We start from the raw sequence: 57,671 nt of genomic DNA, 5'->3' as shown, positions 1-57,671 counted from the left end.
GCCACTTCGCTAAAAGCAGAGGAACGTTCCTGGCCCGCTTCAATTTTGCTGAGTACCAGTTTCAGTTCTTTATTCAGCTCAGGAGTCAGTTCCGACAGTTCACGGGTCAGGGTGCGCAACAAACTCTCCAGCGACAAACCGACATCCCACAAAATTTTCATGACCTGCAGGCCGATAATCATTTCTTCATCAATAATCCGGGTGCGCTTGGCCGCTTTTTTCTTAAGCCATTGAATAGTGAGATACGCCGTACCGAGCGCACTGATAAACGCCAGACTGATTTTATTGTTTACCGGCGCATCGGCCTGGATGAGCTGACTGGCGAACACCAGCTGAACGGCACACCACACGGCTGCCATTCTGAACACGGCCAGTGTCTGCTCGCGGTTGGAGATGTATCCGGCTTTACGCATCATCTCCAGAATATCACTCAGAAATGAGGCGTTGTGCCGCTTGGTTTTCCCCCATAACATCTGGCCTGTCTGAATCACACGCTCGCCGGGCGTCTTACCCAGCGATTTGGCAAGATTTTGCTCTACACTGCGTGCTTTTTGTAATTTGACTGACCAGTACATCAAACCGGCCCCGCCTGCAGTGAGCAATAAACTGGCAATGATCAAATAAGCGGTGACTGTCATTCTCTACCTCTGTCTATACCTACTCTGCTTTGCCGTCCTTAGATTCCCGCCTTCGCGGGAATGACGGCGAGTCGGCGTGTACGTCATTAAGACTTCTCGCCACTGCACGCTTTTTATCTTTTTACTTCGTCATCCCCGCGCAGGCGGGGATCCATTAAGCGGCATGAACCCAGCCAAACCGCCTTATAACGACCGAACCATGCGCCACAGCACCAAGGCGCCCAGTACCTGCGCCCCAATGCCCAGCATCAGTGCCTGCCGGCCTGACTCATCGGCCCACATAGACAACAACTGCTGGGGATTAGACACCAGCATATAAATTGCCATGGCCGTCGGTGCCACTCCCATCACCCAGGCTGTCACCCGGGTTTCCCCTGTCATCGACTTCAGTTCACGCTGGCTGCGTTCCTGCTGATGCAGCAGCTCAACCAAATTCTCTAATGCCGCCGTCACGCTGCCGCCAAACTGATGATTCACCTTAAACACAGAGCCAAGCAGGGCAAACTCCTGTACACCCGTTATTTTTGCTTCTTTATAGAAGGAGTCATAAAGTTCTGTGCCCAGGCTGGTACGCTGAACCGCCCGTTGCGCAGCACTGCGTAAAGGGTTATTCATCGCGGGCAGTACCTGCTCGACTGCTTTGTTGAGCGACATGCCAACATGTATACGGCGATTAAGGTGATCAATAAATCCTGGTAACTGCTGAAGAATCCTCCGGCGTTTATTACTTTTTCGAATCTGCCCCAGCAGGAGAATAAATCCCACAGAAACAAGCAAACCAATGCCCAGCCCGCCAATACCAGACAGGCGAGCCAGCACGAAAGGCCCGCACAACAGGCAAGCCGCATAAACCACCAGCATGTAAACCGATGTGCTCAACCCCAGTCGCTGCCAGTTTTCCTGCAAGCGATCCTTGCGCTGGACAGGCCGTTCGTCTGCACCCTGTTTCCGGGCTTTCTCTGTCGCAGCTTTTTCTGTTGCAGCTTTGGAGGTCGCAGCTTTGGGACGCCTGGTGGCAATCACCATTAATACGCAGCTGGCAAGCAGCAATACCACCGCGATAAAGATCGCGCTGTTCATAGCCCCTCCTCCAGCTTTTTACGCAGGTGGACTGACATAGCATCAACAGGCACAAAATCTTCTGTCTGCTGGTTATATTTATACAGTTCCTGAATGCGGATCTGATCGTCTGCCACGTCTTGTACTTCAACAATGTGAGTAATGACCCGCTTACCGCTTGGCAGTCGTGAAACCTGAACAATCATATCCAGTGCAGTGGCAATAATTTGTTTAATCAGCGATTCGGTGGAAGTGAAACCGGCCAGTGTAACCATCATTTCCAGCCGCACCAGCGCATCGCGGGGGGAGTTAGCATGCAGGGTACTCATCGACCCTTGGTGGCCTGTGTTCATCGCCTGCAGCATATCCAGCACTTCACCCCCACGGCTTTCACCCAGAATGATGCGATCAGGCCGCATCCGCAGGGCATTTTTGAGCAAATCTCTGGCGGTAACTTCGCCATGGCCCTCTGAGTTCGGCGGACGGGTTTCCAGACGGACAACGTGCCCGTTCCTGAGCTGCAGTTCGGCGGCATCTTCAATGGTTACAATACGTTCACCGGTATTGATGTACTGGCTGAGAATATTGAGCAAAGTAGTTTTACCTGACCCCGTTGAACCACTGATCAGAATATTAAAACGCGATTTAGCACAGCTTCTCAGCAACTGATGCATGGCAACGCTCATCGCGCCATTTTGAATTAAGGTATCCGCCGTCAGACCTTCTTTTTTGAATTTCCGGATAGACAGGCAAGGGCCATCAATAGACAAAGGTGGGATCACCGCATTGATCCGGCTGCCGTCTGGCAAACGGGCATCCACCATGGGGTTGGACTCATCAATTCGCCGGCCAATTGGCGAAATCATACGGCGAATAACCCGCAAAACATGCTGATCATTCATGAACCTCAGGGAAATCCGGCTTAACTGACCGCTTCGCTCAACATAGATGTTTTTCGGGCCGTTAATTAAAATATCGTCGATGTTTGGGTCATCCAGCAGGTTCTGTAACGGGCCAAAACCGACGATTTCATCCATCAGTTCCGTGACCAGATCCTGTATATTCAGATGTTGATTCAGTTCCTTATGCTGCTGAAAATACTGACGAACGTAATCATGTACGTGCGGCTGCATTTCCTGACGTTCCATCTCGAACATCAGGCCATCTTCTTCCAACTGCTCTATGATGTAACGGTGTAATTCCGCTTTCAGAGCCAGCGTCGATTCTTCCTGCTGAATCACCAATTCCCTGCTTGGCCACACCATTTCATTTCCCATACCTGCTCCTTGATTTGAGAAATCACCTAAGGATACTTACCAGCCCAGAGAAAACTGCCAGCGTGATTTTTCTGTCGACAGCCAGAGCAATTTCTCAACCGCCTTCATATACAACCTGAACTCACCACTGGGCGGAAACAGTGCGTTAGCATTAATGTCAGTAATGACTGCAAAGGTGTACGGTAAATCGCCGCGAACTAAGATCGGAAGCTGATTTTGGATCATCTCTTTCCCCGGCATCACTTCAGGGGAAAAAGGCGCCAGCACTAAATTCACGCTGCCCGGCCTGATCCCCTGAAGGTAAAGTAATTCAGCCAGATCGCAGGCGCTTTTCAGACTGACGTTTTTCTGATCGGACAGCAGCCAATGCTGATCGCAGCGATTGACCATGAAAAACAGTAAAGGGCTGGGTGGCATACCGGTGAGATTAATAATGATATTGCTGTACATGCCTTCCAGCAGATCCATCACTTCCACCAGTGCTTCCATGGTTACAGCGCTGTAATTGTCCGAGTCCGGCATGCCGATAACATGAATACCGGTTGTGGCGTCCAGCTCTTGCTCCTGAAGCCACTGCGCACTGAGATAATCTTTTTTCTCCAGCAAGGTGAGAAAATCAATACGATCGCCGCAGCCCAAATAAGAAGACACATCACTGTATGGTCGCCCAAGATCCAATAACAGGACGGGCTGATCGTGCTTTCGTTGCAGCTGTGACGCTGCAGCTATGGCCAGCAACGCACCATCACAGTCATTGCGGGGCGATAACAGCGCCAAACGCGATGTGGCGTCAAAAGACGTCATCTGCGTCAGATTCATGATCAGATCTGTCAGTCCCTCCAGCTCACACCAGTGAAGGTGTTTGCGTACCAGCTGGTTTTGCTGAATGCCATGCCAGTGCGCCTCTGGTGTCAGATCCACCAGAATGACGCGCCGGGGCGCAAAGTTGTCCATCAGGCTTTCGATATCGGACATTGGCCAGTCAGAGGCCACTAAAATCAGAATGCGCGTCTGTTTCCAGGCCAGGTTAGAACTAAGATGAGACGCATCTTCTATCCATGTCAGCGTACACCCTTCCGGGATCGCTTCTGACACATCCAGTTTGGCGTGATGATCCGCCGTATAGGCCATGAGCTGCATCTTAACCCTCCCCTGCAAAACCCATTTTTACGGGTAGTTCTCTGGGTTCAGCATCCAGAAAAATTAATTCGAAAAAGTTGGGTTTAAACTGACGATACATTTCGCCCGGTAACGGTGGTAGTGGCGCATTGCTGGCAAAGGGTTTCACCAGATGCGGCGTAACGACCATCATGAGTTCTTTGTCATTCTCTTCTAACCGGGTTGAGCGAAAAAAGGCGCCAAGAATTGGAATGTCACCCAATCCCGGGAAACGGTTGGCATTTTTGATCGTACTGCGGCTGACCAGCCCGCTGATCACGAAGCTTTCGCCGTTGCCCAGCTGAACTGTGGTGTCTGTGCGGCGTACCGACAATCCCGGCACTATAACGCCGGAGGCCTGTACACCCTGGGCATAGTTCAGCTCACTCACTTCAGGGGCCACTTTCAGCATAATGCGATCGCCCGACATCACAGTCGGCGTCAGGTTCAGACGAACCCCAAATTCTTTAAACTCTATGCTGATATCATCATCACTGGTGCTTTTCGGATACGGAAATTCCCCACCGGCCAGAAAGGTCGCAGTATGGCCAGACATAGTCACCAGGCTGGGTTCAGCCAGCGTGTAGGCAAAACCGTTACTGTCCAGCGCACTCACTGTGCCGAGAAAATGATCCGCCACGTTGCCGATCACCAGATTGAACGCATCGCCACTGGATAAGAAGCTGCCACGAAAACCATTAAACGAAGCGCCAGTGATCGCACTGGCATTCCCAATACCCCAGAAAGTGCCGCCGGAGCCCTGCTTACCGAAAAAGAAGCCCGCTTCTTTGAGCGCACTTTTACTCACTTCGACCACTTTAATATCTGTCTGCACCTGAATATTGGATGTTGCAACACCACCGGGGTTCACCGAAATCCGGTGGCGGACTGGTTCATCTGAGCCTCGTTCCCAGATCAGAAGAGATGTCGTTCCTGTCTGCTTACCTGTCACCAGTAACTCAGAGGTACTTAACACTTTAACGCCCGCCACAGAGGGTTCACCAATGGCTGCCCGCTGAATGCGTTTCCCGGAATGCACGGTCACTTGCTGACCAACATCCATTTGAAAATCACGGGCATTGACGGACACACTCAGGCTTAGAGCCAAAAACACACATAATCCATTAACAAAACGCAGCATTCACTCTCTCCCTGTCAGTGGCTGGTGCGAACCAGAGTTCGGTTCTCGCCCTGATACACCTCAACCCGAGGCGCAACGTAACGGTATTTCACCGGAGTCGGTTTTTTCACTTCCACTTCTGCTTCGCGATACCCACCCAGCGTTTTTAATGAGATGACATAGCTGTCGTCTTGTTTAACATCTTCAGGTTCTTTGACCGTTGAATGGCTGGGTGCTGTCATCATTACAGCAGGTGCGCCCTGTGAGGTACTGGCTGTTTTCTGCGAAGAAACAATGACTTTAGGCGCCTGGATAACGCCCGCTTTTTGATTGGTACCCAGTGGCTGATCAGGAACCGGCGAGTAAGCCATCATGCTCTCTGTATCAGCCGTTAACTCAACGGCAGGTGCCAGCTCCTGGGTGCCCACCACTGCCAGCCTGAGCTGCCCCGTGGTTTCAGCCAGCAATAACTGAGGCGTATCTGTGGCAGGAACGGCCAGCACTACGGTTCTGGCCTTATCGTTAATTTGCTTCTCTGTTTTTTTACTGTCGAAGTTCAGTTGATCCCCGACAGCCAGCACTTCTACGTTACTCAGAATGCGCCGGGCGGTACTGTTATCGCCCGATTCCTTATTGGCGCGGAGCAGGTAAATCACATCTACCCGATACCCGGGATGAACATGTCCGCCGACTGTGGTCAGTTCACTGGCTTGAATCGCAATCGCGCGGTATCCCTGAGGCAGAGACTGTGCAATGGGTAACTGACCCAGCAACAGAGCAGATTTGAGGCGGGTTCCTTTCACAACAGACAATTTCAGCTGTCTGCCAATAAAAGGGGAATAGTCGCGAATGTCTTCGGCGGTGGCATCGGTTACTTGTGTGGCAACCAGCATATCTTCCGTCAACACAGCCTGTTTCGGTACATCACTAGCGAAAGCCCAGACAGTCACCACAGGCTTAGAAACAGAAACCGCTGGCGCTGAGGCTTGCGTTGAGGTGCGACCACTCAAGGTAACACCGTACCAGCCAATTAAGAGCGCCATCACCAATAAGACGGCAGCAGCAATTTTTAACGTGCGTCCCTGCATTTTACCCTCACTCTACTCGCGCTGTCTGGCAGCATAGTTTAAGAAATGCAAACTGAACGCATTTCTATAAATTCAATATTGCAGTCGATTTTAATTCGTCCGGTACAGGCAAACCGAAAGACGGTAAGAATGGTTTGTTCTTATAGTTATAGATGATGGTGACTTTACAGCAAAATGTATCTGAATCGATATTGATTGAAAGGTTATCATCCAGACTCTGCCCGAAGAGTGAGCCTCTCCCTGAATTTGATCCAGTATAGTTTTTTATTAATGATTCTGCAGACTGCTCAATATGATCTTTCAGTTCGGTACTGTCGCAAGCACCGCCGTAATAACAATTCTCATCCACATAGGAAATGCTCTTGCGAAGCGCTTCTTCTGAGACATAATTCAGCATCTGAATGGAAACAAAAATTAAGCTGTACTGGGCAATGGCATAAAAAATCATCAGCACGACAGGCAAAAGAAATATGGTTTCCAGAGCAGCAGAACCCTGCTGCTTTATCCGTTTGATCCTGAGGCACTTCTTTTTTATAGAATCCATAACGATGCGACCACCCCAACCAACAAGCTTGGTACAAAGGGAGCTTCTTTCTGGCCACGAGCAAACAACCACCAGTACACTGCGAAGCAGAAAAATGAGTAAAGAAGTACATCCAGCATCTGAGAGAAAGACAATATTAGTGCCATGATTAACAGTATTTTCACGTCAGATGCACCAAAAACTGAAAAGTATAACCCTGGAAAAGTTAGGGAACAAATCAATATCATTGAGTTTACATCTATTGCTGTCCACCCTCTATTTTCTAGATTAAAAAAACTAAATAAAACGACAAATAAGAAAATAAACAACATCCAATTTGGCACTTTCATCCTTCTATAATCAACTAATGAAAATATAAAAAGAAAAGAAACCAATATAATCTCTTTCATTGCTACTCAGGGGTTACACCAGCTGATACCACTGTGTTTTCTAGTAATGTACCCGCACCAGTTATAATACCATCCAAATTTAGCAAACTCACAGCACCAACAATCACTGCTGCAATCAAGACATACTCAATGGCAGAGGCACCCTTTTCTTCTTTGATCAGACGCTGAATAAAGTCAGTTGTGTGAATCCAGGCTAATACTACGCACTTCATAGAACATACCTCACTTTGGTTAAGCATTCTGTAGAATAGTTTTTCTTCTTCCCTGTCTCAAATATTAGATTCTATACAAATTTTGTGTAAAAAATTTATTGGATTACTTGAACTTTTTTTTCATAAGCACCAATTTTTTATCTGACACAGGCTTATAAAATCAAAACAGCCAATAAAATGACACGCCAACACTACCTCATAGCCTGTTTGTTATCTGACGCTTCTTCTGTAATATCAATCTGTTGCCAGATTTCTTCGCTCTGTGCGGGTGTCGGGTCATAATGAGCAAACTGACGTTTGCCCTGATGCTTAGCCTGGTACATGGCACAATCCGCTCGCTTAAGCAGTGTTTGAGCATCTTTCGCGTGCACAGGGTATCGGGCAATCCCGATACTGGCCGAGACGCGACACTGGTTGTCACCAAAATTAAAAGGCACGGTCAGAGTGTGCAGCAATTTTTCTGCAATGGTTTCCATTCTGAACGTCAGCTCTTCATCATTGTCTCCCCAGGTGAGAATGGAAGGATCACGGCGATCAGATTCATCTTCATCAAAGACAATATCTTTGGTGGGCTTATTGATCTTCACTGCGTATTCACCCAGTGGCACCCAGACAACAAATTCGTCGCCGCCAAGACGAAAGACTTCATCTTCCACCCTGAGGCATCCTCGCATCCGCTTGGAAGCGTGCTGCAGCAAGGCATCACCCACATCATGGCCGAGGGTGTCATTAACCTGCTTAAAACCATCCAGGTCGATAAACATGAGGCCGAATACTTTGTTCTCTACGTCCGGCGCAGAAAAGGCGGCTTTGAGCACTCGGTTAAGCGCCCGTGTGTTTGGCAAGCCCGTCAGCTTGTCCTGCAAAGCGGCCTGTTCCATTTGGCGCTGCCGTTCAATGACATCCGAAATATCCCGCTGTGTGCCTATCAGACGAGACGCGTCATTAACCAACCCCTGCACCACCAACTCCAGTACTCTGGGTTGCCCATCCAGCGGATCAATCATGTCGATAAGCAGCGTCTGCTGTTTATGTTTACCTGCGATTTGTCTCAACCGGATCACCTTGTCGCCATCACCACTTTTCAGGCGTGATATCCAGTCTCTCAATGCCAGCTTACTGCCGACACGAACACCATAGAGATCATACAGATAAGGGCTCCATTGCAAGGTGTCGCTATTCACGTCCCATTCCCAGACACCTATGCCCGCCACAGAGGTTGCCAGACTCATTCTTTGATTGGCGCGGGCAAGCTCACGGTAAACACGGGAACGACGGCTGTGCTGCTTCCACAACAGGCTGACGACAGACAACAGCAATGCCACCAGTACCAAACCTGCCAGTACCAGCCAGAAGAAAGGAAAATTGACATGAAGTGAAAATAATTCTCTCCATACCGAGGTGAGATCGGACAGACTACCAATGCCGTTTAACACAGAACTCAGAAAAAACTCCAGCGAATTCATGATAGGTACACACTTCCATTTGTGTCTGCTGCGATAACCTCTGAAATATCAGACCCGTTTCACCCGATAGCGATTGTGATTGATTATTTATACTGATAATTAGTACTCAGATCTCTCTGGTATTTTTTTGCTACTATCGATAAATTCAACCTAGTCCACGCTGTTGATAATTACCAAAATAGAATGCGGAAATTGTTATATATGCGGGGTAGGAATCACACTTATTCTATTTAGAATCAAACAGTAGTCGGTTTTTAACCGGCATACAGGTCTTTATCCAGCCAGGGCAAAGCATCCCGGATCTGAGGAAAAAATCGTTCGTTAATAATTTGACGGCTGTCTTGCGCCAGAATATGTGGCAGGTTTCCCAACTCATTGTGACGACAGACCAGTGTCAGATTGCGATAAAAGGGTTCTTCGCGCGGAAGAGGGAGACAGGTGAGTGCTGCATTGGTCAGCCCGTACTGGAACATACAAAGCGGTGTCGTGATTGTCCAGCCAAGCCCGGCCGCGACACTGGATAACACGGCAAATGTATTATCCAGTTGCATCCTCACTGGCACGTTCATATCCAGTCGGCGTAAATAACGTTCAATCGTCACGCCTATCAGCGAGTCATTGGAGTAGCGGACAAAATCAAGTTGCTTTGCGACCTGCTGTAATCCCTGATACTGACTGGCGAACTGGCTGGGTATGACCAGAACAAAGGGCTCCCGTAACAGGCGGTAACGGCTGAGATGCTCGTTATTTTCCAGCGCATCGTCAGAAATAATAATATCAACGTTACGTGAAAGCAGCGCCTGGGCATGCATGTGGGAACGGCCAGTATTGATAGTCCAGTTTTCTGTATGCCGTTTAATGACCTCGACCAGAGGCTGTCCTAGCGAGGTGGCCAGAGAATCGACCATGGCAATGCGTAGTAAATGCAGTTTCTGAAAACTGCTTTTCGTCATCACACCGTGTGTTTTTTCTGCTTCGGCAAGTAGATGGCATGACTGGTCATAAAAATAGCGTCCGGCGACGGTCAGCTCAACCGGGCGAACGCTTCTGTCCAACAATGTCACTTTAAGATTGTGCTCAAGAGAAGAGAGTGTCTGAGAAACGGAGGACTGTGTGAGGCCCAGTTGGTTAGCCGCCATCGTCATGTTGCCAGACTGCGCGGTAGCCACAAAAACTTCTAACGAGCGAAGATCAAATCCCAATCCTTTCAATGCAGCCATCCTTTATTCAACAAACATCCACCGGAAAAATCTATTAACGGCAGTCAAACGGCTTTACGGCTGAGTGTTCAATACTGCGACAACCGCACCAATACACCCAGTAGGTAACGCAAAGGCATAACTGACAAGTTAATATTCCTCACTAGCAAAGCTATCAGTTTTAATCGTCTGATAACAATATGTAAGAAACAAATAGCATGACTATCTATGGGGAAATAGCAAACCAGAATGGCGGCGAAGTCAGAAAGGCCGGATATCAGTGGAAATGAGCGAAATCAAAACAGAAGGGAAAAATGCCACCATTTACAAAAATGATGGCAATACATTCTCTATTTACCGGCAGCGGCAACGAAAGCAATCTCTACCAGGTAATCCGGATCCGCCAGTTCAACTTTCACGCAGGCGCGGCTTGGCGCAGCGCCTTCCGGCAGCCAGGCGTCCCAGGCCGCGTTGAAAGCAGCAAGGTTAGCCCAGTCGGTAATATAAATAGTGACAGACAAAATACGGGACTTATCACTGCCCACACTTGCCAGCATGGCTTCTGCCTGAGCAAAAACCTGCTCTGCCTGACCCGTAATATCAGCACTGGTATCAGATTCAGGGACTTCGACAAAGTGCGCAATACCATTGAACACAGTGACATCAGACCAACGTTTTGTTGGGTTAATTCGCTGAATATCCATTTTAATTCCTTAACAGGCGTGAAAAGCCCAACAATGTATGTTTTCTGCCGCGATGAATCAATCAATGATGCTGTTTTTTGCCATAAGGCAGGAAATTCCTATCAGTCAGCATGCTGACTGACAAGCGCCCCCGGCATTAACCGGGAAGGCGTTAGCTGGGGCACACTTTTCCACTCATAGTCGTGCTGAGCATGTTCAGGAAGAAACAATTCGCTGGTATAGAATTTCCCGATCCGTTCCACCGGGTAAAACATGGCATCACCGTAATGCTGCTTCACAAAATTATGATCGTACCCCAGGATTTCAAGCACAGTGGGGAACACATTGAAATGCGACAATTGATGGCGGTTCTCCGCCAGCGATGACTCAAATCGCTGCCGCAGTTTCGGATGCCTCGTCAGCACCATCATGGGCACTATCCCCTGATAGGCAGAGCCGCTGTTACGATTGCAATGCGTCAGCAGCCCTTTTCCTTCTTCCAGTAAATCCTGTCCGTGATCAGAGGTATAAATCACCACAGTGTTGTCTAAATCAATGCGGGAGAGCAAACGCTCAAAGAAGCCGTCCACATTCCAGGCAATGGCATTTTTATAGGAATTAATCAGAGCCTGACGATCGCTGTGACCGATAGGTTCAAATAACGCCATCGCAGGCTGAAACCTGGTCGAGGAGGCCGGGTATTTCCCCTCATAGGGAAAGTGCACACCCAGTTTATTGATATAAATAAAGTCTGGCTTATCATCTGCCACCAGCGGCACTAAATGATCGACAATATCGAAGTCAATCCGCATGAATGCCTGGTGCCTTTCAATTTGCCCGACGTTAAACTGCTTAACCTGGTTGATGAAGCTCAGCTCATCGATATTCATGAAATTAGCCAGTGTGCCCGGCGGTTTCTGGGCGTCAATATAGGTACTGGTATAGCCAGATGCCTGACTGTATTGCCAGATAGTCGGCACGTGTAGGGCTTGCTCAAAAGCGCCGGGGACGACTCCCCAGCGAAGCACAGCATTGCTATAGCTGCTGCAGTTATGCGCCGAGGTGGCGACACCGTAATTGATCACAGCATCAGCATGCGCCTTTAAGCTCGGCACGAGGGAATAATCTGTATCCTGCCCGAAAAAATCACCGCTGACACTCTCGTCCATGACAACAATAACATTGCTGATCAATGGCTTGCCGGCTTTGGTCGTGACCGGCCGTCGCTCTGGTCGCTCATCCACAACCTGCTCGTAAAGTATTACACTGAACAAGCTGGGCAGGGTATAAATGCCCGCCTGTCCCTGTGCCGCAGCCGGGCCTTTCATCACCACCATGACAGCCATTATCCCTGTAACAAACCCAGGTAATCCGGCAGCAACACAGGAGGAGGAAGGGCGATATCGGGAAAGCAGCCAGGTTCTGATTCTGTATAAAGACAGGCTGAATGCCGCAGCAATCAGCAGAGGCAGAAGAAGTTCTGACCAGTAAAAAAACAAAGCAGCACCTGCTTCGCCGCGTTCAATCCACATCCGCCTGATATCGAACAGGGTCAGGTTATCAGTCAGAGTCAAAAGCAGGGATAAATGGGCCAGCACAACCAGAGTAAAAAACAGATTCCAGAAAACATGCACAGCTGTTCGTCTGGCCGTTAACACCGCTTTCAGCGATGCAATGGCTATCAGCCAGATAACAGCAAATATCGCCACATTACGCATTGGATTTTCTGACTGGCTGAGAAAAATCAGTTGAGAGAAGACATCACGGGTCAGAAATAGCAGCACTCCCACCAACACGATGCCAGACACCAGAGTCACCAGTAAGTTTGGCACTGTGTTTCGTGCGGCGTTTGGTGCATAGCTCCGACGGTTGTGACTGGCTGGCATAGGCGCTTCCCTTCTTCCGAAAAAGATACCGGGTACTTATTTGATTTAAGCTCGTCAGGGCAGGAAGTCAAAATAATCCACAAAGCACTATTTTGTCCTGTTGCCGATCCGGGAGACAGTAAACAATGAAAGGAAATGAGAGGAGAAAGAAAAGAGAGGGAGAAAAACACAGGCAACAGATCAGCACAAACTGTTCCCTGTGTTATAGCGGTTAGCGTCAGCTTACCGGCGGCCCTTAGTCAGACGGGCAGAGCATCACACGTGCTAACCGGGCCAGATTATAAGCATCAACATAGCCTGAATGCTGACGACCTTCCCACTCCAGTCCGCTCATGCTCATGGCGGCCCGTAACCCGATGCGCTTGTTTTTAACGTGTGGCTGCAGTTTAAACAGGGTTGCCAGGTTCAGGTATTCCCTGAAAGGCACGTTCAGATCTTTTGTTTTGCACTCGGCACGCAGGATGGCATCGTCCCGCCCCCACGCCGCATAAATTTTATGGCGGCCACCGAATTTTTGCTCTATCGCAGTCAGAATACTGGCCAGGGGCTTACCATTTTGCGCGACAACTTCTGGCTTTATACCCGTAAGCTCAGTACAAAACGGTGATATTTCGTCGTTTTCCGGCTTAACATAGTATTGCGCCCGACGTGAAATCGTGCCCTTTTCAAGGTTCAGTTCAGCCACGCCAATCTCAATGATTTCGCCAGTGCGAGCGATACCTTCTTCATTCCAGCAACACATTTCAAGATCAAAACAAACGATGCGGTTAAAATTCATGATTTTCCATTATCCGTCATACCAAACTTCATAATCATCAGCTCTGATAGTAAACACTTACCAACACGGATGATTATTGAGTTTTAAACGATTAGCTTTGAACAAAGCGGCGAAGGATAGCATGTATGGCGGCTGGCTTCAGCCCCTTGCCAACAGCAGCCGATCAGAATTACTCTTGTGACAGCTTTTATGAGAGGGTCGCGCCATGAAAAACGTCTATCGCCCGCTGTTTGACGATAACAACCCGCCCGGCGAGGTGTTTTTCGGCCATCAGGCATTTCTCCCCCATACAACCACCCCCAAGCACAGCCATCCCTGGGGGCAGTTACAGTTAATCAGTGGCGGTATTCTGGAGCTGAACGCTGAAGGGAAACGCTTTTTATCACCGTCGCAGTACGCGATATGGATACCGCCCGGTATAGAGCACGAAAGTTACATGCGCCGTAGCATGAATTACTGTTCAATGAACCTGATTCAACCGCTGGCTACATCGCTGCCGGGCTTCCCCTGCCTGCTGGAAGTCAACCCTATCATAGAAGCGATAGTCAATGATCTGCGTGACCGCCAGCTACAGGTCGCGGAAACCGCTGAAGATAAGCGTCTGATCGACGTATTGCTGGATCAGCTCAGGCATACCCGTATCCATGACCAGTTTCTGCCCAGCAGTGAAGACAAGCTCCTGCAGCCTATACTGCGTACACTGGAAAAAAATCCAACCGACGGCACAACCTTGGCGATGTGGGCAGAAAAGCTGCATACCTCTGAGCGTACTCTGGCCCGGCATTGCCAGGATACGCTCGGTATGAGTTTCATTGAATGGCGGCAAAGGAGAAAATTTATCTACTCTTTGCATTTACTGAGGAAAGGTTTATCTGTAAAAGAAATTGCACTGACCTTAGGTTATCATCAGGCTTCGCCTTTCATTAACCTGTTCAAACGGCATGCGCAATGCACACCAGAGCAGTACAGACAAAAGCAAATCCGGGCCCGGTAGCACAAACAGCACATCCGCCGGATTTAGCTGCCCACCGCTTTATCCGGTAAACCCACCAGCAAACGCCCGGCCGCATGCCTGCTGAGCGGGTGCCCTAACAGGAAGCCCTGACCGAACTGACAGCCCATTGATTTTACTGTCGAGAGCTGAACGTCATCTTCAATTCCGACCACGGCCACCCGAACACCCAAACTCCCGCTCATGCCCACAACAGATTGAATGAGCGCCTTGTTAGCGTCAGAGCCTGGCAGGGTGCCTACACAGGCACGGGCAATTTTTACTTTATCGAAAGGGAAATCGCGCAATATAGTCAGGCAGGCATTCCCGTTACCGAAATCATCCAGTACCAGGCTGACACCTATATGCTTCAGATCATGCATCATGGCCCGCACTTTCGGTGGGTCCTGCTGTACGGTTTTTGCGGTCAGTTCTATTTCAAGGCGTCCTGGCTCCAGCCCGGATTCCTGCAGCGCTTCCAGTACAGTCTGGCTGAAAGTGTCCGGTTTCAGCTGCTGAGCAGAAATATTGACTGATACACTCATTTCTTCCGGCCAGTCCCTCGCGGCCATACAGGCTTGCTTCAGCACCCAGTCACCCAGCGCCTGAATCAACCCGGCATCCTCGGCAACAGGCATGAATTCCTGAGAAGACACCATACCTTCGCGCTGATGGCGCCAGCGCAGCAAAGCTTCGAATCCTTGCAGCTGGCTGTTATTCAGATCAAACACCGGCTGATAATAAGGTTCGAGCAAGTCTTGCGCCATGGCTTTGCGTAAGTCTCTTTCCAGCAATTGCCTTTGTTTTAACTGCTCGTCCATTCGGGTATCAAAGAAGCAAAACGTCGAACCGCCATCCATCTTGGCGCGGTACATGGCTGTATCTGCGGCCCGCAGCAAATCGACAGGTTCAATATCATGATTGGACATGGCGATACCTATACTCACTCCCGCCAATATCTGCTGGCCGCGAATATGGTAGGGTTCAGACATCGCTTTAATAATGCGGGACGCCAGGGCCGAGGCTTCATCCGGCTCTTGTCCGCCAACATGGATCAGTGCAAATTCATCCCCGCCCAGTCTGGCAATGGTGTCATGCATGCGCAGCAAATGCTTCAGACGCCCGGCCGTTGCCACCAGCAACTCATCACCCACAATGTGGCCATAAGCATCATTGATCTGCTTGAATTTATTTAAATCCATCATTAACACAGCGACACAGGCATCGTTATCGCCGGCATGCTGAAGGGCTGTCTCAAGCTGCTGTGAAAAATAAAGCCGGTTCGGCAGTGCGGTCAAAGAATCATGCATTGCCAGTTTGTACATGGCGGCTTTGTCGCGTTCACCGGCTTTCAGCATGAGATTCATCTGACTGAGCCGTCGCCAGCTCAGTGCTACGAGAGCGAAAGGCAAAACGAACATCAGCGAGATGAAAGCGCCCAGTCCGAATTGATGATATTGCCCGACCCAAAGCGTAAAGCGTTCGAACAACTGAAACTGACTGGCTAACAGCAGCCAGATGGCTGCAAAGACAGCGAGTTTGATCAAGGTTCGCTTCAGGAACATTGAATGAAATAGCGATTGCAAGCTAGCCTCACGACCAGCCCTACCCTGCGCAGAATGGCTCATAAATGGATTACCTCGTCCCAAATTATCACCGTCACGTCCATCGCCAACTCGGGAAAATATGTGATTGTTTAGTGCTGTTTTGTTGTAATGCGGCCTTTTGATGTTCTGGCTCTGCTACAAACTTATTAGTTAACACGATCACATTTACGTGAAAATGACACTTACATTTTAGGCAAATTTCCCTTTCATGTGGCACTTCTTTGTTGGGTATTTCGTGATATCGCTGCAACTCCTTGCGTCGATTACAGAAAAAAATCCGGCGAGCATCATACTTCGCCGGAACATCAAAGCATTTCACAGATATGAAAAGGTAGTGTTGAACCCGGTTTACGCCAGTAACGGCGCTTGCTGCCCAGCCCCTTTGCGGCGCGAACGCCAGCCCAGCAGCCCTAAGCCTGTCATCAGTAACAGTAAACTGGCGGGTTCTGGAATCGGATTTCCTGGTCCGCCGGAAGTCATATAATCAATACCGGCCAGATAAAAATCTGACAGCAATACGCCCGACAGAATAATATGTCTGACATTGTCTTCGCCATCCAGATCCCAGTAATTGCCCTGGAAATTCAGCTCGTTTGGCGTCAGAGCCGTCAATAAATCATCAATCCCCAGTAAATTGGTATTGATGTTCAGTTCAAATTCCGGGAAACCATCGTCAATCAGATAAGCTGTCGCCGATTCCAGCAGATTCAGGTTGTTCAGATATAAACCTTCTACTGTCGAAGGCTGATCAAAGCTCAGCACCAGAAACTCATGACCATCCACTTTGAAGTTATCATCGCCAAGCAACAACGTGTTGTCGATCAGGCCACCGTCAGAAATACTATTGACGCCGATACCTTGCCCGCTGTGTGACAAATTAACCAGTGACTGATCGCCAGTGATAATGCCATCCTGAAACAATCCGGGGACATAATAACGGTACGAAGAAAACGTTATTCCGCCAACAGTACTGGTTTGATTTCCATTCAGGCTTGAATAAGCACCGTCCGTGAAGTCGATTTGTGCCGCCGACACACTCATCGAACCACCCAGCAGTGCAAGGGCTGCTACCCCTGTCTTTATAAGCGATTTCATCATCTTGCTCCCTACTTGTGTTATGCCGTGTTGATTTATGTTCGTGTTTTTGTGTTCGCACAAACTATTGCAGCTTACATGCCAAAACATAAGCCAATGAAAAGCAGCAGTTTTTTTTCAGCATCAATATTGCTATGTAAAAAACACCGACACGATAAGAGGAGATCTGGACACAGGGTGTAAATTTCTCTGACGGGAAATCAGACAGCCAGGTTTGCTTATCTGCCTGACTGTCTGAAGAAACAGCAACGTGAAGGGCGGTTTAAGAGACAAAGATCCAGCGGCAAACATCAAGCAGGCGATAAAACACCGCCGCCGCGGTTATCACTGGCTGTGTTGTTTAGTCAGCACATACATATCAGCCAGGCTGCCGGTAATACGCTGGCCCTGACGATCCAATCGAAACAACTGGTTCTCTCCGACAAAAAACTGAATGCCTTCACCGCTGTCATTGGTTAACGTGATGGTATTCCCTGCGTCATTCCAGCTAAATTTTCCCCGATCTGAAAACTGCTCACCATCTTTGCCCAGATAGGTTTCAGTCAGTTCAAATGTCCCCTGTGGATCCAGAACAAGGACAGTTTCAATACCTTCACAGTCTGCACAGGGAATCGTGCCGACATAAGTGCCATTCCAGTCCAGCGAATTACGCGCATTGTGTTCTGTGTCTACATAGGCTGTCGTCTGCTGATCGGCCACCTGCGTCTGAGCGGGTGCAGCATTTGATGACATGTCGCTTTCGGAAGCGGGTTTATCACAGCCTGCCAGCGCACCCGCCAGAGCCAAACTAATCGCAATAGACAAGAGTCGCTTTGTATTCATACCTTCTCCTGATACTGAGCCATCTCAATACGGCCCGACTTCGCCAAATATTCAGCAACAAACCCTTTCAGGGCCGCTGATGAGGTGTTGGACTGATAAATATCCGAAAAGTGCCCGACTTTCCGTTTGCTGTATGGGTGAATCCCGACATACCGGGTGAAACGGTGAAAGCAGCAAATAACCGCATCTCCCACAAACTCCCGGTTATCTGCACCATCCGGTCGACAAAATTGTATTGCGCCGATCTTAAAATCGTTTCATAGCAACAGAAAAACCTTTCACAGCCATTAACATATGCACGCACGTGTATAAAAATGGTGTTTTATACATAGGTGGATTTATTCACCAGACTCATTAACCAGATTCATTAACCACCAGCGTCTTCATCCCACAGGAAAAAGGATTTTTATGTTTATATCAAGACCGCGGCTCGTGAAGGGTTTCGCCTATTCTCTGTTCAGTTCGGCCTTCATCGCGTCCGTCATGGTTTCACCCAGTCTTCATGCAAAACAGCTTGCTGCGGAAGCAGTGCCAGCCTCCACACAAAGCGACCACAGTGCAGACAGCAGGTTGAACAGCAAGAAAACCAAGCAGCTGTCAATCAATTGCCACCGCAGACCCCATGCATTGAAAAGTGCTATCGAAAACAGAATCTGGCTTGCCGGTCTGATCAAAATAACTATCACAGGACACTGCCAGGGCCCGCTGCTCATCGACCAGAGCGGGATTGAGATCACCAGCGACGGCGCCCACGGCGGTGCTATCGTGCTGGATCAGCAGGTGCAGCCCAGTGCTGCCATTATCATTCAGTCTGCTGCCGTCACGCTGCGAGATGTCCACATTTCAGTGCCCGTCGATGTACCTGCCGTGCTGGCTAAGGCCAACAGCAGTGTGACACTGGATAATGTCACCACGGATGCCACCAGTACGACAGACACCCCGCTGGAACAATTTACCGTCAGTGAAAGCAGCAGCCTGACCGTGACCAATATGACAGGCAATGCGATCCGGGTCGCGGGCAATTCATTTGCCGATTTTAAGGACAGTAACCAGTTACATACCCTCAATGTCAGCGACACGTCCTCCGCCCAGTCCAGCGCGGCCAACCAGTTTAATTCGGTACAAGTGTCAGGCAACGGCTATTTTCTGGGCGACAATGGCACCCAGATAAACGTGCTGATGATCTGGAGTAAAGCGGCGGTAGATATCAACAGACAAAGCTCGGTGGCACATTTGATGATGGGAGGACAAACCCTGTTTGGCGCCTATGGCAATTCCTCAATCACCGGCCCGTATGATCTTTGGGGCAATGTGGTCTTTGAATTAGAGCATTCAACAGCGGACAATTGGAAAGCAGTTGATAAACCCCATTCGATCATTTCAGGTAACAATGCCACAGTGAATGGTGTGCTTTACCCTGGCTGGTCGTGGACAGGGCAAGATAGCCTCTGAGTCGCACCACTGTTTATGTACGTTTAACTCACAATGCAGAGAAATTCTGGCTGAAATGACATCAAATCATGATTTGATGTCATTAACTTAACGTACAAATCTTGACTCAATTTTGATTTTCTAAGTCTCATCATTTTAAGAATGTTTAACGAACCATTCGTCGTTTTTTCTCACATCAACCTTGGTGTTAAAAATGTGACAAGAAGTAAGGTATGATCATTGCGTTCACTAAATCGATGAAGAAAGCACAAACCAAAGGCACAATGATAAATGCCAGATGTGAATTACCGTAACGTTGAGAGACCGCAGACATATTGGCCATAGCCGTTGGCGTTGAACCCAGTGAAATGCCACCAAACCCAGAACAGACAACTGCAGCATCATAGTTTCGGCCCATCGCAGGAAAGACAATAAAAAGATTGACCAGAACGGCAATGACAAATTGAGTCGCCAAAATAGCGAAGATGGGGCCAGCCAGATCAACTAATGTCCATAACTGCATACTCATCAGAGACATGGCTAAAAATGTGCCCAGAGAAACATCAGCGATTAATGCGATAGCTGGCTTACGCGCGGGCCATTTATTGCCTGACAAACGGGGAAATGAGTCTGGGATACTATTGGTGATCAAAATCCCGGCAAACAGGCAAGTCACAAACAAGGGTAACTGTAACCCCGCCTCATCAATGGCTTTATTCAGAATGACGCCAAGAATCACGCAGATGTGTAAGGCTAAAATAGCATCAAGAAAATCAAACCCGCTGATTGCAGAAGATTGTTTGCCCTTGGCAATCCCCACATCGAGCGTTTCTTTCAGTTCAGGCTGAAGCTGATAACGATGAATGAGAAACTTCGCGATGGGCCCGCCCATTAAACTGGCTAGAATCAGGCCAAATGTCGCACAGGCAATGCCGATTTCCATCGCGTTCACCACGTCATAGCCATCAGAAATTCGGGGCGCCCAAGCAATCGCTGTTCCGTGCCCGCCAATGAGCGACACACTGCCGCCAAGGATCCCCACGGCTGAGTCCAGACCAAACAGAGCGGCAACGCCTATCCCTGTGATATTTTGAATCAGCATGTAGACGATTGTAATGGTAAGCAGGATCACTAAAGGCAATCCCCCCTTAAACAAGTCCTTGAGGCTGGCATTGATCCCAATCGTGGTAAAGAAATACACCAAAAGGGCATCGCGGGCTTTCAGATCAAACTCAATTTCAATACCCGACAGAGCATAAATCAGCGCGATGAGGCAGGAGAAGAGTAAGCCCCCCGACACGGGTTCAGGAATACTGAATTCCCGCAGAGGCGCACAAAGCTGGTTGATACGGCGTCCGAGAAAAAATACAACGATCCCTATGGTGATGGCCAGGAAAGGGCCAATCGATAGAACACCGTCAAGCCAAACTATTTCCATGCTTCATTTACCCTTTACTCAATCAGTATGCCTTATCAGAGAATGCTTCTACGGGATGGATCAGCGAGTTAAACCCGACAGGCATTTCAGTGTGATGGGTGATAGAAACCCTTCGGTAAGGGTAGCTGATCGTGTGGCAGTAAATGGAACGAATTTATGCCAATTGTTTTACGATGCGGGGTAAGTAGTTGCCGGAAATACCCTCCGGCAATGGCCAGAGGGTAAGCGGGCATTCACTCTTTCTATACATTCAAACTCAGATAAGAAAGAGCCAGTAAATTTATCACAAAGCAGCCAATTCACTACGAATGCGCTTTTTGTCAATTTTACCGACACTGGTAACAGGGATAGATTCGACAAAATGGATCTGCTCCGGAATCGCCCATTTATTGATCAGGCCATTGTCGACAAATTGCATCAGATGCTGTTTGATCTGTTCGGCATCAATATCAGAGCCGTTTTTCATCACAACTTGCGCCAGTGGCCGTTCGTCCCATAACGGGTCGGGCACACCAACCACAGCAACATGCGCTACTGCGCCATGCTTGCTGATCAGGCTTTCCAGTTGTAATGACGATATCCACTCACCGCCTGTCTTGATCACGTCTTTCATTCGGTCACGAATTTGCAGAACCCCTTCAGCATTGAGTGATGCTACATCGCCGGTGTGCAGCCAGCCACCTTGCCACAGTTCATCACTTTTTTCCGGTTCGCGAAAATAGCCTTGCGTCAGCCAGGGGGTACGAACCTGAACTTCACCGACGCTGGTATCGTCCTTTGCGATTTCATTGCCGGTTTCATCCACAACACGCATCTCGACCATAGGCAGCGGCATTCCGGTACGCATACGGAGTGCAATTTGCTCATCCAGTGGCAACTGAGCTTGCTCTGGGCTCAGGTGAGTAATTGTCAGCAACGGACAGGTCTCAGACATGCCGTAGCCTGTATAGAAGCGGATGCCTCGCTCCATCATTTGCCGTACCAGTGCTTCCGTTGGGGCGGCACCGCCGGTCATTAATTTCCAGCGGCTCAGATCGGCGACCCTGGCTTCGTCACAGTTCAGAATCATCTGCAGAACGGTTGGCACCCCATGAGAGAATGTCACCCCTTCTTTGTTGTACAGGCGAACCAACTGATTCGGTTCATAACGACCTGGATAGACTTGTTTTACGCCAAGCAATGTCGCCACGTACGGAATCCCCCAGGCATGCACATGAAACATTGGCGTCATTGGCATATACACATCTTCTGAACGAAGCAGAGGCACGCCGTCATAGGCAGCCAAGGTGGTGGCGGTATTTAATGTATGCAGTACCAATTGCCTGTGGCTGAAAAATACCCCCTTGGGATTGCCTGTCGTGCCTGTGGTATAGAAGGTGGTTGCGATGGAATTCTCATCAAAATCGGGAAAGTCATAGGTACTTTCTGCTGCTGACAGCAGGTTTTCATATTCACCTAGCATGGTGAGCGCAGTGTGCTGTGGCGCTGGATTGTCTGTGAGCTGGATATAGCCCTGCACCGTTGGCAATTGATCAGCTAACTGCTCAACAACAGGGAGAAAATCGTCATGAACGAGAACAAATTTGTCTTCTGCATGCTGCATGGTATAGGCAATTTGTTCCGGGCTCAGACGAATATTGATGTGATGCAAAATGGCGCCAATCATGGGGACCGCAAAGTACGCTTCCAGATAGCGATGGCTGTCCCAATCCATCACTGCAACTGTATCACCGGCTTTGACACCGGCATCTGTCAGCGCATTGGCTAAGCGGGCAATCCGCTCATTCAGCTCAAGATAAGTGTACCGGATGTTGCCACTGACGATTTCTTTCGATGCACCATAGCGTTGACCGGAAATAAGTAAATGCTTGATAAGTAACGGGAACTGGTGCGCATTACTGGATGGGTCAATAATTTTTGTCTTCATGTGTCTCTCCTGACGTGAATGATTCCATGTGCGGACAACGGATTTCCTTCATGAATCTAGAGAAAGAACACTAGGGGCTACTTCACTTTTGACGCCACTCAATTGACATTTCATGACACCCCTTTTCATTATTGATGAGTTCATCACCTGTCGGGGCTGGCGAACTCATTCCGTTGGTTTATTTAAGGCACGCCAGCGTGTCGGGGTGACACCAAACTCAGCAGTAAACCAGCGCGTAAAAGAGCTTGGCATGCTGTAGCCCAGCAAATCCGCAATCTGGCTGATGGAGTAATTCTCGTTAACGATGTAGCGCATCACTAATTCGCGCCGAACGCTGTTACTTAAGTCGGAGAAAGTTTCGCCGCTTGCTTCCAGACGTCTTTGCAGGGTCCGGACATTGGTTCCCAGCGCTTCTGCGATCTGTTCAATGCTTGCCCGCCCGATTGGCAGCAGCAAATAAATAGCTTTTCGCACATCAAGCGCCACAGAGCGTGTTGTGTTGGTCGAGAGGGTTTCAACGTAATGCTCGGCAAAGCGAGCCAATGCCGGGTCGGCCATCAGATTGGGCTTATCCAGATCAACGGCCGGGCAAACAATCCCGTTGAACTCTGCACCAAACGCTACATTGCAGCGGAAAAAGCGGCGATGAAATTCAAGGCTGGCTGGTGGTTCATGTGTGAAATTAACACTTCTGGGATTCCAGGCGCTGCCCAGCAACGCACTGCACAGGCGATACATTACCCCGATGGCCAGCTCTGTCACCTGTCTTGAAACCAGAGGTATATCAGTCACGATTTCCTCGCGTATCACAATCGTCTTTTCGAATTCTTCCACGTAAATCGCCAGCGAGTCACTCAGCAGATGGCGGTATTGCACCATGGCTTTGATGGCATCGCGCAAAGTCGGCTGATGGACCAGCAATAAGCTGATCACACCGATATCAGAGAGTTGGCGTGACTCAGCCATACGTAATCCGAATGTTTCACATCCGCTTGCCTGAGCGGATTCTTCCAGCAACATGGCAGCGGCAGATACCGGAAGGCGTTGTTCGGGCTGCTCGAGTAACGTCCGGCTGACGCCAGCCTGACGCATCAGAGGAATCGGGTTTAACTCCAGACGCTTGGCTACCTCAATGTAGTTAATCAAAACTCTGGCGCGTGTCATCGTCGTCATTCAAAGGGCCTTATTGTTGTGTACTGCTCAGCAGGACAACATCTTTCCGCGTTAACTTGTCGTGAAATGAAAAGTCGTTGTCGTCTAATGATAAGCAGTCTGCCATAACCTGCCATAACGTAGTTAACAATTCAGAAACATTATTGCAACGACTGACGAAATCTGGAGTGGAGAATGGGTATGGCTAAAGCAGTGCGTTTTTATGAGACAGGCGGTCCGGAAGTCCTTCGATTAGAAGAGGTAGAAGTTGGCGATCCTGGTCCGGGTGAAGTGCGTATCCGACATGCTGCTGTGGGTTTGAATTTTGCGGATACCTATTTCCGTAACGGCACTTACCCCATTCCACTGCCCAGCGGGATGGGCGTTGAAGCCGCTGGCGTAGTGACGGCTGTCGGCGAAGGCGTCACCACAGTCGCCGAGGGCGACCGAGTCACTTATACCGGCTTTATCAACACATTGGGGGCATACAGCACTGAACGTCTGGTACCTGCGGCACCGCTGATTAAATTACCGGACGCTATCTCTTTTGAAACCGCCGCAGCCATGACTATGCGGGGCTTAACCGCAGCGTATCTGATGCGCCGTATTTATCCTTTCCAGAAAGGCGATAGCATTTTGCTTCATGCAGCAGCCGGGGGGGTGGGCTTGATCGTATCCCAATGGGCCAAGCACCTCGGTCTGACCGTGATCGGTACTGTGTCAACAGACGAAAAAGCTGAGATCGCGTTGGCGAACGGTTGTGATTACACCATCAATTACAGCCATGAAGATGTCGCCAGTCGGGTACGTGAGCTGACTGATGGTGTCGGGGTGAATGTGGTTTTTGACAGCGTAGGGAAAAACACCTTCATGTCATCACTCGATTCTCTCAAACGCCGTGGTCTGATGGTATGCCTCGGCACAGCATCTGGCACGATTCCGCCCTTTGATCCGCAAATACTTGCCATGAAAGGTTCGCTCTATATGACGCGTCCGGCACTGGCCGACTATATCGCGGATCCGCTGGAAAAAGTGGCTTTAACCCATGAACTGTTTGATCAGGTCATCAGCGGCAATATCAGGATTGATATCCACCAGCGCTACGCACTTGAAGATGCGGTTCAGGCACATAGTGATCTGGAATCGAGAAAACTCACGGGTTCCTCAATCTTTGTTATTTGACGTGATTGAGCATGCACAAGGAGGTTGACCATGCACGTAGAAAAGCTGACTTGCAGTATTGGTGCTGAACTACTCGATGTAAATCTGGCGCAGGCGATCAGAGACGATGGATTGTTTCAGGAAATAAAAGCCTTGTTGTTAGAACATAAAGTTCTGTTTTTGCGAGATCAATTGATCAGCCGCGCCGAACATGTCGCATTTGCGCGCCGTTTTGGAGAACTCGAAGATCATCCTGTGGCCGGGAGTGATCCAGACTTTCCGGGCCTGGTGCGTATCTATAAGTCGCCAGAAGTGCCAAACGACAGATATGAAAACGCCTGGCATACCGATGCGACCTGGCGTGAGTCGCCACCGCTTGGCTGCGTGCTGCGCTGTATTGAATGCCCGCCCGTAGGAGGAGACACCATGTGGGCCAATATGGCGATGGCCTATGCCGTGCTGCCGGAAGTGATCAAGGCAAAAATTGCCCATTTGCGCGCCCGGCACAGCATTGAAGCAACCTTTGGTGCTGCCATGCCAATGGAAGAGCGGCTTGCGCTCAAAGACATGTTTCCCGACGCCGAGCACCCTGTGGTTCGTATTCACCCTGAAACCGGGGAAAAAATTCTGTTCGTCAATAGCTTCACGACGCACTTTACCAACTATCACACCGCTGAAAATGTGCGTTTTGGTCAGGACTATGCGCCGGGCGGCGCTGAACTGCTTCAGTATTTGATCCGTCAGGCTCAGAACCCTGAATTTCAAGTCCGCTGGCGTTGGAAGCCTAACAGTGTGGCTATCTGGGACAACCGTTCAACGCAGCATTATGCGGTGATGGATTATCCGCCCTGCCACAGGAAAATGGACCGGGCAGCGATTGCTGGTCAGTAAGTCCACTGTCAGAAGAAAGTGGATTGCACTCAGTACGTTAACGGACTCAACACAGCACTAAGGAAAACAATATGCAATTTTTAGACGATTCGTTGCACCCGCAGAACCAGGACAAAGTGGTGATTACCGTTGCCCCTTACGGGCCTGAATGGATGCCGGAAGACTTTCCTGAAGATATTCCTGTCACCATGGAAGAGCAGATTCAAAAAGCCGTTGATTGCTATGAAGCCGGTGCAAGCGTCTTGCATCTTCATGTGCGGGAGCTGGATGGGACTGGTTCGAAAAAGCTGTCTAAATTCAACGAGCTGATTGCCGGTGTACGCGAAGCTGTGCCAGATATGATTATTCAGGTCGGTGGCTCGATCTCCTTTGCGCCAGAGGGAGATGGCGAAGCGGCAAAATGGTTATCTGACGATACCCGCCACATGCTTGCAGAGCTTACGCCAAAACCGGATCAGGTGACTGTGGCTATCAATACGGTTCAGATGAATATCACAGAACTGATGGATGAAGAAGACGTAGCAGGGACGACTCTGCGAGAGCCCGCCTTCTGGGAAGCCTATCGCGAGATGACAGTACCTGCCGGCCCAGGCTGGGTCGAAGAACACCTGAGACGGTTACAAGCATCGAAGATCCAACCGCATTTCCAACTGACAGGGATGCATTCACTGGAGACTTTAGAGCGAATGGTCAGACGTGGTGTCTACCGTGGCCCGCTCAACCTGACCTGGGTGGGGATTGGCGGGGGGTTCGATGGCCCGAATCCATATAACTTCATGGAATTTATCCGCCGAGCGCCGGATGGTGCATGCCTGACACTCGAATCGCTGATGAAGAATGTGTTACCGATTAATACCGTCGCTATGGCGCTGGGCCTGCACCCCCGGTGTGGTATCGAGGACACCATTATTGACCAGCACGGCAACCGCATGACCTCAGTAGAACAAATCAAACAATTGGTCCGCCTTGCCCACGAGCTTGGCCGAGAGGTTGCCAATGGTCAGGAAGCCCGTGAAATTTACCGCATCGACACCTGGTACGACAGCATTGACGCAACGCTGACAGCCAATGGCTACACACCAAATCGCAAACCAGGACAGAAAAACGTTCCACTGCGCGGCGCCTGATCCCAGGGGCATTCCGCTTTACCGTTGCACCGGGGCTGGGTTCCGCTGTATGCCCAGTCCCGGTTTTTTTCAATATGGAAATTGAAACCAATAAAAGAACGAGAACGAGGTAACACCATGTCCCTCAATCACTCATTACCTGATGATGCAGAGCATACTGTCAGCTTCCCCCGAGTCTATGCCTGGGTTATTTTCGCCCTGACATTTGGTTTGCTGATCTCCGATTATATGTCGCGGCAAGTGCTCAATGCTGTGTTTCCGCTGCTCAAAAACGAGTGGATGTTGTCAGATTACCAGCTGGGCCTGCTGAGCAGTATAGTTGCACTCATGGTTGGCTTACTGACGTTTCCCTTATCGCTCCTGGCTGATCGATGGGGACGGGTAAAAAGTCTGGCCATTATGGCAACTCTCTGGAGTGTTGCAACGCTCGGCTGTGCTTTAGCGCAGGACTACAACCAAATGTTTATCTCCCGATTCTTTGTTGGCGTCGGTGAGGCAGCGTATGGCAGTGTCGGGATTGCGGTTGTGCTCTCAGTCTTTCCGAAACATTTGCGGGCAACCTTATCCGGGGCCTTTATGGCCGGCGGAATGTTTGGCTCTGTGCTTGGTGTAGGGCTTGGTGGTGTTCTTGCAACGCATTTCGGCTGGCGCGGGGCTTTTGCTGGTATGGCATTGTTTGGCCTGACCCTCGCCTTTATTTACCCGTTGATCGTGCGTGATAAACGCATTTCCCCACCCCGAACCACGCCGCAGCGCTCCCCGAATGCGAATAAGCAACAGCTGCGTACTCTGTTTAACAGCCGTTCTGTGCTCTGTGCTTATATCGGCAGCGGGCTGCAGTTTTTTGTCGCAGGTTCGATGATGGTCTGGATGCCCAGTTACCTCAATCGTTACTACGACATGGGAACCGATAAAGCGGGGGCTTTCGCAGCGATCGTTCTGCTGTGTTGTGGTGTCGGCATGATTTTGTGCGGCATCTTGAGTGACCGTCTCTTTGTTGGGTCGCCGTCACGCAAAATATCATTAGCCATCGCGTATTGCGTGGGGAGCTGCTCAATTTTATTTCTGGCGTTCAGTGTGCCCGCAGGGCCACTGCAGCTGGGCTTGATTTGCTTTGGGATGCTTTTCGCCGCCGGTACCAGTGGCCCCGCCAGTGCTATGGTGGCAAATTTAACTCACCCTTCTGTTCATGCAACCGCTTTTGCCACCCTGACATTGGCCAATAATCTTTTAGGCTTGGCACCAGGGCCATTTATCACCGGTCAGATTTCTGACCATATCGGTTTACAGGCGAGTTTTCAGCTTGTACCACTCATCAGCCTTGTTGCGGCAGCCGTCTTTTTTTATGCCCGGCACACTTATCTGCGCGATATGGAACAGCTGGATCAATGCAACATGCATTCGCTGTCTGACGCGGTCATTCAGGAGAAACATGTATGAGCCATCAACTGACGATCGATGTGTATTTTGATTTTATCTGTCCCTGGTGCCTGATCTGCAAAAAACATCTCGATGAGGCCCTGGTACAGCTTTTTAAAGAAGAACCGACGATCAGAGTGGCGATTCAATGGCATGGTGTCCAACTGCTCCCGGATCTGCCGGAACAGGGCGTGCCATTCGACGCTTTCTATCTGCAACGCCTTGGCAGTGCTGCCGCCGTTTCTGAACGCCGGCGCCAGGTACATCAAGCAGCGATGAAAGTGGGTGTGGCAATCGATTTTTCGTCAATACGGAAAATGCCCAACACGGCAATGGCGCACCAAATGTTCCAACAGGCGGTCAGTCTTGGTGGAACGGTACGGCAAGAGGCCCTGCTGGAACGGATGCTCTCTGCCTATTTCTTGCGCGGTGAAGATATCAGCGATCCTGACACTTTGGCGGCGATCGCAGAGGAATGCGGCTACCACCGTTTAGATCTGGGCTTTGACGCGCAGCAGGGCGACGCTCCTTTCAGCACCTCAGACCTGTCGCACAAACAACTGCCTTACTCAGTCCCCTATATCGTGCTGAATGAGCGTTTAGCGCTCAGTGGAGCGCAAAATGCCGATGAGCTGCAGGATGCATTCCGATACATCCTGTCCCTGACGAGTACCCCTGTCCATGGCTAATCTCTACGAAATTCCTCAAGCCCTTATCCCGGCAGAGAATGAGCGTCGTTTTATCACTTTCAATGGAAAGGACATCGCGCTGTTTAACGTTGCCGGTCAGTATCATGCCATCAATGACAGTTGCCCCCATCAAGGGGCTTCACTGTGCAGCGGGCGGCTCAGCGGCCACATTCTTCAGTGCTGCGCTCATGGTTTAAGGTTCGATCTCAGCACTGGATACATGCTTCATTCTCAACAAGTGAAGCTTGAATGCTTTGCGGTTCAAACTCGAGGCGAACGAGTGTTCATTGAACTTACGGAGGAAATACCCGAATGAATGCCACATTACTCATGAGTACCCCAGGCCGCATTCGAGAGCTGGCGCCGGGGTTTGCCATCAGCCTCACAGTTGCAGCGGCGGCCAGTTTTCTGGCTGACCATTACGACGCCCCTGTCATGCTGTTTGCGCTTTTACTGGGCATGGCCCTGAATTTTCTGGCAGAGGATGCAAAGTGCAAGGCCGGTGTGGAGTTTACCGCCCGCACTGTGCTGCGAATGGGGGTGGCGCTGCTGGGAATTCGCATCACGCTCGCACAGATCGCTGAGTTAGGCTGGAAGCCCGTAGTATTAGTCATCGTGCTGGTTGTGGTCACCATTTTGATCTCAGTGATAGCTGCAAAAGCACTCGGCTTTCAGCGCCTGTTTGGCATGCTTTCCGGTGGCGCCACCGCAATTTGTGGCGCATCGGCAGCTCTGGCGTTATCCGCAGCATTGCCCAATCACCCGCAAAAAGAACGGGCTACCTTATTTACTGTGATCTGTGTATCAGCACTGTCTACCCTGGCCATGATTCTTTATCCCATGATTGCAGAAGCCTTTTCGTTGTCACCCCATCTGGCCGGTGTCTTTCTTGGCGCAACCATTCATGACGTCGCTCAGGTTGTGGGGGCCGGGTACAGCATGTCCTCGGAAACCGGCGATGTTGCCACTGTCGTCAAACTCATGCGAGTGGCCATGTTATTACCCGTTATCTTATGTGCCTCTATGATCACGCGACGACTGGGCAGTGATACCGGAGGCAAAAAAACGCCTTTACTTCCCTGGTTCGCGGTTGGCTTTCTCTTGCTTGCCAGTATCAATAGTACGGGTTTTATCCCGCCGTCTTTGCAAAGTGCAGGCAGTGATTTGTCTGTCGGGTGTCTGGTGATAGCAATCAGCGCACTGGGTATGAAAACACAGCTCAAGGAGCTTGCCTCTGTCGGAATCAAACCTATTTTGCTGATGACAGGTGAGACTGTATTTCTGGCAACGCTAGCCCTGCTCCTCATTCATTACGGGTTTTAGAGATCAGAACTGAACACTCAGGCTCAGTCTTAATACCAGTCACTCTGATCTGGCATTCAAAAAGTCAGGATCAGAGATCCAGTATTTTTAACGATAAAAAGGAAAATCGAGTGACTACACAGCCAACCACCGTCCTGATTATTCCAGGATTACGAGATCACGTTGCCGACCACTGGCAGACACTGTTAGCGAACCGGTTACCGAATGTTCGTACTGTACCGCCGCTGGAGTTTGATAAGCTCAGTTGTGCTGCACGTGTGGAGGCCATTGAGAAAGAGCTGGCTCAGATCAATGGCCCTGTTATTTTGGTTGCCCATAGTGCAGGTGTACTGATGGTGGCACATTGGGCGGCTAAATATCATCGCCCGATTCAAGGCGCGCTGCTGGCGGCACCACCGGATCTTGAGGCACAGTGGCCGGATAATTACCCGTCACCAGACACCTTGAAGCAACATGGCTGGAGCCCTGTTCCGCGCACCCCACTACCTTTTCCGAGTATCGTCGCGGCCAGTACCAATGATTACGTTGCAAGCATAGAAGCGAGCGTGGCCTTAGCTCAGGATTGGGGAAGCCAGTTGATCAATTTAGGCCATGTCGGTCATTTGAATCCCGCATCCGGGTTCGGCGACTGGGCACTTGCTGATCAACTGATCCGGGAACTCGACAGTCATAGCCTGAGCTGAACTATACCGTAGCGGGGTTGCCGCTTGCTCACCCCAGCCGTTTCTTTTTCAACAGCACAGTATTGTCCTGCGCCAGCTCTTTCTCCAGCTGGCGGGTAACAAATTCCGGGCTGTTGGTGTGGCGGGCCAGCAGATGGTACACCACAGGGATCACCAGTAAGGTAAAGCAGGTCGCAACACTTATGCCGCACAACACCACTATCCCGATCACCAGCCTTGTTTCTGCCCCGGCGCCGGTCGCCAGGATCAAAGGAACCGCACCGGCAGCCGTGGTGATGGCTGTCATCAAAATCGGACGCAGGCGGGCACAGGCCGCATCAATGACTGCGTCTTGATAGGCTTTGCCCTGATCGCGCAACTGATTGGCAAACTCGACAATCAATATCCCGTTTTTCGCCGCCAGTCCCACCAGCATAATGATGCCTATCTGCGAATAAATGTTGAGGGTCTGACCGGTAAAGTACAGTCCCAGCAAGGCACCGAAGGTTGCCAGCGGCACGGTCAGCATGATCACCAGCGGGTGAATATAGCTTTCGAACTGGGCCGCCAGCACCAGAAACACCACCGCCAGCGCGAGGGCGAACACAAAGAGAATTGAATGGCTGGCGGTCTGAAAATCCTGCGACGGACCTTTATAGTTCACCACCGCATCAGCAGGTAAATATTGCCTGACCAGTCCGTTCAGATAAGTTAATGCTTCTCCTAAGGTGTAATTATCGGCAAGATTAGCCTCTATGGTGACCGCGCGGATCCGGTTGAACCGGTTCAGCGTCGGCGCATCGGCATATTCAGACACAGTTACCAGGTTCGATAAGGGGATCAGTTCACCATTATGCCGTGAACGCACGTACAGATTGCTGAGATCCTGCGGGGTATTCTGTCGCGCCGGCTGGCCTTCGATCAGCACATCGTATTCTTCCCCGCGCCATTCGTAGCGGGTCACGACCCGGGAGCCCAGCATGGATTCCAGCGTCTGCCCGATTTCCGTCACTGAAACGCCTAAGTCCCCTGCCCGCTCGATGTTAATATCCACCCCAAGCAAAGGCTTGGTTTCTTTGTAGTCATGATCCAGGCCTTCCAGTCCGGGGTTATTCGCAGCCTGCTCCATGATAATGTCACGCCACTGGGCAAGCTGCTCATAGGTGCCGCCACCAATCACGAACTGCACCGGTTTGTTAACTCCGCGCCCGAACGGCTGGCGCATCACAGCGAATGCCGACACCCCGGCAAGATCACTCAGGCGCTGCTGAATATCACGAATGATCACAAACGCATTGCGCCGCTCATCCCAGTCTTCCAGCACCACAATGGCAAAACCGTTGGAGAAATCTTCCAGCTGGCCCCAGCCCCGCGGCGCCCTAACCAGCAAGCGCATGATTTCCCCGCTCTCAACCATTGGCATCAGCCTGTGCTCAATCTCATTCATGTAGGGCTGCATGTATTCAAAACTGGCGCCCTGAGGGCCATTGATCAGAATGAACATGGCACCTCTGTCTTCCCGGGGCGCAAATTCCGTCGGGATACGGGTCGCCAGCCAGACGCTGCCGCACAGCATCACCACCAGAATGCCAATGATCAGATAAGGCCGGCGCAGCCAGTTCATCAGCGATGCACGGTAAAAATCCGTCACCGCCCCCAGCACAGCACTGACTTTACGCACCAGCCAGGGTTCACTCTCGACCTGCTGCATAATTTTTGACCCCATCATAGGCGTCAGCGTCAGTGCGACCAGTGAAGACAGGATCACCGCGGTACTCATGGCAACCGAGAATTCCCGGAATAATTTGCCCAGATCGCCCTCAAGAAAACCAATCGGCAGGAACACGGAAATCAGCACCACTGTGGTGGCAACAATGGCAAAACCGACCTGCCTCGCCCCCAGAAAAGCGGCTTTCAGCGGCGATTCGCCCAGTTCGATACGGCGGTGAATATTCTCCAGCATCACAATGGCATCATCGACGACTATCCCGATGGCCAGGATCAGCGCCAGCAGGGTGAGCAGGTTGATGGTATAGCCCAGGGCGTAGAGAATAATGAAGGTCCCGATTAAAGACACAGGCACAGTCAGTGCCGGGATCAGCATGGCGCGGACACTGCCGAGGAACAGGTAAATCGTGATGATGACCAGGATCAGGGCAATAAAGAGGGTTTTATAGACCTCATCGATTGATGCCTGAATAAACACCGAGGAGTCATAGGATTCTTTGATTTCCATACCGTCAGGCAGGGTCGGATTGAGCTGGGCGACCAGCGCGTTCACCGCCTGAGCCACTTCCAGCGTATTGGCGGTCGATTGCCGGTTAATCCCCAGTCCTATCATGTCCTGCGTATTGCCGCGAAACATGATTTTTTCTTCTTCCGCCGCCAGTTCCACACTTGCCACATCCGCCAGGCGGATCAGATAGCCATCTTCACCTATACCTATCACCAGGCGGGAGAAATCCGCGGGAGCAAGAAAACTGCGCTGAGTGCGGATAGAAAACTGGCGGTTTTCCGATTCGATCGATCCGGCCGGCAGCTCAACATTGTCGGCCCTGAGTGCGTTTTCCACATCGGACACCGTCAGCCTGCGGGCAGCCAGTTTTTGCCTGTCTATCCATATCCGCATCGCATATTCTTTACCGCCACCGATACGCACCGCCGCCACACCGTCCAGCACAGAGAAGCGATCGACCAGATAGCGGTTGGCGTAATCCGTCAGCTCAAGGGTATCCATCCGGTCTGAGACCAGATTGAGCCACATGATCACTTCGGAGTTGCCCTCCGCCTTCTGCACTTCAGGCGGGTCCGCTTCGTCCGGCAAATTATTGAGGATACCGGAAATACGGTCACGCACATCGTTCGCGGCGGCGTCGATATCGCGCCCGATGCCAAATTCCAGCGTCACATCCGACCGGCCGTCACTGCTGGTGGAACTGATATTGCGGATCCCCTCAATGCCAGACACTCGATCCTCGACAATCTGGGTGATCCGGCTTTCCACAATAGCTGCCGATGCCCCCCGGTAGTTGGTTGAAATAGTAACAATCGGCGGATCGATATCCGGATACTCGCGCAGCGGCAACCTTTCATAGGCCACCAGCCCGAAAGTAATCAAGAGCAAACTGATCACTGAGCCAAAGACTGGCCGCCGGACCGCCAGATCAGTCAGAAACATGGGCGGCCTCCCGGAAGGTGAAATGCTCCACAGGCTGAGTGGTCACTGTCTGTCCCGGCCGGACTTTATCCATCCCCCGGGTGATCACCTGCTCGCCTTGCTGCACACCGCTGAGAATTTCCACTTCACCGCGACTGCGAAAACCCAGCTCAACCAGCCGCTGTTCAACCACGTTCTCGCCGTTAACGACCATCAGAAAATGTTCCGCCTGACGCGGGATCACCGCTTCTTCAGGAACCACCAGCCCGGCACGGGATTCTAATGTCAGCGCCAGTGTCATCAGCATACCGGGCCGTAACAGCAATTGTGGATTGTCGACTCTGGCTCGCACCTCAACGGCCCGCGTCTGAGGGTCGACCCGGCTGTTGACCGTGGAAACCCTGCCGGAAAAAACCTGATCGGGAAAAGCGGCGACGCTTCCTTCCACCTGAGCACCAGGCTCAATCTGGCCGAGAAACCGTTCAGGCACAGAAAAATCGAGTTTAACCGTATCCAGGGCATCCAGGGTGGTGACCACCATACCAGGCGTCACCAACGCACCCTGGCTGATCTGGCGAAACCCCAGCACACCGGAAAAAGGTGCCAGCAGGGTTCTGGCTTCCAGCTCAGCCTGATTCTGAGCCAGGATGGCTCTGGCCACTTCAATCCCCGTCCGCAGTTTATCCAGCTCAGAACGCGCCACAGTGTTGCGGCGAACCAGACCTTCAATGCGTTTGTATTCCCGCCTTTGTTCGTCCAGATTGGCCTGTGCCGCCCTGACTTTGGCTTGTTGTTCACCCGAGGTCAGCGTGAGCAGTAACTCCCCCGCCCTCACCTGCTGACCGTCTTCAAAATGAATACGATCGACTTTTTCCGTCACTTTTGCGGTGATCTGTACTGACTCGCGCGATTTCACCGTACCAAGGGCTTCGACAAGACGGGCAACGTTCTGCCGCACTACCGGCTGAACCACCACATTGGGCACAGGGCGTGACTGCTTCACCAGTGTCTGAGCACGTCGCTGGTATTCGGTATAACCAATACCAAGAACCAGAGCCAGCAGTAAGACAGTGCCGACTATCAGGGTGACTTTCATCCATGTGCTCCTGTGAACAAAGGCAAAACAGCAATGATATGTCGATTCCAGTTAAGTATAGCCAGCAGCGATTTTTTGACGTGTTGTCAATGGCGATGAAAAGTGGCGGAAGTGGGACGCAGAGAAGTCACAGACCCGGTTTACAGTGTAAAACCGGTCTGTGACGGTTATAACGCTTTTTATTTCACCAATGAAATGTCATTGATGGTATTGGCAATCACGCTAAAAACCGTGCGTATATTGCGTTCATTCGCGGTATAGAAGCCATCGGGACTGGCACACTGGCGCACAATCTGGGCATTGTTGCCATAGCCGATACTGAACACCTGGATACCCTGCTTTTTCATTTCACGGCATATCGCCACCTGTTTTCTGTCGCGTATCGCAGGGTTGACCCTGTGCTCGCCATCAGACAGCAGCACCATGACTTTGACATTATTCGGCATTTCATAGCTACGCGGCAGATCGGCCATGGCTTCCCGCCACAGTCCCTGCCACTGGGGCGAGAGTAGTCGCCATGCCCAGAGCACCCCTTCTGCGGTGTTGGTATTATTGCCCGGATAAAGCTGCTCTATGCCTTGCTGGTACTCATGCTGCGTTTTTGCCATCGCCATAATTGGACTGACACCGCAGTCCAGCGAGTCAAACAGGCCCAGCGAAGCCAGGGCATTTTCACGATAAGCATGTTCCGGGTTATCTGACGGATAAAAAGCTTTCAGCGCTGTGCCATCGGCATAGCGGCTGCCGGCTGGGCGCTGCGTGGTATGAAACAGCTCAATCTGCTGACCGCGGGACGGCGCAAGTTCCAGTTGCCGAACCCAGCGCGACGAGACTTCACGCGATTGCGTTAACCCAGTGCTGTCTTCCGCCAATCTGGCGCAAAACGCCTGCCTGTCCCGTCCCGGTACGGAAGGGTGCAAAAAGCTGTGCCAGTTCTTCTCTTTAAACAGGGTTTGCAGGTTGAAGGGCGGCTGCAAACTGGACGGCTCGAAAAACTGAGGATACGGCCCAATGTTCACCAAGCCGCTGGCCGGGATCAGGCTGATCACTCGGTTATCATTGCGCCTTTCTTTGGCAAAAAGCACATCAGCAAAATCCACCAGTCCTTTCTTGACCTGATTGAGCGGCTCTCCTTTCATCGAATCCGACACATCCACCACTACGGCAATTTCTACCGTGCTCTGCACAATCCGCGACGCAGCTTTAACCCCGATAGGAATGTCCTGACTGCTGCCTGTCAGCCGGAGGCTGGCCCCGTTCTCACCTGACTGAATCTGTGCGCTGGCATCGATGCGGTTTGATGTGAGCAGGGCTGCCACATCCCGGGATGGATCATCACTGTCCGAGGCCGACAGCAAGGCAATATCCGCCACACCGCTCAATCTGTCATGGTCATGATAAGCACGAATGATGGTGCTGACGGTGACGAGAAATCCCACGGCGCCGATCAACATCAGGATAAAACCGGCAGAGAAGGCACCTTTCTGACGATATACATAGACTGTCATTGTATCTCCTGTACATAACCGGCACGCAAGTTTGTCCCGGTGAGCCATTCGTTCAGCCAGCTGCCGGAGGCCACTTCGCCGGTTTTCAGGCACAAGGAGACCCGAACGAATATGCCCCGGGTCAGGGTTGGCCAGTCGTTGGCTTCAGTACACAACCCTTCTTTGACCACACTGACCTCCTCACCTGTCGCCAGGTTTCGCCAGTCGATAGCCAAACCGTACTGGCTGCCGGATAGCTGTTTGTCTGTCAGTGCTGTTACCTGTTGTTCTGCATACCGGCCATAGAAGGTAAAGGGATTGTCCGCGTCAGTGTTGGGGGTAAATGCTGTCATGCTGACCATCTGCGTCAGGTTATATGCGAGATTATCCAGCCGCTGCTGCAAACGCAGCACACTGAGTAAGTCAGAGCAGGACAGGATGAACAGCACCAGAAAGCCGAAGACAAACACGGCTTCAACACTGGCCGCACCGCGCTGTTTGGCCGGGAAACCCGAACCGGTTAAAGAAAAGTCACGTCGGCTCATTCTGGCATCCTGTCTGAAAGCATGATCAAGGTCGTTCGGTATTCCAGGGTCCGCGCTTTGGCAAAAAACAGGGGATACACAGTCATGGCCGGCTTTAGTACAGCTGTCACCCGCAATACAGGATCAGACGGCGCCAGAGGGATCGCCTCGTCTGGTGCCAGCCCGCCGTCTGCCTGCAGCATCTCGGCCAGCGAACCATAACGGGTAACGGACAGACTGAAATCCGGTTTACCTATCAGGCTGGCCTGAATATCTTGTTTCAGCACTGTCGCGCTGGGCAGCCCTCCCCGAACGCTGTCGACCATGTGTTCGCGCAATACTCGTCGCATGGCATGCTCCAGGGTGCTGTATTGCCAGTGCACTCGCACCACGTCTGCAAACAGCAGCAACAACCCGATAAAGACAGGCAGCAAAAAGGCCATTTCCACGCTGACCACGCCCCGCTGGCGACAGGAAGTCTGAACCGGTTGATGCATCAGGACTGACCTTGAAGCGGAAGTAGCTGTATCTGCTCAAAACGGGCTGACAGCCTGCGTATATCGTGATCAACCTGAGTCGGCGACATGAAGCGGGACAGGATCAGCCTGGCCTGTTGCTCCTGCCCTTCCGCCAGCAATAACAGGGCATAGTTCATCTCCACCCGAGGGGGCAACTGCTGATAGTGCAGCAACGGGGCGAAGACCTCCCTTGCCGTGCGCACCTCGCCATCCATCAACCAGCCCAGCGCCAGGTTGGCGCGATAGTATGCATCGTCGGGAGCCAGCGTCACAGCCCGCGAGAAAGCGGCTCGTCCTTGCACGTAACTGTTCTGATTTAACAGCACAACGCCCAGGCCGTTGCGCAATTTGGCTTCCTGAGTCGCAGTCAAGCCTTGTAATGCCAGCCCCTGGTGGTACGCAGCCTGTGCCCGTTCTACCCTGCCATCATCCAGGCTGAATTTTCCGAGATAATAGGCAGCCTCCGGGGCGAGTTCTCCTTGCATCTCCAGCAGTTGCTGCAGCGTATCTCTGGCCGCCTGTTTCTTGTCCTGCTGGTACTGACTGCGTGCCAGCATCAGCAGGGCTTGCTGAAAGAAAGGAGTAGCCCGCGGGTTTTGCTGCCCCCCCTCACCTGAGGGCGCAGACGTATCCAGCATCTTCCGGTAAAGGGTTTCCGCTTTGACATACTGATGCGAGTCGAAAGCGGTTTGCGCCACAACCATGGCATTGGTCTGAGCCTTGGCGCTGACGGTATCGGCGTGACGACTGCAGGCACTCAGAGCCAGAGCGGCAAGTGCAATCCAGACATAGCGGCTGTTGCGCAGTAACAACTGAGCAGAAGTAGTCGTATTCATCAAAGTGTTCCTGTTATTCACTCAGGCTTTCAATCAGCAGATTCAGGGTAGGGGCTATGATTAACACCAGCAGTGGCAGCATGATAAAGCCCATTTGGATTAAGGTGATACGTCCCGGCAACTTGCCCGCCTGCTCTTCCAGCGCTATCTTGCGCATCTGACGGGCTTCTTTGCTGATGGTGCGCATGGTATCGGCCAGCGGCGACCCGTAACGCTGGGCCATTGCCAGCGTTGAAGCCAGCCGTTCCAGCTCAGGCAGGCCGGTTCGCCAGGCCAGTTTTTTCATGCACTGCGCGGGATCGCCCATGACCTGTACTTCGGCATGAGTGCGCAGGAATTGCTCGGCAAGACGGGGTTCGCTCGCTTGCAGATAACGTCCGACACGCTCCAGCGCGCGATCCAGTGACAGCCCGGCTTCCACTGTGATCACCAGCATATCAATGGCATCCGGTACAGCACGGCGTTGCTGCTCCCTGACACGTAAAGAGCGGCGACGCAGCCAGTACTCAGGCAGGTTAGCCCCCAGCACATAGGCAAACAGCAATGCCATCAGCAACATAGCCGTCAACTCGCCCTGCCAGCGCCACACCAGAGCCACCACGACCGCCGCCATGCCGCTCAGACATTTGGCCCCACATACTCTCGCGACACCATCGTCACTATCAATACCGGCCTGAGCCAGCATTTTGAGCAGACGTTGTTTCTCTGCCGCCGACGCCGGATAGCGGCGGCCAATCCGTGCCAGCCAGTGCTGACGTTCAGCGCTTTTTTCCGAGACGTTTTCCATGCAATAGCGTACCCGCTGCACAGCCCAACGAGCATGCTGACGCTGTTGATACCAGAGCAATGCACATGACACGACAACCAGCCAAAGCAGCGCTATTGCCAGTATCAGGGAAGAAGAAATCAAAGGAATGGGCATAATAATTAAGCCTTTATCTGGGTCAAGCGGCGGATGAGCATCAGCCCGAACAGAATACTGCCGATCACATAGCCGACCACCATCTGGCCCTGCACAGTCATCATCAGATAATCGAAATGTTCCCGTCCGGCACTGAACAGCACCAGTACGATAAGAACCGGTAGCGCCGCCAGCACTTTGGCTGAGCTGCGCGATTCCGACGTAATACTGGCCACACTGGCTTGCAGTTCTTTACGTCCGCGCAGGGTATCGCCAAGCTGATTCAGCACCTCAGACAACCGGCCACCGGTTTCCTGCTGCAAGCTCAGCACTACGGTAAGGAAGCGAAACTCTGCCACCGGCATTCTGGCTGACGCTTTGGCCAGCACGTCGGTAAGCGGCTGGCCGACACGCAGCTCGTCATGCATCTGCCCGAACAGGCGGGATACCACAGCACGTTGATCCTCCGCTTCCCCGTACTGCTCGGCGATCACCGCAAAGGTATCAGCCATTGGTGCGCCCACACGCACCGCCCGGATCATACCGTCGATCACTTCCGGCAGCTGATCACGAAAAGCATCCAATGCCTGTTGCTGCAACTGATGATAAACAACCCAGACGCCAAGCGCGGTCACAGACAGCGAAAGACTCAATGCGACAAACCAGGTCATGCCGTTGACCGTCAGCAGCAGCGTGATCGCCACCACAGCCGCGGGGACGGCACGTTGCCAGAATTGCACACGTTTCCCCCCCAGCACGGTCGCCATGGTCAGATACCATTCAGGCAAAGTGCGCGTTTCCTGCTGAGCGGGTGCACGAAACTGGCTGTAGCGCTGCGCCTGTTGCTGCCAGCATTCCCGCTGGCGATAAGCCTGCCACCACAAGCCGAGGATCATCAGCCACACCGACACCACCAGCAGGCTTAGCAGCACTGTAATACTCAGCATACTGCCTCTCCTTGCGGGACAAGCGGCAGACTGCAGACGCTCATGGCCTGATCCAACCCGGACTGCGCGGCTTTTTCCAGCAGCGCCTCCGACATCCCGCAGGCATCAAACTCACCCTGGATACAAGAGTGATCAACATGCTGATAGCGAAAACGGAAGATCGGCTTCATCTGAATCGCGCCCTTGCTGATCCCGGCCACTTCGCTGATGGCCGTGATCCGACGCTTGCCGTCCCGCATCCGTTCAAGTTGCACCACCAGATCGACCGCACTGACAATCTGGGACTGAATAATCGATTCTGACAGCTTTTCTGCGCCCATCTGCAGCATGTTCGACAGGCGGATCATGGCATCTTGCGGGTTATTGGCATGCAGGGTACAGAGGGAGCCATCATGGCCGGTATTCATGGCCTGCAGCATATCGAACGCTTCCGCCCCGCGTACCTCGCCAAGAATGATGCGGTCCGGCCGCATCCGCAGCGCATTACGTACCAGAGCACGAATGGTCACCTCGCCTTTCCCTTCCGCACTTTCATTGCGGGTTTCCAGCGGTACCCAATGCGGCTGATCCAGCGACAGCTCAGCAGCATCTTCAATGGTCAGGATGCGCTCGTCATCACCAATATGCTGGCTGAGGGCATTGAGCAGCGTGGTTTTCCCCGAACCGGTTCCGCCCGATACCAGAATGTTAAATCGCCCTTTAGCGGCCAGGGCCAGAAACTGAGCCATGGCCGGCGACAGGCTCTGATTCGTGACCAGTGCGTCCAGTGTCAGGCGGCTGGCCGGAAATTTACGGATAGAAATGGTCGTGCCGTGCAGTGCCAGCGGCGGGGCAATAACGTTTACCCGGCTGCCGTCGGCCAGCCGGGCATCCACCATAGGCGTCGACTCATCCACCCGACGCCCCACAGCGTTGACGATCCGCTGCGCCACATTCAGAACATGCTGTTTGTCGTGAAAACGGATCTTAGTTCGCTCCAGCTTGCCATGTCGCTCGACATACACATTGTGCGGACCGTTGACCAGGATATCGGAGACACTCGGATCATCGAGCAGCGGCTGGATCGGCCCGATGCCGATCATCTCATCCACCATTTGTCTGGTCAGCAGTGCCAACTCGCCACTGTTATAGGGCAACAGTTTTCTGGCGGCTATCACGTGCAAAGCATCGCTGACCTTGAGCGCCAGCGCCTGAGGCAACAGCTTGGCAGCCACCGACGGTTCAACCTGCTGATAGAAGGCTTCTCTGGCCTGCTCTGACATCGTCAGCAGTTCCTCTTCCTGCATCGCAAGCGCTGGCGGGGTATGTTTACCAAACATTATGCCGCACTCCGTTTCACGGCAATGGAAGCACCGCCACTGATCACTGTCTGAGTCAGCTTTCTCAGCTGTTTAGCCAGCTTACCGCCCACGCAGACCACTGGCTGACCTGATTGCTCCGATTTCACCACAGCAGCGGCATCAAACGGCAGTGTCATCAGGGTTTGTAATCCTGACGCCTGCGCCATTTCGGCCTCAGGTACCCGGCTGGTTTTCGTCCGGCACTGGTTAGCCACCAGCAGACGACGCTGATGCGTGCTGGCCTGCCGGAACTGCCATTTATTCAGCAGCCGCATTGCACTGAGACTGCTGTCATGCAGTATCAGGCACAGATCGGCCTGCGCGGCCAATGCACGCCAGGCCGGATCGCGCAGGTCAGGCACATCGACCACCACAGTGCTGTAATGGCCGGCAACCATAGCCACACTGCTGATAACCTCCTGCGACAATTGGGCAGGAGAGTCCTGAACCCCGTCCTGGTTGTAAAACAGGTGCAAGCGTTCACTGACCTGATGGGCCGCATGGCTCAATAATGTGTCATCCAATCGCTCGGCCTCAGTAAAAATTGAGTGCTGGATATGCTCATAATCAACCCCCAATAAAATGGGGTGCTGGCTGTGATAAGTGTTGAGATCAACCAGCGCAACGTGCTGATGATGTTCATCTGCCAGCAGCCAGGCCAGATTGGCCGCGACGGTACTGGTGCCGACACCGCCTCCTGAGCCCACAACAGCAATCACTCGGCCGCGGCGCAGAGGCGCCGTTGCAGGGCGATCCACCATGGCCAGCAAACTCAGGCGCAGGGCATCCGCATCCAGCGGTGTTGCATGGTAATCGCTCACTCCCAGCTGCATCAGACGGCGGTAGACATTGAGATCCTGACGCTGGCCAAGCACTACCAGTTTCATCGTTGGCGGACAACACTGCGCCAGCCCGGATAGGTCAGACTCCAGCTTGCCACAATCACCGGCATCCACGATAAGCACATCGGGTGCGCCTTGATTCAGGCAGTAATCACAGGCAGCCTGCATATCGCCCTCCCGGACTGTCATTACCACATCCGGGAGCTGCTCACCGATTAAGTTCAGGCTGTGGCGGCTTGCGTCAGTGAGGACAAAGGCCACCAGTTGCTGTTGTTTACGCATGACTTTACTCCCCTGTTGTGCTCTGGCTGCTGGCATGTTTGATCTTGTCGTCATAAAGACGCTGCACGGCCCCTACATCGAGCGCGCTGGATGTCACTTCGTACTCCGCACCTTCGAACCAGTGAGCTGTGGTTGTCATAGCCCGGAACTGATTGCGTTTCAGTAAACAGGTATTCATCGATACCTCGGCCGGCCCCTGCTGATAACGGCAGGTATGCGGCTGCAACGTCACCGTCAGAGCAACCTGGTATCCGGACTGGCTGGCAGGGTGATGCTCCACCAGGGTTGGCATCGCCAGTTGCTGCTGCAATACAACCGATAACTCAAGTGATTGGCGCGGCTCAGCCGGACCGGTGATTGCCACCCTGAGTATGCCGTCTTCCAGCCGCTCAGCCAGCGGGCGCAGAACAGCCTGCAACGAGGGTTGCAATTGCGCGGCATTCACCCGATAAGTGGCGGTTTCCAGATAGTTTTCAGTCGTCTTCTGGCTGTCGTTCCAGTTGTCCAGCCGATCGACACAGCCCGTCAGCGCCAAAGCCGTGAGTGGCAGCAGCAAAGATTTTGCATTCAGTTTCATCATAAATCCCAGAATCAGTAGCTATAGCCGTACTGGCCGAACAGCGTTGCCTGTCCCTGTACAGCAGGGGCTTGCATGTCGCCAAAATCACTGAAGAAAAGCCGTTCAAACCGGCTTGGCGGGCGGTAGAAATCCAGCGGTGTGGCCAGTTCAAGCGGGTTACTGGTCGGCTCGACCAGACGGGCCGTCGCTATAATCACCAGCTCGCTTTCCCCTTCCTGGTAAGTGGTACTGCTGAAAAACGGTGCCAGAAACGGTATTTCTCCCAGCACAGGCAAAGCTTCAACATTCTGATCGCGGTAAGTACGTACCAGACCCGCCAGCGCAAAGCTCTGGCCATCGGCCAGCTCAACCGTGGTGGTGGTGCGGCGGGTTTCGATCCCCGGTACCACGACACCGCCAATGGAGACACTGTTTTCACGGCTCAGAGTGGACACTTCCGGTGAGACTGTCAGACTGATGCGTTTATTGCTCAGCAGGGTTGGTGTCAGTCCCAGTGAGATACCAAAGTTCTTGAACTCGATTTCCGGGCCATCGTCACCGTTACCGACAGGAAACGGAAACTCACCGCCAGACATAAAGGTCGCCGCCTCACCAGATTTGGCCGTCAGATTGGGTTCAGCCAGCACAGTCACCAGGTTGTTCTGCACTAACGCATCAATAATGGCGTCAATTTTGACCGTATCTCTGCCAATCAGACTGTTGTCTGCCGGCGTGGGATACAGATTGCCCGGCGACACGCCCAACTGCAGATATTTACCTATTGCACTCCAGCGCATCCCCAGCTGTTCGCTGGTGGAGCGTTCCATTTCGATGATACGGACAGAGATGTTGATCTGATCTGAACCGGCCAGACGCAAGCGATTGACCACATGAGGATACTGGCCTTCGCCCCCGCCGGGTACAGCGTCTTCCGGCCGCTCGTTGGTGGAACGCTCACGCCCCTGCGAAAGCGGTTCCTGGCCGTTGGTCGCAAACAGACCTCTGGCAAAGCCGGCAGACATAGACAAAATATCGTGTGCCTGCTGGGCACTGATCACTTCGCCGGCAACTACTATCGCTTTGGAGGTGTATTGAAAGTCTAATGGCGTATCGGGATAGGCACGCTTTGCAGCTTGTTCCAGCGCGGTAAGATCGGCCTCCACACGCACGTCAAAATGGCCCAGGGTCTGTCCCTGATGACCAGTGATCACCAGATCTGTTTTACCCACGGCTATGCCGTGTACCAGCAGGTGCTGCTCTGACGGGCTGTGCAATTTGGCCACATTCCCGTTGGCGATAAACACATCTTTCACCGGCTGGTCAAAGCGCAGCAGGCGGGACTGATCGGGTTTGAGCATTAACGGTTGAGCTGCCTGAGCAACAGTGCTCAGGAGTGAAAATAACATGAATGAGATACAACGCATGACACACGGGCCTTAATTGGAGGAACCGGATTTATCGGCTTTATCAGCATCGGAATCGTTTGCCGGCTTACCGTAGGCAATACGAACCCCATGCGTGGGAATGGCTTTCGGATTATGGTTTTGCGAGACCTGCTCGGCCCAAACCACGGCTTGCTCTGTTGCCGCCATGCTGTCGAGAGCAGGGCGTCGACCACGAAGCACCAGCGACAGTTCGCCAAGTTTGTTGGCCAGCAACAGCCGGGCCGCTTCCTCGGGCAACAACTCGAAAGTTACATTCACCAGATCAAACTGTTGCTGACCTTTAGCAGAGGCGCCACGCTGACCGAGATCAATCAGTTGCGCTTCAATAGCCAGTAGCTTGATATCTGACAGCACCTGCTCGGCAGACAGGCCGGATACAGCTTCGTCACCCACCAGTTTGCCCGCATTACTGTTATTGCTGGTCAGAATGACATCGACCCGGTTTCCCGGACGCAGCAAGCCGTGACTGACCGCTTCCGGTGTCAGTGCCAGGGTCACGGCACGGGTGCCTGGCGCCATCATGGCGGAAAGATAATGGCTCTGCTCCGGGCGTATCACGTCTTCTGCCGACAAGATCTGCCCGGTTTGCAGTGAACGGGTGATCAGGCTGCCGGACAGGTTTTTAGACTGAATAAATCCCTGCAGGAACAGACCCGGCAGGTTCCCTTCATCGGATGCCGGCAAATCCGCCCAGCGCAAGTCTTCCTCGCGCAGCAAAGCTCCCGCCTGCAGCGGATGTGCCGCTACCAGAATCCGGGCACGGTTTTGCACCGACTCGGCACGGTTTCGTTCGGTGGCGTTATCGGCCTCCGCAGCCCGTGCCTGCTCTGAAGGCGACTCAGCTGGCTGAACCCAGACAACAGCAAGGGCTGCCAGCAGCGCTCCTGACGCTATGACAAATAACAGAAATTTTTTCATGATAAGAACTCTCCGGGATTGATTCAGCCCGTCATGGAAAGAGGATCAAAGGCGTCGACATCAAGGCTCCCAGTGTAATGGCAACCCCGTAAGGCACAGTGCGTACGGCTGGGTAAGCCGGCTTCCAAGCCAGCAACAAGCGGTTTCGTGCCAGATACGCCAGACTCAGCACTCCGCCAGACAAAGCCGTTACCAGCAGACATTCCGGCCAGTGGTCCTGAGCGGCGTACAGGCAGACTGCCAGCAGCTTGCTGTCCCCGGCTCCCAGCCACCCTTTTGCGTATGCGGCCAGCCCGAGGATCAGGCAGGCTATTGAAACCAGCACATTCATCAGGCTGAAAGGCACCAGCAGCACGGACAGGATCAGCAGCACAACTATGGTGACATTGGGAATCCGGCGCTCAGTCACATCAGTAACCACCAGCCAGGAGAACATCAATGCCGCCAATCCCTGAGCGACGACTATGCCGGTATCAGCCATTTTCACCGATATTCAGATCTTTAATGATCGTCTCAAACTTTGCCTTCAGTGCGGTAACGAAAACACCGTCTGAACCAAAGATTGCCAGAATACCGGCGGCCAGCCCTGCTGCCAGGATGCCGTATTCAATCGCCGTTGCCCCCTGTTCATCTTTCAGATACCGCTGAATTAACTTGGCCGGAAACACTTTCATTATTCACTCCATCAATAGGTTAAAAAAACAGACGCGAATGATATTGATTATCAACATCACTTTCAATAGTATCTCCGCCGATTAAGTAAAAAATCGCTAAATAACTGCAACTAAAGAAAAAAATAGAGTCACTTGTGACACAAAGCTCCAAATAGGCAGCGTCTTTGATAGCTGAGTCAAGCCGGAACACCAGAAGGAAGGAAAACAACTGAAGTGAATATTCATAGTAAAGATAGATTTAAGGTATTGATCAGCGCAGCGCTGGTTGCCGGACTGAGCGGCTGCAATATCGAACCGGTGCGAGACGGTAGCGAAGGACAGACGGGGTCACCCTCTGCGTTGTTACCGGATCAGCCTGACTCAGGGTCTGACACGGGAGGCACAGTCAGCCCGCCTCCGCCGGTCCAGCCCGATCCCACACCGGATCCGGCACCCAAGCCAACTCCGGATCCAACGCCAGACCCGACGCCGACCCCGGATCCTGCGCCCGAACCTGTCACCACCATCACTTTATCCGGTGCTGTTCTGGGGGATCGCGGCCAGCAGTACACTGTCAGTCTGAGCGATGGTAAATCTGAAGTTAAGGCCCGCACCGCTGAAACCGGCGGTTATCAGTTCGAATTACAGCTGCGGCAATGGCAACGTCAGTCATCGTTAAGCCTGACGGCCACAGACATTGATAATCCCGGCATGGTTTTCCGGCACACCCTGCCCAATATCGATAGTCTGTTACTGCTTGATGGTGATAATAATCAACTGATCGATAATCAGGAATTGCTGCCGCTCGCCCTCTCTCCGGCCAGTATTGCCTTTGACGCTGTCGCGCAGCACCTGCTTGGACGCAGCGCACTCAGTCAAAGTGACAGAGAAGCCGCCAAGCGGCAGATGGCCACGCATGCCACGCTTAACCAGGCTTTCGTGCGCGACCTTGCACAGCTGCTCTCAGAAACGCAGGCTAAACCTGCCGACAGCGATGTTTCAGCCCTGCCGCTGCTGGGATTAACGCAAACGCAGCTTACCGCTCAGCTGGTGGGCGCCAAAGCTGCCACTCCAAACCTCTCGCTGGGCGAGCTGTATGGCCAATTGGCAGATACACGTCAAATCACACTGCCGGCAACAGCTGAAGCTCAGTTGGAAGCCAGTTTTACTGCAGGGCAAACCCTGAACACCCTGAGCGCAGCATACCGCTGGCAGGAATCTTTCTATCCGGTCTATACACTTCGCCTGAGCGGGGCTTTTCCGGCAGAGCTGACAGACGCCAGAGTCAGTGTTCTCATTGGAGCCAAGCCCAATGACGACACCCGGGGTGAGTATTATTACAAACCAGAGCGTCCTCACCGGGTTATTCCCTTGATGCTGACAGATGACACTGGCCGTCAGACCCACAGAGTAAACGTCAAGGGTCAGCAGCATTACACCCTGACCGTTCGCCTCCATGACACCGCTGACGGATTCAGCCAGTGTGCTCCCGGCTTCATCGGCGAGTCCTGGGAAGGTAAAATGACAGACGACAACCTTCAGGATTTACTGACCCTTCAGATTACCGATCACAGTTCCAATGTTGAGCTTCGCTCGGTATTGGGGCCGCTTTGTGAGCTGATAGCCCTTGATTCCAATCAGGACGGTACCCTCGATAGCAGCGAGTATGCCCGCACCAACATAGGGTACATTTCGTCTGCTCAGGAAGTGCTGCTAAAGAAGACAACTCTGGCCAGCTACGGCTCATTTATCGACTGGAAGCCGCTGAGTATTGCGGAAATTGATGCGCTGATGACGCCATTCCCGCGCCAGCAAACTGAGCTTCTGGCCGCTTTCGCCGCCCTTCAGGCGAAGCAGTCACTGTTCAGTGAACCCGTAGATCTGATTGAAAGCGCAAGTTTTTATCAGGATCTGCTGGGGCTGGTCGGTATTAACATGCAGGCAGAGTACAGTATTGTCTCAAACAGTAATCAGATCCCTCAGCTGAACATTCTGCAATCCCTGATGGGAGAAAACGCGGGGCTGGCTCAGTTGCTGATCAATCACCCTGATAACAATATCTCGCACATCCTCAAAGCGGCCACCAGCCTGTTAGCCGATTCCACCCCCGATCAAGCCTACTTTGACAATCAGCCGCCACCAGGACGCTGGGTGCAAGTGTACCCGAACAGCCATCTGTCCCCCATCTGTCAATCCAGCGGGCTGGTCAGCTACGATCAGGTCACAGGCATTGCTATCGTCGGTCAGGGGGTGGACAGCACCTCTGGTCAGCACTGGGTTACGCTTGACTGGCAGGAACAGGATTACGTGAGTGAATATACGCTCGGCTGGGATACAAAGCCCTTTACCGCCATCACTGATGCCGCCAATCGCCAGCAAACCAGCCGCACCCGGGCAACCGTAAGCGGACTGGATAAATGGCAGACGTACCGCATTCGTATCGGAACACCGGGTGGCAGCCTGAGTGCAGAGCTGCAATACACCCCGGGGCGTATCCATCTCAATGATACCCGGATCACCCAAGGCATTCTCGGTGACGACAGCACCCGTGGGCGCGACACCCAGAATCAGTGCGATCCGTTAAGCGGGCTGGCCTATAACAGTAACCGGGACGGTGAGTTGGGGGCTCGTTATATCAAGTTGGATACAGAAGGAAAACGCCTGCCACGTCAGGATCTTGCCTGGAAGCAGCTCAAATTCAGTTGCGTGGCTGACGCTAATACCGGCCTGATCTGGGAAACCAAATCGGCGACGGATCTTGAGCACCCCAGCCTGCACGATGATCTGTACTATTTTTCCTTTGACGGCAAAGACAGCAGTATTCCTTTTAACGGCACCTGTTACAACCCGGACACCGAAAAACTGGCTTCAGATCGTACCCAGTGCAGTGCGGCTAACCAGGTGACTAAAGTCAACGAAAGCAAGCTGTGCGGACTGAGTAACTGGCGACTGCCCAGCCAGCAGGAAATTTACGGGATCATGAACCTGCAGGGCGATCAGTCAACCGCACTGGACAGAAGCTACTTCCCGAATATCAGCGGATTAAAAACCACCTATTTCAACTGGAAAGATGATCAAGATAAAAGCCGGCATGAAACTATCTATCACGGTTTCTGGACAGCCAATCAGCATCCGCTAACTGCAGAAGCGCTGACGCGCACCGTCAGGCCGTTGAAGCAACGTGGGAATGCACTGACACCAAACCAGCAGCCGCACATGATCATGCTGGTCAGCGATGGCTTTAGCGCGCAATAAACAACAGGGACATCAAGATGAAATCGATAAGCATACTGATTGCGACTCTAGTAATAACGTGCGCCGCGCAGGCCAGTGACAATATTCAGACGGCCTGTAACGCAGATTACACCCCGCCATCCGGGCGCTTTACTCAGGCAGTGCTGACAACCACTGCAGGTCCGCTCAAAGTGGTGAATGACAAGCAAACCGGGCTGCAGTGGCAATTCTGCTCATTAGGTCAGCAACTCAGCGGGGATCAACTCAGTTGTCAGGGTGATCCTGAGATAATAGACAAAGATGCAGAGGCCAATGCCCATCTGGCCAAACAGGCGGTGATCGTGAGTAACGAGAACAGCCGGCTGGGTGAAACCGCTCATCCCTGGCGAGCTCCTGATGTGAACGAACTGTTAAGTATCTACAATAACCAGTGTTCGCCTGCCTTGTATCCGGCCTTCAGTTATCCGTCTAAAACACTGGCAGAGCTGCAAACCCTGAAAGAGGCTGGTAAATTTGATCCGCTCTATCATAAGTTTGTGAGCTACTCAGAGCTGTATTATCTCACCGACAGCTGGGGCACAGATGGGCGCTATGCCTTTGTGTCGTTCAGCAACCTGAACCTTCCCCTGCTCACAGCACTGAATAATGATCCCTGGGGTGGGCCGGAGAAAAGGAATGCCAGTTATCACGATTACAATATCTGGGGAGGGATGCTAAGGCTGGTCCGTGAAATCCCTTAGCTTCAATATTTATGCCGTGTCCTCAGGGGCATGGCATAGCCCGTGGCCTGAAAAACAGATAAAAAAAAGCGAGCCGGGACGGGCTCGCAACAAACTCACATATTGCATTTTCGAGAGATTCACAAGATAACTGACCCGCCATCCTTGCCAGGGGTTACCTTTCTCATCGAAAGGGACAAAGGTTATATCAAGATTCATTTTGGCTTTTTTTGTGCACCTAATGTCATCGCAATGTCAAAACATATTGATTTGACTCAGATTTGACGGAAATCTTTGATCTTGCTTCCTATCTTCCGCTGGCAATATCATCTAGCGCCGTCAGTACCTGATCATTAATGTGCCCTTCGTACACTAACTTACAGACCTTACGGCGTACGGCTAATCCTGAGATCAGCTTTTCTATCGACAGATGGCGCTCATCATGCTGGCTGTTAAACAGCTCAACCGTTTTACTCAGGATTTCGTATGGCATCACCTCGCCACTGACACGCAGCCAGTCAAGCTTGTCCATAAAGGCCTGACACTCTTCGGTAATCACACTGACGGGATGACCCGACATAGCAGACAGCGCTGTGATACTGCGTTGCAAGGCCTCCTGAGAGGTATATTTAGACAGGACAATGGTTAACTCATCCGCATTGATCTCGACCAGGTGCTTTCGCAATTTAACCCGTCGCCCCAAGCGGCCCTTGGGACGCCCTTCTTTGCGTTGGATCGGTTCAAACTCGCCGTCAATGATCTCAGACAACTGCTCCAGTTCCTGGCGGGGCAGGATCTCATTGCGCAGCGGGTTGGGCATAGTGGGGGCCATGGATCGCTTGCCTTCATTGTGCATCTTGGCCCGGGAGAAACGGATCACTTCATCAGCATCGCATTTGATCTCAATATTATAATCCTGATAGCGCGATGCCTTGCCTTCTGCCGGGCTGATCGTCAGGTGATAGCCCCACAGATTGACAGCAAATAACGACTCCGTCACTTTACCTTCAGCCAGCTTTTTCAGCTCGCGGATCAAATCGGTAGAGAAACGGCGCCATTCAATGTTACGGGCTAGTTTCTGGTTCAGCTCGCTCAGCAGCATGCTGTCATGGCCACGGCGCGACATCCGGCTGCGGAAGAAGGTATATAACTGGAAGACCAGAGTATGCTGGCGAAGAATCTCTGGCGGGAACAGGAAAAAATAATCCCTTGTCAGCAGCTCTTCAAAAAAAGAAGGCTCCCAGACCAGAATGTACAGATTCGGTTTAATGCGGATTTCGCCATCTTCGCCTTCCTGCGGCGCTTCTTCCGACGCGGTTATGGTCCGGGCCAGAAAACGAAAACGATCACTTTTAAAACCTTCCGGCATGTTCTCGCTTAACCAGCGACCAGTCAGTTCATGCAGCTGAAAATCGGTAAATTCGATCCTGTCTATGCTTTCGCGGATCGAATCACGGGCCGGGCCGCTGTCTTTTTTCCCGCGCAATGCCAGAATATCTGTGATGTAAATCGGTGTTTTATTGCTCATGTGCCGCGATTGCAGCTCGTAATCCGACAAATGATGATCATGATATTGCACCGTCAGAGTAAACAGCGCGAACAGCGTCATCATGTCGTCTACCGTCATGATCGCTTTCGATGATCGTGTTTCAATAATTGCGCGTGTGCCAGATATTGCTACCATAGATTTCTGATAGCTTTTCTTGGTGCGTGGCGGCGCCAGTGCCTGATCAATAATCCCTGCCCAGCTGGTGGGTGAAACAACAATCTGATCGGCTTCGTCGGGCATCATAGGCGGCGTGCCCAGGCCATATTCGTTCAATAACCGTTTATTGACCTGGTTCTGTGCCAAAGCTTTAGAACGTTTTTGTTTTTCTTGTTCTTTACTTTGAGCAGACTGCAAGCTGGCAGTGCCCAGCTGAGAAACCAACAAAGCAGGATTAATGAAGTGATGCAGCATGGTCTTGCCTGCCAGCCCTTCTTCGAAGCGTACCGGTTGCTGGTTGAATAAACCAATACTCACAGCCGCACGTAAGCGTTGCTGGATGGCTGCACGGGTAAGCTGACCTTCAGTGGCTTCCACCAGTTCCGTGGTTGACACTATGCCGTCCTGACTGGACAGGCCACGTAAAGAGATCAGATTCAGTAATTCAATAATGCTTCGGGTTACCCCTTTGAAGTGTTGATATTGAGGTAACCAGTCGACAAGCGCGTTGGGAATGGCAAACAAGTGTCCGTCTTTGTGTGATCGGGGAGCTGAGATCAGGATCTTTTCATCATATTTCTCATCACGTGTAACCGTAGATTTCATTTGCCATTCGCCGTAAATTGACCATCTTTCCGGAAAGGATAATAAAAAAATACTGAGAAAGAAAGCTTTTTTTATTGAGGCTTTTTAATAATGATCTTTTTGATTTTAAAGATCTAAGTGATAGTGTGATCTTATGATCCGGGTAACAAAATTGCTATAACTCACTGATTACAAAAATATATTTTTTTACACGATCCGGAAGTATGATCAATGTGCTTTCGGAGTGGTGATCATGATTCTTCTGTAAGCATGATCAAACAAGGCCCAGAACCATGATCATTAATGTTCTGTAAGTATGATCAACGAAATATCAGAACTATGATCAATGTGTTTATACAGGTTATCCACAGAGTTATACCTGAGAGGTGCTCACCCGGTCATTAAAATCGACGGTTCACTCCCCTTTCTCGTGCTTTTTTCCTGTTCTCTGGTCCAGAACGATGATCAAGTATTCGCTTTTGAACTTGGCGTAATTCGTTTTTTACGCCTGACTCTTTCATGTTGCTGTTGATTTCATCGATTTCGGAAAGACAACCACCGTAATAACAGAGCGCTTTTATATGTGTCCGGTAATGGAAAAATGATCAAGCTGTCACTTTTGTCATTTCAACCTACTGATTGTGATGGTGGTTGGTGCAATCGCTGCCAATGGTAGTGATAACAACCCGATTTGATTCAGGTATATCGGGCATTCACCGTAATTTAGCGGTACTTGACTATGCTTCCGCAGGTATTGAACTTGATCCCTGGTGAGGATCTTCATCTTGATCATTGATCCGATCTTTCCTTGCTTTAAGAGCACTGTTTTCAGCTTACTATTTCGCCTGCTTTCTCCTTGATCATTGTTGCGTAAACGGCAAATAATGCCTGAAGCATGATCAAGGTACAGTGCTCATTTTTACTCCATTATTCTAGCTGGCCTCGTGCTATCGTCTTTTTCGCTGCGTCTGTTCTGATCCATCAAGCCTATTTTGGTTTTTTACGGGTTGAAATGACAGTCACTGTAGATTAGCCATCTTTTTTCAGGCTTCCAGCCAAAATTGGGTTCATTTGCTTTACATTGTAAATTTGTGACACTGTGACATTTTAATTTATGAGCTGTTATCTGAATCGTAACAGGTAGAAGTGACGCACCGGTTTGTAAGGATTTGGTCAATTCGTACGGCTTTTATCCGAACTGGCATGGTTTTTACTTGAGATCTTTATCACAGTGAAATGTTCAGCTTTTTGTTGTTTTTGTGTATTTATGTTGTACAATTTTGACAAATACTCTGTAGGGTGATGAACAAGATGAATCGGGTAGAAACAATAGAAAATTTGCTCAAGATCGCTGAGCAGACAAAACAGGTTCAGGCGGACCGAATTGAAATCGTGCTGGAAGAGCGCAGGGATGACCACTTTCCCTCTATGTCAAAAGCACTTATGGAGACCCGTTCTGGCCTGACCCGTCGTAAGTTAGATGAAGCGATTGCCCGGATGGAAGAAGCGGGACATCAATTTACTAAAAATAACGCCAATCATTACTCTATTACGCTAAATGAAGCACATATGCTGATGGATGCGGCAGAGCGCCCTGCTTTTCACGAGCGCCAAACCGGCAAGCGTAAGCCCTGGGTGGTGAATGTGCAGAACCAGAAAGGTGGTACAGGTAAGTCGATGACGGCGGTTCATTTGGCGGCTTGTCTGGCCTTGGATCTGGATAAGCGCTATCGCATCTGCTTAATCGACCTGGATCCGCAAGGCTCTCTTCGTCTGTTTCTGAACCCGCAAATCAGTGTCGGCGATCAGGAAAACATTTATTCTGCGGTTGACGTAATGCTGGGAAATGTGCCGGAAGATCAGGCTACGGACAAAGCATTTCTGATGAATAATGTGGTTATGCCAACTCAGTACCCTAACCTGAAAACCATTGCGGCCTTCCCGGAAGACGCCATGTTTAATGCTGATGCCTGGCAGGATCTGGCTGTAAATCAGAACCTGGATATTGTGCAATTGCTTAAAGAGCGAGTCATCGATCAGATAGAAGATGAATTTGATGTCATCATGATTGATACAGGCCCGCACATCGACCCACTGGTGTGGAATGCGATGTATGCGTCAAATGCGCTGTTGATCCCTTGTGCGGCTAAACGTCTTGACTGGGCATCTACGGTGAATTTCTTCCAGCACTTGCCTACTGTGTATGAAATGTTCCCGGAAGACTGGCATGGACTGGAGTTTATCCGTTTGATCCCTACCATGTTCGAAGATGATAATAAGAAACAGGTCTCTGTATTAACTGAAATGAACTATCTGCTTCAGGAGCAGGTGATGATGGCGACAGTGCCCCGTAGCCGTGCTTTTGAAACCTGTGCTGATACCTACAGCACCGTTTTTGATCTGACGACTGCAGATTTTGAAGGTGGTAAAAAAACCTTATCGACTGCCCAGGACGCGATTCAGCGGGTTGGCCTTGAACTCGAACGCGTTATGCATAGTCACTGGGCCAATTTGAACCAGGAGAAATAACAGGTGGCGATTAAAACAAACGATCTGAATGCCCGTCTGTTTGGTAAAGCAGATAAGCGCCGTGCGACCACAGTGGCAGAGGCGCAAAGTGCGGCAAAAGATAAAGCAGCAGTTATTGAGCTGGCAGTTGCCGGTGAAACCACTGTGGCGTTTGAACTGGTAAAAGTGAAAGCCAGCGAGATTGGCGAACAGACTCAGGTGTTTGCTCAGAATGCCCGTGAGCAGGCATTTTTAAACGAACATGCCTTAGCCGATATTCTGACAACACTGAAAGACAGGGGACAACAATATCCGGCAGTGGGTCGTTGGCTGGATGACGGCCGCATTGAAGTGCTTGACGGTAGCCGGCGGCGGATGGCCTGTTTGCTGTCGAAACAGGATTTTCTGATTTATGTAGCCAAAGGCATAAACAGTGATCATGCCAAGTTTCTTTCTGATGTGGCCAATGCGCACAAGCCGCTGTCATTGTTTGAACGCGGCAAAGAAATGCAGGCTTTGCTGGCTACCGGCAAAGTGGCTGATCAAAAAGCCTTGGCTCGGTTTTGCCAGTGCAGCGAAGCGCTGGTCAGCGGCGCGTTGAAAGCGGCCAGTTTGCCGATGGAGCTGTTAATGGCTTACCCGAGTGTCGGTGAGCTCGGCCGGCCGACCATAGTGAAGCTGCATAAACTCTACTATTCACTGAATGATGAGCAGCAGAAAGCCTTTGTGAAGGAGCTGGCTCAGCAAGATAAACCTGTGTGGCAAAGTGTCGATGCACAGGGTATTACGCGTATTACCCGTGAAGTCACCAATCACATTGAGCATCTTGGCGAGGTCGTGCGTCCCAAAGTACAGCAGAGCAGTAAACCTCAGTCGGTTGAACTGGTGCGCGGGCAAGCAAGTTATGTCAGAGATGGTGACAGACTCCAGCTCAAACTGAGCAAGCTCTCTGAACAGCAAGCTGAACATATACTGGCTTATCTGGCCGATTACCTCAATTAATCGCATCTTTGTTATCTCTAAGCCACGTCTGATGACGTGGCTTTTTTTATTGTGCTTGGTAGTATACAGACCTGTTTCTTCTATCTATTGCTGCAGCATCAGAGGCCAGTATGTCTGAACTGTCTCGTTTCATTTCTGACTTAGTCAGTCGTGCAAAACAATCCGGTCATCGTTATCTGCTCTGCATTGAGAGTGAGCACAGTTGGGGGATCAGCACGGCTTTGCTTGCTCAGGCGCATTACTCTGACGGCCTGTGGCTGAGCGATAAGGCGCCGCCAAACGTGCTATCGGTATCGGCAAAAAAAGCACAAGCCTGGTTAGGGCAGGACTGTGATTTTCTGACCGTAGATTTGCACCAGGGCTTAGCGCTTGAGGCCATGGCCGCTTTAGCCGGCACCATACGTGGCGGTGGTCTTATGGTGATGTTGTTACCCGGCCCCAAAGGCAGGTCAAGCGATTGGCAGTCCCCTTTCATGCAGCGCTTTTTATCTCAGCTTTCCAGCCATCGGGTACTGAAGATAGCATCCGGGCGCGATGGCAAGATGTGTTTGCCTCTGTTGCCTGAAGCATCTGCGGCAGTTAGCGATATCGCTGAGCGGCCTTATGGGTGCCTGAGTGATGAACAGCTCAATGCTGTTGAAGCCATCCGGCGGGTAGTCACAGGCCACAGACGTCGTCCCTTGGTTATCACCGCGGATCGCGGGCGAGGAAAATCATCCGCTTTAGGTATCGCAGCGGGTATTCTGATGAAGGAGAAGCCTCGTAAGATACTGGTGACAGCACCTCGTCAGCGTAATGCCGAAACTGTATTTCAGCATGCGGCAAACATCCTTGGGCTCGCTGCAGATTCGTCTTATCAGTTGCAACGAGATGGTAGTCAGCTTTGTTTTATTGCGCCTGATACCTTGCTGGCAGAGCGCCCTTCTGCGGATCTGCTTATCGTTGATGAAGCGGCGGCTATTCCTGCCCCGTTGCTGCAAAAGATGCTGTCGAGTTATTCCAGGGTGGTTTTCGCATCGACGATACATGGTTATGAAGGTACCGGACGGGGGTTCGCGATTAAGTTTACATCTGTACTGGATGCAATGACCCCGCAATGGCGTGCCTGCTCAATGACATCTCCTATTCGATGGGCTGCGGGCGATCCGCTGGAACGCTGGCTTTTTGAGACGCTGTTGCTG

51 protein-coding genes (2 of these 51 cut by a window edge) are annotated in these 57,671 nt (G+C 51.6%); 15 read left to right on the top strand and 36 right to left on the bottom strand.

All coding sequences use genetic code 11. The features are described from left to right. The 14 genes from Q4491_RS13020 to Q4491_RS12960 all read right to left on the bottom strand — a co-directional run. On the bottom strand, positions 1-638 hold the 5' portion of the coding sequence (locus Q4491_RS13020) for a type II secretion system F family protein (RefSeq protein ID WP_303457991.1). The gene continues 259 nt to the left of window position 1, outside the view; 638 of the gene's 897 nt are visible here — the first part of the coding sequence; it begins with the start codon at positions 636-638; the stop codon falls past the left edge of the window. A gap of 183 nt (positions 639-821) precedes the next feature. Next, positions 822-1,718: a type II secretion system F family protein gene (locus tag Q4491_RS13015; RefSeq protein WP_303457989.1), complete on the bottom strand. Its 897-nt coding sequence runs from the start codon at positions 1,716-1,718 to the stop codon at positions 822-824. Next, on the bottom strand, positions 1,715-2,974 hold the full coding sequence (locus Q4491_RS13010; RefSeq protein ID WP_225445208.1) for a CpaF family protein: 1,260 nt from the start codon (positions 2,972-2,974) through the stop codon (positions 1,715-1,717). The genes Q4491_RS13015 and Q4491_RS13010 overlap by 4 nt, the downstream gene beginning before the upstream one ends. A gap of 36 nt (positions 2,975-3,010) precedes the next feature. Then, positions 3,011-4,114 carry a hypothetical protein gene (locus tag Q4491_RS13005; protein ID WP_303457986.1) on the bottom strand — a complete coding sequence of 368 codons (1,104 nt, stop codon included), beginning with the start codon at positions 4,112-4,114 and terminating at the stop codon, positions 3,011-3,013. Position 4,115: 1 nt separating this feature from the next. Then, positions 4,116-5,246, bottom strand: coding sequence for a type II and III secretion system protein family protein (locus Q4491_RS13000; RefSeq protein ID WP_303457984.1), 1,131 nt, complete (start codon positions 5,244-5,246; stop codon positions 4,116-4,118). Positions 5,247-5,287: 41 nt separating this feature from the next. After that, positions 5,288-6,340 carry a Flp pilus assembly protein CpaB gene (cpaB, locus tag Q4491_RS12995; protein WP_303457982.1) on the bottom strand — a complete coding sequence of 351 codons (1,053 nt, stop codon included), beginning with the start codon at positions 6,338-6,340 and terminating at the stop codon, positions 5,288-5,290. 64 nt (positions 6,341-6,404) lie between these two features. After that, the gene (locus Q4491_RS12990) at positions 6,405-6,884 is read right to left on the bottom strand and encodes a TadE family protein (protein WP_303457980.1); all 480 of its coding nucleotides are present in this window, start codon (positions 6,882-6,884) and stop codon (positions 6,405-6,407) included. Beyond that, the gene (locus Q4491_RS21525) at positions 6,872-7,273 is read right to left on the bottom strand and encodes a prepilin peptidase (protein WP_368393511.1); all 402 of its coding nucleotides are present in this window, start codon (positions 7,271-7,273) and stop codon (positions 6,872-6,874) included. The genes Q4491_RS12990 and Q4491_RS21525 overlap by 13 nt, the downstream gene beginning before the upstream one ends. 2 nt (positions 7,274-7,275) lie before the next feature. After that, positions 7,276-7,485, bottom strand: a complete 210-nt coding sequence (locus Q4491_RS12985; RefSeq protein WP_303457978.1) for a Flp family type IVb pilin — start codon at positions 7,483-7,485, stop codon at positions 7,276-7,278. A 191-nt stretch (positions 7,486-7,676) separates the two neighbouring features. Continuing rightward, the gene (locus tag Q4491_RS12980; protein WP_303457976.1) at positions 7,677-8,951 is read right to left on the bottom strand and encodes a GGDEF domain-containing protein; all 1,275 of its coding nucleotides are present in this window, start codon (positions 8,949-8,951) and stop codon (positions 7,677-7,679) included. Between the two features lie 254 nt (positions 8,952-9,205). Beyond that, a complete protein-coding gene (locus Q4491_RS12975; RefSeq protein ID WP_255558012.1) occupies positions 9,206-10,171 on the bottom strand; it encodes a LysR family transcriptional regulator in 966 nt (321 codons plus the stop codon). A gap of 329 nt (positions 10,172-10,500) precedes the next feature. After that, on the bottom strand, positions 10,501-10,854 hold the full coding sequence (locus Q4491_RS12970) for a RidA family protein (protein WP_120512607.1): 354 nt from the start codon (positions 10,852-10,854) through the stop codon (positions 10,501-10,503). Between the two features lie 101 nt (positions 10,855-10,955). Next, positions 10,956-12,719 carry a sulfatase-like hydrolase/transferase gene (locus Q4491_RS12965; protein ID WP_303457971.1) on the bottom strand — a complete coding sequence of 588 codons (1,764 nt, stop codon included), beginning with the start codon at positions 12,717-12,719 and terminating at the stop codon, positions 10,956-10,958. Between the two features lie 235 nt (positions 12,720-12,954). Beyond that, positions 12,955-13,497: a 3'-5' exonuclease gene (locus Q4491_RS12960; RefSeq protein WP_192016163.1), complete on the bottom strand. Its 543-nt coding sequence runs from the start codon at positions 13,495-13,497 to the stop codon at positions 12,955-12,957. 205 nt (positions 13,498-13,702) lie between these two features. On the opposite strand from Q4491_RS12960, the gene Q4491_RS12955 reads away from it, so the two are divergent. Continuing rightward, entirely contained in the window at positions 13,703-14,491 is a 789-nt protein-coding gene (locus Q4491_RS12955) for a helix-turn-helix transcriptional regulator (protein ID WP_237795456.1), read from the top strand. 23 nt (positions 14,492-14,514) lie between these two features. On the opposite strand, the gene Q4491_RS12950 is transcribed toward Q4491_RS12955, so the two are convergent. The 3 genes from Q4491_RS12950 to Q4491_RS12940 all read right to left on the bottom strand — a co-directional run bounded on the left by Q4491_RS12950 (position 14,515) and on the right by Q4491_RS12940 (position 18,012). Then, on the bottom strand, positions 14,515-16,035 hold the full coding sequence (locus Q4491_RS12950) for a bifunctional diguanylate cyclase/phosphodiesterase (RefSeq protein WP_303457966.1): 1,521 nt from the start codon (positions 16,033-16,035) through the stop codon (positions 14,515-14,517). A gap of 408 nt (positions 16,036-16,443) precedes the next feature. After that, a complete protein-coding gene (locus Q4491_RS12945; protein WP_218385096.1) occupies positions 16,444-17,193 on the bottom strand; it encodes a PEP-CTERM sorting domain-containing protein in 750 nt (249 codons plus the stop codon). 321 nt (positions 17,194-17,514) lie between these two features. Next, on the bottom strand, positions 17,515-18,012 hold the full coding sequence (locus Q4491_RS12940; RefSeq protein WP_192016159.1) for a copper resistance protein NlpE: 498 nt from the start codon (positions 18,010-18,012) through the stop codon (positions 17,515-17,517). A 408-nt stretch (positions 18,013-18,420) separates the two neighbouring features. Between Q4491_RS12940 and Q4491_RS12935 the strand changes: the two genes are divergently transcribed. Beyond that, positions 18,421-19,464 carry a hypothetical protein gene (locus Q4491_RS12935; protein WP_303457963.1) on the top strand — a complete coding sequence of 348 codons (1,044 nt, stop codon included), beginning with the start codon at positions 18,421-18,423 and terminating at the stop codon, positions 19,462-19,464. Positions 19,465-19,651: 187 nt separating this feature from the next. On the opposite strand, the gene gltS is transcribed toward Q4491_RS12935, so the two are convergent. The 3 genes from gltS to Q4491_RS12920 all read right to left on the bottom strand — a co-directional run bounded on the left by gltS (position 19,652) and on the right by Q4491_RS12920 (position 23,981). Next, positions 19,652-20,875: a sodium/glutamate symporter gene (gene gltS / locus Q4491_RS12930; protein ID WP_303458030.1), complete on the bottom strand. Its 1,224-nt coding sequence runs from the start codon at positions 20,873-20,875 to the stop codon at positions 19,652-19,654. Positions 20,876-21,164: 289 nt separating this feature from the next. Continuing rightward, positions 21,165-22,808, bottom strand: coding sequence for a fatty acid--CoA ligase (locus tag Q4491_RS12925; protein ID WP_303457961.1), 1,644 nt, complete (start codon positions 22,806-22,808; stop codon positions 21,165-21,167). A 165-nt stretch (positions 22,809-22,973) separates the two neighbouring features. Further along, positions 22,974-23,981, bottom strand: a complete 1,008-nt coding sequence (locus tag Q4491_RS12920; protein ID WP_303457959.1) for an AraC family transcriptional regulator — start codon at positions 23,979-23,981, stop codon at positions 22,974-22,976. 180 nt (positions 23,982-24,161) lie between these two features. On the opposite strand from Q4491_RS12920, the gene Q4491_RS12915 reads away from it, so the two are divergent. The 8 genes from Q4491_RS12915 to Q4491_RS12880 all read left to right on the top strand — a co-directional run bounded on the left by Q4491_RS12915 (position 24,162) and on the right by Q4491_RS12880 (position 31,253). Next, positions 24,162-25,142, top strand: a complete 981-nt coding sequence (locus tag Q4491_RS12915) for a quinone oxidoreductase (RefSeq protein WP_303457957.1) — start codon at positions 24,162-24,164, stop codon at positions 25,140-25,142. A 30-nt stretch (positions 25,143-25,172) separates the two neighbouring features. Next, entirely contained in the window at positions 25,173-26,012 is an 840-nt protein-coding gene (locus Q4491_RS12910; RefSeq protein ID WP_303457955.1) for a TauD/TfdA family dioxygenase, read from the top strand. Positions 26,013-26,083: 71 nt separating this feature from the next. Beyond that, entirely contained in the window at positions 26,084-27,139 is a 1,056-nt protein-coding gene (locus tag Q4491_RS12905; protein WP_303457953.1) for a 3-keto-5-aminohexanoate cleavage protein, read from the top strand. A 117-nt stretch (positions 27,140-27,256) separates the two neighbouring features. After that, on the top strand, positions 27,257-28,579 hold the full coding sequence (locus tag Q4491_RS12900) for an MFS transporter (RefSeq protein ID WP_303457951.1): 1,323 nt from the start codon (positions 27,257-27,259) through the stop codon (positions 28,577-28,579). Then, positions 28,576-29,247 (top strand): DsbA family oxidoreductase, encoded by a 672-nt coding sequence (locus tag Q4491_RS12895; RefSeq protein WP_303457949.1) that lies wholly within the window; start codon positions 28,576-28,578, stop codon positions 29,245-29,247. The genes Q4491_RS12900 and Q4491_RS12895 overlap by 4 nt, the downstream gene beginning before the upstream one ends. Next, positions 29,240-29,563, top strand: a complete 324-nt coding sequence (locus Q4491_RS12890; RefSeq protein WP_303457947.1) for a Rieske 2Fe-2S domain-containing protein — start codon at positions 29,240-29,242, stop codon at positions 29,561-29,563. Before Q4491_RS12895 ends, Q4491_RS12890 begins: the two co-directional genes overlap by 8 nt. Then, complete coding sequence (locus tag Q4491_RS12885; RefSeq protein WP_303457945.1) at positions 29,560-30,570, top strand: YeiH family protein; 1,011 nt, start codon at positions 29,560-29,562, stop codon at positions 30,568-30,570. The genes Q4491_RS12890 and Q4491_RS12885 overlap by 4 nt, the downstream gene beginning before the upstream one ends. 110 nt (positions 30,571-30,680) lie before the next feature. Continuing rightward, positions 30,681-31,253: an alpha/beta hydrolase gene (locus Q4491_RS12880; protein ID WP_303457943.1), complete on the top strand. Its 573-nt coding sequence runs from the start codon at positions 30,681-30,683 to the stop codon at positions 31,251-31,253. Between the two features lie 28 nt (positions 31,254-31,281). Here the strand turns inward: Q4491_RS12880 and Q4491_RS12875 are convergent, their stop codons facing one another. The 15 genes from Q4491_RS12875 to Q4491_RS12805 form a co-directional block, all read right to left on the bottom strand. Next, on the bottom strand, positions 31,282-34,410 hold the full coding sequence (locus tag Q4491_RS12875) for an efflux RND transporter permease subunit (protein ID WP_192016156.1): 3,129 nt from the start codon (positions 34,408-34,410) through the stop codon (positions 31,282-31,284). Beyond that, a complete protein-coding gene (locus Q4491_RS12870; RefSeq protein WP_225445206.1) occupies positions 34,397-35,485 on the bottom strand; it encodes an efflux RND transporter periplasmic adaptor subunit in 1,089 nt (362 codons plus the stop codon). Before Q4491_RS12870 ends, Q4491_RS12875 begins: the two co-directional genes overlap by 14 nt. Before the next feature lie 179 nt (positions 35,486-35,664). Next, on the bottom strand, positions 35,665-36,993 hold the full coding sequence (locus Q4491_RS12865) for a vWA domain-containing protein (protein ID WP_303457940.1): 1,329 nt from the start codon (positions 36,991-36,993) through the stop codon (positions 35,665-35,667). Next, positions 36,990-37,517, bottom strand: coding sequence for a TadE/TadG family type IV pilus assembly protein (tadF, locus tag Q4491_RS12860; protein ID WP_303457938.1), 528 nt, complete (start codon positions 37,515-37,517; stop codon positions 36,990-36,992). The genes Q4491_RS12865 and tadF overlap by 4 nt, the downstream gene beginning before the upstream one ends. Then, a complete protein-coding gene (locus Q4491_RS12855; protein WP_218385090.1) occupies positions 37,514-37,993 on the bottom strand; it encodes a TadE/TadG family type IV pilus assembly protein in 480 nt (159 codons plus the stop codon). The genes tadF and Q4491_RS12855 overlap by 4 nt, the downstream gene beginning before the upstream one ends. Further along, positions 37,993-38,850, bottom strand: a complete 858-nt coding sequence (locus Q4491_RS12850) for a tetratricopeptide repeat protein (protein ID WP_303457935.1) — start codon at positions 38,848-38,850, stop codon at positions 37,993-37,995. The genes Q4491_RS12855 and Q4491_RS12850 overlap by 1 nt, the downstream gene beginning before the upstream one ends. 13 nt (positions 38,851-38,863) lie before the next feature. Next, complete coding sequence (locus Q4491_RS12845; RefSeq protein WP_192016151.1) at positions 38,864-39,772, bottom strand: type II secretion system F family protein; 909 nt, start codon at positions 39,770-39,772, stop codon at positions 38,864-38,866. Positions 39,773-39,777: 5 nt separating this feature from the next. Then, on the bottom strand, positions 39,778-40,698 hold the full coding sequence (locus tag Q4491_RS12840) for a type II secretion system F family protein (protein ID WP_192016150.1): 921 nt from the start codon (positions 40,696-40,698) through the stop codon (positions 39,778-39,780). Beyond that, positions 40,692-42,017, bottom strand: coding sequence for a CpaF family protein (locus tag Q4491_RS12835; protein WP_303457933.1), 1,326 nt, complete (start codon positions 42,015-42,017; stop codon positions 40,692-40,694). Before Q4491_RS12835 ends, Q4491_RS12840 begins: the two co-directional genes overlap by 7 nt. Next, positions 42,017-43,162: a P-loop NTPase gene (locus Q4491_RS12830; RefSeq protein ID WP_192016149.1), complete on the bottom strand. Its 1,146-nt coding sequence runs from the start codon at positions 43,160-43,162 to the stop codon at positions 42,017-42,019. The genes Q4491_RS12835 and Q4491_RS12830 overlap by 1 nt, the downstream gene beginning before the upstream one ends. 4 nt (positions 43,163-43,166) lie before the next feature. Next, on the bottom strand, positions 43,167-43,742 hold the full coding sequence (locus Q4491_RS12825; RefSeq protein WP_192016148.1) for a pilus assembly protein FlpD: 576 nt from the start codon (positions 43,740-43,742) through the stop codon (positions 43,167-43,169). Between the two features lie 11 nt (positions 43,743-43,753). Further along, positions 43,754-45,127 (bottom strand): type II and III secretion system protein family protein, encoded by a 1,374-nt coding sequence (locus tag Q4491_RS12820; RefSeq protein WP_303457929.1) that lies wholly within the window; start codon positions 45,125-45,127, stop codon positions 43,754-43,756. A gap of 30 nt (positions 45,128-45,157) precedes the next feature. Next, positions 45,158-46,084 carry a Flp pilus assembly protein CpaB gene (gene cpaB / locus Q4491_RS12815; RefSeq protein WP_303457927.1) on the bottom strand — a complete coding sequence of 309 codons (927 nt, stop codon included), beginning with the start codon at positions 46,082-46,084 and terminating at the stop codon, positions 45,158-45,160. Positions 46,085-46,115: 31 nt separating this feature from the next. Further along, positions 46,116-46,565 carry a prepilin peptidase gene (locus Q4491_RS12810; protein WP_192016293.1) on the bottom strand — a complete coding sequence of 150 codons (450 nt, stop codon included), beginning with the start codon at positions 46,563-46,565 and terminating at the stop codon, positions 46,116-46,118. Further along, the gene (locus Q4491_RS12805; protein ID WP_192016145.1) at positions 46,558-46,758 is read right to left on the bottom strand and encodes a Flp family type IVb pilin; all 201 of its coding nucleotides are present in this window, start codon (positions 46,756-46,758) and stop codon (positions 46,558-46,560) included. Before Q4491_RS12805 ends, Q4491_RS12810 begins: the two co-directional genes overlap by 8 nt. 213 nt (positions 46,759-46,971) lie before the next feature. On the opposite strand from Q4491_RS12805, the gene Q4491_RS12800 reads away from it, so the two are divergent. Next, on the top strand, positions 46,972-49,992 hold the full coding sequence (locus Q4491_RS12800) for a DUF1566 domain-containing protein (RefSeq protein WP_303457924.1): 3,021 nt from the start codon (positions 46,972-46,974) through the stop codon (positions 49,990-49,992). 17 nt (positions 49,993-50,009) lie between these two features. Continuing rightward, on the top strand, positions 50,010-50,711 hold the full coding sequence (locus Q4491_RS12795; RefSeq protein ID WP_303457922.1) for a DUF1566 domain-containing protein: 702 nt from the start codon (positions 50,010-50,012) through the stop codon (positions 50,709-50,711). A 286-nt stretch (positions 50,712-50,997) separates the two neighbouring features. Here Q4491_RS12795 and Q4491_RS12790 read toward each other — a convergent pair whose 3' ends face one another. Continuing rightward, complete coding sequence (locus Q4491_RS12790) at positions 50,998-53,001, bottom strand: replication initiator protein RctB domain-containing protein (RefSeq protein WP_192016142.1); 2,004 nt, start codon at positions 52,999-53,001, stop codon at positions 50,998-51,000. 1,290 nt (positions 53,002-54,291) lie between these two features. On the opposite strand from Q4491_RS12790, the gene Q4491_RS12785 reads away from it, so the two are divergent. From Q4491_RS12785 to Q4491_RS12775, 3 genes are all read left to right on the top strand, one after another. Next, positions 54,292-55,509, top strand: coding sequence for an AAA family ATPase (locus tag Q4491_RS12785; protein WP_192016141.1), 1,218 nt, complete (start codon positions 54,292-54,294; stop codon positions 55,507-55,509). Between the two features lie 3 nt (positions 55,510-55,512). Beyond that, complete coding sequence (locus Q4491_RS12780) at positions 55,513-56,490, top strand: ParB/RepB/Spo0J family partition protein (protein ID WP_192016140.1); 978 nt, start codon at positions 55,513-55,515, stop codon at positions 56,488-56,490. 110 nt (positions 56,491-56,600) lie between these two features. Further along, a protein-coding gene (locus Q4491_RS12775) for a tRNA(Met) cytidine acetyltransferase TmcA (RefSeq protein WP_303457918.1) crosses the window boundary here: on the top strand, positions 56,601-57,671 show its 5' portion. Its footprint extends 1,029 nt past the window's final position; the window shows 1,071 of its 2,100 coding nt (coding positions 1-1,071); the start codon lies at positions 56,601-56,603; the stop codon falls past the right edge of the window.

Origin of the sequence: Photobacterium sp. 2_MG-2023, from assembly GCF_030547675.1 — a bacterium.
GTDB lineage: Bacteria > Pseudomonadota > Gammaproteobacteria > Enterobacterales > Vibrionaceae > Photobacterium > Photobacterium arenosum.
This window is presented reverse-complemented; position numbering and strand designations above follow the sequence as displayed.

Coding starts and splice junctions, on each gene's coding strand:
- Q4491_RS13015 (WP_303457989.1), bottom strand. CDS start 1,718: ATGAACAGCGCGATCTTTATCGCGGTGGTATTGCTGCTTGCCAGCTGC.
- Q4491_RS13010 (WP_225445208.1), bottom strand. CDS start 2,974: ATGGGAAATGAAATGGTGTGGCCAAGCAGGGAATTGGTGATTCAGCAG.
- Q4491_RS13005 (WP_303457986.1), bottom strand. CDS start 4,114: ATGCAGCTCATGGCCTATACGGCGGATCATCACGCCAAACTGGATGTG.
- cpaB (WP_303457982.1), bottom strand. CDS start 6,340: ATGCAGGGACGCACGTTAAAAATTGCTGCTGCCGTCTTATTGGTGATG.
- Q4491_RS12990 (WP_303457980.1), bottom strand. CDS start 6,884: ATGGATTCTATAAAAAAGAAGTGCCTCAGGATCAAACGGATAAAGCAG.
- Q4491_RS21525 (WP_368393511.1), bottom strand. CDS start 7,273: ATGAAAGAGATTATATTGGTTTCTTTTCTTTTTATATTTTCATTAGTT.
- Q4491_RS12985 (WP_303457978.1), bottom strand. CDS start 7,485: ATGAAGTGCGTAGTATTAGCCTGGATTCACACAACTGACTTTATTCAG.
- Q4491_RS12980 (WP_303457976.1), bottom strand. CDS start 8,951: ATGAATTCGCTGGAGTTTTTTCTGAGTTCTGTGTTAAACGGCATTGGT.
- Q4491_RS12975 (WP_255558012.1), bottom strand. CDS start 10,171: ATGGCTGCATTGAAAGGATTGGGATTTGATCTTCGCTCGTTAGAAGTT.
- Q4491_RS12970 (WP_120512607.1), bottom strand. CDS start 10,854: ATGGATATTCAGCGAATTAACCCAACAAAACGTTGGTCTGATGTCACT.
- Q4491_RS12965 (WP_303457971.1), bottom strand. CDS start 12,719: ATGCCAGCCAGTCACAACCGTCGGAGCTATGCACCAAACGCCGCACGA.
- Q4491_RS12960 (WP_192016163.1), bottom strand. CDS start 13,497: ATGAATTTTAACCGCATCGTTTGTTTTGATCTTGAAATGTGTTGCTGG.
- Q4491_RS12955 (WP_237795456.1), top strand. CDS start 13,703: ATGAAAAACGTCTATCGCCCGCTGTTTGACGATAACAACCCGCCCGGC.
- Q4491_RS12945 (WP_218385096.1), bottom strand. CDS start 17,193: ATGATGAAATCGCTTATAAAGACAGGGGTAGCAGCCCTTGCACTGCTG.
- Q4491_RS12940 (WP_192016159.1), bottom strand. CDS start 18,012: ATGAATACAAAGCGACTCTTGTCTATTGCGATTAGTTTGGCTCTGGCG.
- Q4491_RS12935 (WP_303457963.1), top strand. CDS start 18,421: ATGTTTATATCAAGACCGCGGCTCGTGAAGGGTTTCGCCTATTCTCTG.
- Q4491_RS12925 (WP_303457961.1), bottom strand. CDS start 22,808: ATGAAGACAAAAATTATTGACCCATCCAGTAATGCGCACCAGTTCCCG.
- Q4491_RS12920 (WP_303457959.1), bottom strand. CDS start 23,981: ATGACGACGATGACACGCGCCAGAGTTTTGATTAACTACATTGAGGTA.
- Q4491_RS12915 (WP_303457957.1), top strand. CDS start 24,162: ATGGCTAAAGCAGTGCGTTTTTATGAGACAGGCGGTCCGGAAGTCCTT.
- Q4491_RS12910 (WP_303457955.1), top strand. CDS start 25,173: ATGCACGTAGAAAAGCTGACTTGCAGTATTGGTGCTGAACTACTCGAT.
- Q4491_RS12905 (WP_303457953.1), top strand. CDS start 26,084: ATGCAATTTTTAGACGATTCGTTGCACCCGCAGAACCAGGACAAAGTG.
- Q4491_RS12900 (WP_303457951.1), top strand. CDS start 27,257: ATGTCCCTCAATCACTCATTACCTGATGATGCAGAGCATACTGTCAGC.
- Q4491_RS12895 (WP_303457949.1), top strand. CDS start 28,576: ATGAGCCATCAACTGACGATCGATGTGTATTTTGATTTTATCTGTCCC.
- Q4491_RS12890 (WP_303457947.1), top strand. CDS start 29,240: ATGGCTAATCTCTACGAAATTCCTCAAGCCCTTATCCCGGCAGAGAAT.
- Q4491_RS12885 (WP_303457945.1), top strand. CDS start 29,560: ATGAATGCCACATTACTCATGAGTACCCCAGGCCGCATTCGAGAGCTG.
- Q4491_RS12875 (WP_192016156.1), bottom strand. CDS start 34,410: ATGTTTCTGACTGATCTGGCGGTCCGGCGGCCAGTCTTTGGCTCAGTG.
- Q4491_RS12870 (WP_225445206.1), bottom strand. CDS start 35,485: ATGAAAGTCACCCTGATAGTCGGCACTGTCTTACTGCTGGCTCTGGTT.
- Q4491_RS12865 (WP_303457940.1), bottom strand. CDS start 36,993: ATGACAGTCTATGTATATCGTCAGAAAGGTGCCTTCTCTGCCGGTTTT.
- tadF (WP_303457938.1), bottom strand. CDS start 37,517: ATGAGCCGACGTGACTTTTCTTTAACCGGTTCGGGTTTCCCGGCCAAA.
- Q4491_RS12855 (WP_218385090.1), bottom strand. CDS start 37,993: ATGCATCAACCGGTTCAGACTTCCTGTCGCCAGCGGGGCGTGGTCAGC.
- Q4491_RS12850 (WP_303457935.1), bottom strand. CDS start 38,850: ATGAATACGACTACTTCTGCTCAGTTGTTACTGCGCAACAGCCGCTAT.
- Q4491_RS12845 (WP_192016151.1), bottom strand. CDS start 39,772: ATGCCCATTCCTTTGATTTCTTCTTCCCTGATACTGGCAATAGCGCTG.
- Q4491_RS12840 (WP_192016150.1), bottom strand. CDS start 40,698: ATGCTGAGTATTACAGTGCTGCTAAGCCTGCTGGTGGTGTCGGTGTGG.
- Q4491_RS12835 (WP_303457933.1), bottom strand. CDS start 42,017: ATGTTTGGTAAACATACCCCGCCAGCGCTTGCGATGCAGGAAGAGGAA.
- Q4491_RS12830 (WP_192016149.1), bottom strand. CDS start 43,162: ATGCGTAAACAACAGCAACTGGTGGCCTTTGTCCTCACTGACGCAAGC.
- Q4491_RS12825 (WP_192016148.1), bottom strand. CDS start 43,742: ATGATGAAACTGAATGCAAAATCTTTGCTGCTGCCACTCACGGCTTTG.
- Q4491_RS12820 (WP_303457929.1), bottom strand. CDS start 45,127: ATGTTATTTTCACTCCTGAGCACTGTTGCTCAGGCAGCTCAACCGTTA.
- cpaB (WP_303457927.1), bottom strand. CDS start 46,084: ATGAAAAAATTTCTGTTATTTGTCATAGCGTCAGGAGCGCTGCTGGCA.
- Q4491_RS12810 (WP_192016293.1), bottom strand. CDS start 46,565: ATGGCTGATACCGGCATAGTCGTCGCTCAGGGATTGGCGGCATTGATG.
- Q4491_RS12805 (WP_192016145.1), bottom strand. CDS start 46,758: ATGAAAGTGTTTCCGGCCAAGTTAATTCAGCGGTATCTGAAAGATGAA.
- Q4491_RS12795 (WP_303457922.1), top strand. CDS start 50,010: ATGAAATCGATAAGCATACTGATTGCGACTCTAGTAATAACGTGCGCC.
- Q4491_RS12790 (WP_192016142.1), bottom strand. CDS start 53,001: ATGAAATCTACGGTTACACGTGATGAGAAATATGATGAAAAGATCCTG.
- Q4491_RS12785 (WP_192016141.1), top strand. CDS start 54,292: ATGAATCGGGTAGAAACAATAGAAAATTTGCTCAAGATCGCTGAGCAG.